Raw genomic sequence first — 55,767 nt, forward strand, 5'->3', positions numbered from 1 at the left:
TCCGGGGCGCGCAGGGTGCGTACGGCGCCGAAGAAGCCGGGGTCCCCGTCGGCGAAGACGACGGCGGTGCCGCGGTGGCCGGCGATACGGCGGGCGGCCAGGCCGAGGCTGCCCAGGCGGATGCGCTCGGCGGTGGGCGGCACCTCGGGCAGGGCGAGGTGGTGGGCGGCTCCGGCCACGAGGGTGGCGGCGGAGAGCGCGGACCGGGCGGCCGCGGTCAGGGGCGAGCCGTCCCAGCCGATCACCGTGACCCGGTCGGCCATCGTCGTCAGTCTCCTGAGGTGGGGGCGGGGGAGCTTCGTCGGCAGGGGCCGGCGGGCGGGCCACCAGGCACGGTGGGTGAGACTACCTGGTCATCGGGTCGGCCCGGTCAGCTCCAGTCGGCGCCGACGGCGTAGCCGCCGGCGCCCGCCTGGGCGCCGCGGCCGTATCCGTAGTCGTCGTGACCGTTGTAGCCGTTGTAGCCGTCCGACTCCTCCATGTCGTCGATGTCCTCGGGGAGCAGGCTCCAGACGATGAGGTCGGTGCGGGTGTCCGTCCAGGAGCCGTCTGTTCCGTTTTCGGGCCGGGTGCGCACGATCCACGCGTTGCGCAGGACGCCTTCGCTGATGCAGCCGATCTTCTGGGCCACCTGCTGGGAGGCGGTGTTGTCGGCGGCGGTGCGCAGTTCGAGGCGTTCGAAGCGCTGGTCGTGGAAGAGCCATTGGGCGACGGCGAGTACGGACTCGCTGGCGTAGCCCTCGCCGCGGGCCCAGGGGGCGGTGACGTAGCCGACCTCGGTGCTGCGCGTGCGCCAGTTGGTGTTCTTGAGGTGCACGATCCCGACGAGGCGCTGGGTGAGGAATTCGGTGACCGCAAAAACGATGCCTCTGCCCTGCGTGCGCTCCGCGTGGGAGTCACGGGTGGCCCAGGCGTGGGCGTCCGCGTGGGTGTAGGGATGCGCCGCGGTGGTCCAGGCGGTGATGTGCTCGTCGTTCATCATCTCGGCGAGCGCGGTGACGTCCTCCCCGTCGAAGGGGCGCAGCACCAGCCGGTCCGTGCTGATGGTGACGTCCGGGAAGGTGGTAGTCATGCGCAGCTCCATGCCGTTGCTGGACCTTTGTGCGGGCCGTAGGCACAGCATGCAGCATCGGCGGTGGGATGTGGCGGCCGGGTTGCCCGGAAGCGGGCAGCGCTCGGCCCCGCACGCCCGCGGGGCGTACGGGGCCGATCAGCGGTTGTGGATCAGGACTTCGGGGCGCCGAAGGCCGGGACGACCGAGCCCTGGTACTTGTCCTCGATGAACTTCTTGACCTCGTCGGAGTTGAGGAGCTTGGCGAGCTTCTCGATCCGCGGGTCCTTCTCGTTGCCGGCCTTCACCGCGAGGAAGTTGGCGTACGGGTTGCCCTCGGCCTTCTCCAGGACCAGCGCGTCCTTGGCGGGCGCGAGCTTGGCCTCCAGGGCGTAGTTGCCGTTGATGACCGCGGCGTCCACGTCGTTCAGGGCGCGCGGGACCGTGGCGGCCTCCAGCTCCTTGAACTCCAGGCCCTTCTTGTCGGTGATGTCGGACAGCTTGGCGCCGGTGCCGACACCTTCCTTGAGGGTGATCAGGTTGTTCGCGGCGAGCAGCTGGAGCGCGCGGCCCTCGTTGGTGGTGTCGTTGGGGACGGCGATGGTCTGGCCGGCCTTGATGTCGGCGAGGGCCTTGACCTTCTTGGAGTAGAGGCCGAGGGGCTCCAGGTGCACGTTCACGACGGGCACGATGTGGGTGCCGTTCTTCTTGTTGAAGTCGTCGAGGTACGGCTTGTGCTGGAAGTAGTTGCCGTCGACCTGGCCCTGCTCGGTGGCGGTGTTGGGGAGCACGTAGTCCGTGAACTCCTTCACCTCCAGCTTCAGGCCCTCCTTGGCCGCCAGCTTGTCCTTGACGAAGTTCAGGATGTCGGCGTGCGGGCTCGGGGAGGCCGCGATGACGAGCGGCTTGCTCTCGTCGGCCTTGCCGCCGTCGGCCTTGGTGGAGGACGGGTCCGAGGAGCTGCCGCAGGCGGTGAGGCCGAGGGCGAGCGCGGCGGAGGCGGCGGCGAAGGCGGTGACCTTGATGTTCTTACGCACGAAGAGTGCCTTTCTTGCTTTTTCCGGATGGAGGCCCAAGCACGACAAGTGCGGGCTTTCGGGAGGGAGGTTCAGGGGGTGCGGTGGGCCCGGTTCAGGCTGTCCGGCCGCGGCGGGCGAGGAGGCGTACCGCGCCGTCGCCGATCAGCTGGATCACCGTGACGATGGCGATCAGGACCACGACGGTGGCGAGCATGAAGCCGGTCTCGAAGCGCTGGAAGCCGTAGGTGATGGCCTTGGATCCGAGGCCTTCGCCGCCGACCGCGCCGGCCATGGCGGAGTACCCGATCAGGGTGATCAGGGTGGTGGTCACGGCCGCGACCAGCGAGGGCAGGGCCTGCGGGAGCAGCACCTTGCCCACGAGGGTGGGGACGCCGCCGCCCATGGACTCGACGGCCTCGATCAGACCGTGGTCCACCTCGCGGACGGCCGTCTCGACGAGGCGCGCGAAGAAGGGGATGGCGCCGATGGCCAGCGGGACGATCATCGCGGTGGGGCCGATGAAGGTGCCGACGACCGCGGTGGTGACCGGGATCAGGGCGATCAGCAGGATGATGAACGGCAGCGAGCGGCCTACGTTCACGATCACGCCGAGGACCTTGTTGAGCGGCCGGTTCTGCAGGAGGCCGCCCTTGTCGGTGAGGACGAGGAGGATGCCTATGGGCAGTCCGCCGAGAACGGTCACCAGGGTGGACCACAGCACCATGTAGAGGGTGTCGTACGTGCCCTGGGTGAGCAGGGGCTGCATCTCGGACCAGGTCACTTGGCACCATCCTTGACGAGCTGGGCGAGCTCGGCGTCGGCGTCTTCGGGGTCGTCGACGACATCGACCTGCAGCCCCTGCTCGCGCAGGAAGCCGACGGGCACGACGTTGTCCTCGTAGCGGCCGGGCAGCTCGATCCGCATGCGGCCGATCTGGCGGCCGGCGACGGTGTCCATCGCGGCGCCGAGGATCGAGATGTCGATGTTGTACGTCCGCGACAGCTGGGAGATGACCGGCTGGGTGGCGGCGTCACCGTGGAAGGTGACGTCGACGACCGTGCGGTCGGGGCCGGTGGCGGCGCCGCTGACGGGGAAGAGCTCGCCGGCGAGCTCGGAGCCGGGGGTGGCGAGCAGTTCGGCGACGGTGCCGGACTCGATGATCCGGCCCTGCTTCATGAGGGCGGCCGAGTCGCAGACGGTCTTGACGACGTCCATCTCGTGGGTGATGAGCAGGACGGTCAGGCCGAGCTGCTGGTTGAGGTCGCGCAGCAGTTGGAGGATCGAGCGGGTGGTCTCGGGGTCCAGGGCGCTGGTGGCCTCGTCGGACAGGAGCACCTTGGGGTCGCCGGCCAGGGCGCGGGCGATGCCGACGCGCTGCTTCTGACCGCCGGAGAGCTGGCCGGGGTAGGCCTTGGCCTTGTCGGCGAGGCCGACGAGGTCGAGCAGTTCGAGGGCCTTGCGGGAGCGCTCGCGGCCGGAGACGCCGAGGATCTCCAGCGGGAGTTCGATGTTGCCCTGGACGGTGCGCGAGGACAGCAGGTTGAAGTGCTGGAAGACCATGCCGATGCGGCTGCGGGCCTCGCGGAGCTCCTTGCCGGCGCGGCGGCCGCGGCCGGCGAGCGCGGTGAGGTCGACTCCGTCGACGGTCACGGTGCCGGTGGTGGGGCGCTCCAGCAGGTTCACGCAGCGGATCAGGGAGGACTTGCCGGCGCCGCTCTGGCCGATGACTCCGTAGACCTCGCCCTCGCGGACGTGCAGATCGACGCCGTCCAGGGCGGTGACCTCGCGGCCACGGGACTGGTAGACCTTCGTGAGGCCCGATGTGGTGATCACAGGAATTCCGTCGCTGTCGAGTGCGCGGCGCAGCGGGGTGCCGGCACGGGGCAAACATCTGGGGACGCGATACGGGTCGAACCGTCACAAAAGGTCGGCGTCGACGCATGCGCGGGGCAGGAGCGGTCCGTGGTGTGTGGACGGGCTCGGCCGGGTCTCGCTTCGGGGCGCGAAACTCAGGAGAGGGGCCCTCAGAAGGCGCACATTCGACACATACAACGAGCACCGGGCGTCATCGTCGCCTCGGTCGCAAGGGTGCGGCTGCTCGTCGTGGTCATGGGCCCAAGTAAAGCAGACGTATCCCGTCACCGATCAAAACTGTCCGAATAGCGGACGCAATCCAGCCACATACCGGACAGGATCGGTCGGTCCCGGCCACCCGTCGACACCGCGACGCCCCCGTCGCCGGCCTGCACCGACGCGGCCGTGAGGCCCCGTACGACCCCGTCCGCGCCGAGCCCGGCGGGGGTGTGCGTTGTGGTCAAGGCCACGGTCCGCATCCCGGTGCGGGGGGTCGCGCCCAGGGGTGCGCGCACCGGGTCTTTCGGCCCGTAATACCCTCGCTGCATGCTCGACGCCCTGACGGTCGCCCTCGGCGCGGCCGCACTCGCCCTCGCCGCCTGGTGCGGATTCGCCGCCCTGCGGGACCAGCCCACCAAGGACTGGCACTTCATCGGCATGGGCGTGGTGACCCTGCTGGCCCTGGCCCAGCTGGTGATCGGCGTGGTGAAGCTCGCACAGGGCGGCAAGCCCGACGAGGGCACCGTGATCTTCGTGGCCTACCTGGTGGGCGCCTTCGCGGCGGTCCCGGCCGCCGGGCTGCTCTCGCTGAGCGAGCGGACCAAATGGGGTTCGGTGACGGTGGCCGCGGGCGCGCTCGTCCTCGCCGTCCTCGAAGTACGCCTCTACGACATCTGGGGGACCCCCGGTGCCTGACACGACGAGCGCCACTCCGGGCGAACGCAAGCGGCTGGTCTCCGGACCCGGACTGCTGCTGGTCTGGCTGTACGGGGTGATGGTGGTGGGGGCGCTGTCGCGCTCGGCCTACCAGATCTCCACCGAGTTCGACCGGGCGCCGCTGGCGTACTCGCTGTCCGGCGCGGCGGCCCTGGTCTACGCGTTCATCACGTACTCGCTGGTGCGCGGCGGGGAGACGGCCCGCAGGGCGGCGCTGTTCTGCTGCGCCGCCGAGCTGGCCGGCGTACTGTCCGTGGGCACCTGGACGCTGGTGCGCCCCGAGGCCTTCCCGGACGCGACCGTCTGGTCGGACTTCGGGATGGGCTACCTGTTCATCCCGGTGATCCTGCCGATCACCGGGATGCTCTGGCTGCGCGCCAAGCGCTGAACGTCAGGCGCTGAACGTCAGGCGCTGACCGCGAAGTCGGCCGCGTCGGTGGCCTCCTTCTCCAGGATGACCAGGCGTACGCCGTCGGAAGCCGTACGGCCACCGACCTGGACGTATCCGGCGTTGCGGTAGAGGCGCAGGTTGGACTCGCTCTTGTGGCCGGTGTGCAGCCGGAAGCGGGTGGTCTCGGCGCGGCCCGCGAGGGCCTCCTCGACGGCGCGCAGCAGCCGGGCGCCGAGCCCGTGGCCCTGCAGGCGCGGGTGGACGCAGAGCTTGGCGATCTTGCCGGTGCCGTCCTCGTCGACGCTGCCGCGCACGGTGCCGACCACTTCGTCGCCGAGCCGTGCCACGAGCACCGTGTCCGACTCCAGCTCGGCCTTGAGGGAGTCCAGGGTCTGGGTGAGCGGCTGGATGCGGTAGTTGCCGTACAGCTCGGCCTCACGCTGGAACGCCAGGTACTGCAGTTTGAGGATCTGCTCAGTGTCCTCGGCAGCTGCCGCCGAAATGGTCACGCTCATGCCCATGTGCGCATGCCTCCCGCTCACCTGGTAGCCCATTGGTCTACCGCTCCCTTCCCCGAAGGCGAGGAGCCGCAACCTCTGACGCCAGCATTCTGCGCAGACATCCCAGGCAACGGGAACGGACGGGTCCCAAACTTCCTTGTGAGATACCCAACTCTCCTGCGATTTCACGGTAAGTGAGGTCTCTGGGCGAAAGAAGTGCCCCCATGAGCTCCGGACACCGTCCGGGCAATCGGGCGACGGCCGATCGGAGAACGCGGTTCTCCTCCCCGTGCAGCAGGGCGTCTTCGGGCTCGGCGCCCGCGCTGCCGGGCCGGCAGCCGTACGGGATCTCGCGGCGGGCGCGGCGCCGGGCGAGCCGGGCCTCGGCCCGCACCGCGCGGCGCAGCCAGCGGGCCGGTTCGGCGGGGGCGGGGTCGTGTTCCAGCAGCCTGACCCAGACGGCTTGTTCCAGGTCGGCCGCTTCCACTCCGGCGCCCGGGGCCTCCGCGGCCGCCTCGGCGGAGAGCAGCGGCCCCAGTTCGTTCAGGAGGTCGGAGTCCTTCAGCAGGTCCATGCCGGGCGGGACGCGCGGGCCGTGCCCGGCGGTTTCCACACCCGGCACAGCCCACCCGTACGTGATATTCCGCTTATCTGTTGACGGTGCGTGGCCTCGGCGTTGGCCGAAACCCGTCCCTGTGTCCTCAGCGGCCGCGGCCCGGGCGGAAGGCCTCGGCCGCGAGCAGTCCGGTGTCCGCGTTGTCGGTGAAGATGCCGTCGATGCCCTGCTCGAAGTACGTCTTGAAGGCGCCGAAGGCGTCCCCGTACGCGTTCGGGTCGGTGCCCTTGCGGTACTCGGCCGGCAGGAAGGTGTTCTCGTTGCGCGCGGTGTAGGGGTGCAGCACCAGCCCCTGGGCGTGGGCGTCCTTGACCAGCGTGGTCGGGGCGCCGAGCTTGCCCGCCGCGTCGCGCGGGAGGATCAGGTCCATCGTGGGGCCGATGCCCTGGGCGAATCCGGCGATCCACTTCAAGCCCTCGGGCTTGACCAGGTCCGACACCGTCCGCGGGTCCTTGGCCTGTTCGAAGTCCCACGGCCGGGTGCCGGCGGCGGACAGCAGGACCACGCGCGGCGCGGAGACCAGCCGGGAGAGCCGCTGGATGCTGGAGGGCTCGAAGGACTGCAGGAAGAGGGGGGCGCCCCGTCCGTCACGGCCGTAGCGGCGCAGCAGCTTGGCGAGGGGCTCTTCGAGGCCGAGGCCCAGGGACCGGAAGTACGTGGGGTGCTTGGTCTCGACGTGCAGCCAGACGCGCTTGCCGCGCCGCTTGCCCTCGCGGTCGGCCCAGCGCAGCACCTCTTCGAAGGTGGGCACGTCCCACCGGCCGTCGTAGAGCGTGTTGCGCTGGCGGACGGCGGGGATACGTTCCTTCGCCCGCAGGGTCTTCAGCTCGGCGAGGGTGAAGTCCTCGGTGAACCAGCCCGTGACCGCGACCCCGTCGATCGACTTGGTCGTACGCCGGGAGGCGAACTCGGGGTGGTCGGCGACATCGGTGGTGCCGCCGATCTCGTTCTCGTGGCGGCACACGAGGTGGCCGTCCTTGGTGGGCACCAGGTCCTGCTCGACGACGTCCGCGCCCAGGTCGAGGGCGAGCTGGTACGAGCCGAGGGTGTGCTCGGGCCGGTAGCCGCAGGCCCCGCGGTGGCCGATGACCAGCGGGACGGGGAGGTCCCGGTAGCCGCCGCCGTGGCGCACCTCGGCTTCGTACGCGGTCTCCGCCGCCGCTGCCTGTGTCCCCCCGGCCGCCGAGGCGGATCCCGCCGAGAGTCCGGCCATGCCGCCGCCCGCTGCCAGGACGGCCGCCCCGAGGACCGTGCGCCGTGCTGCCCCACCCTGCGTCATGAGTGCCACTCCAGTCGTCTGAGAGGGCCGGGCGGTACCCGGGGTCTGCCGGGCCGAGCGGCCCGATTCGGCGTGCCGATCGTAGGCAGCGGCCGGTGGCGCGGGGGTGGGCCTGCGGGGAACATGGCGGAAACGTACGTCAACACTGCGTATCCACCTCGTGAACCCGATGTGCACTCGGAGCTGACCCGCGAGTATCGTCCTCACCTGCACTACCCCCGTGTGGTGCGAAAATCGCGTTTCGATGCCGGAGGGCTCACGTTGTTCCGTACATCGCTCATCAAAGCCACCGTCGGACCGGTCATGCGCATGATGTTCCGCACCCGTGTGGAGGGCATCGAGAACATCCCGGGCACCGGACCGGTGATCCTGGCGGGCAACCACCTCACCTTCATCGACTCCATGATCCTTCCGCTGTTGTGCGACCGTACGGTCCACTTCATCGGCAAGGACGAGTACGTGACGGGCAAGGGCATCAAGGGCCGCGCCATGGCCTGGTTCTTCACCGGGTCCGGCATGATCCCGGTCGACCGTGACGGCGCCAACGGCGGCGTCGCCGCCCTGATGACCGGCCGCCGCATCCTCGAAGAGGGCAAGATCTTCGGGATCTACCCCGAGGGCACCCGCTCCCCCGACGGCCGTCTCTACCGCGGCCGCACCGGCATCGCCCGCCTGACCCTGATGACCGGCGCCCCCGTGGTCCCCTTCGCGATGATCGGCACCGACAAGCTCCAGCCGGGCGGCAAGGGCATGCCGCGCCCGGGCCGGGTCACCGTCCGCTTCGGCGAGCCGATGGAGTTCTCCCGCTACGAGGGCATGGACCGCGATCGCTACGTACTGCGCGCCGTCACCGACTCGGTGATGGCGGAGGTCATGCGCCTTTCGGGCCAGGAGTACGTCGACATGTACGCGACGAAGGCCAAGGAAGCCGCGTAGCGGTCACTGCCGCTGGAGTGACCGGCTGACGCCCGCCGCGGTCGTCGTGGCGAGGACCCAGCCGGTCACGATCAGCACGTACGAGAGCCACTGGTACCAGCCGCTCGGCGCGAAGGCGCCCTCCTGGCCGAAGCCGATGATCGGCAGCATCAGGTCGATCGTGTAGAACGCCGCGTTGAACTCCGGCGCCTCCCCCGCCTTGAGCTCCCTCGGCGGGTGCAGACCGTACGCGATCGTCCCCGTCAGCAGCAGCGCCAGCAGCCAGCCCGCCGCCCGCAGCGGCCGGAAGCCGTAGCCGACGGTGGCGTCCTGGAGCAGCCCCCAGAGCCGGGCGTGGCGGGGCAGGGTGCGCCGGTGCCGGCGCAGCTTGGCGAGCTGTACGGTCCGTGCTCCCGCCTCGTCCCCGGCCGTCCGGTAGGCCGCCGCGAGCTGCTCGTACGCGTACGGGAGGTACCCGGACTCCTCGCGATCCAGCGCGGGCAGCCGCTCCTCGGGCGGCAGGTGCGGGGCGAGGGTGCGGTAGGTGAGGCCGTCGATGCGGATCTGCTCGGGCCAGGTTCCGGGCGGCATGTGCAGCAGGTCGAACTGGGAGCGGCGCAGGTTCACCCCGCCGCGGATGGTGTCGCAGGACCGCAGCCACACCTCGCCGATCACGCAGCTGGAGGCGCGCAGCGCCACGCCGCCGGGGTTGGCGAGCCGCGCGTAGGCGAGGTTGAGCTGGCCGGGTATGCGGGAGCCGGTGAGGTTGACCCGCCCGCGGGCCTCCAGCCCCCTGGCGCGCAGATCGGTGCCGACGGACAGGGTCTCGGCGTGCAGGGCGGTGCCGCCGGGGGCGAGCAGGCGGGCGCCGTCGAGGTTGATCTGGCCGCCGACGGTGGCGCCGTTGATCCGGGTCTGGCCGTGGACGGTGAGGTCCATCGCGATGACGTCGGTCTTGATGGAGGCGTGGTTGAACTGGAGCAGGGGCTCCTCGGCCTCCTCCTGCGCGTCCGGGTCGCCGATGACGGCCCGCTGGAGGAAGAGGCCGCCGGTTATCCGGGCTCCTTGGAGCCGTACCGGCCCGGTGATGCGGCAGCAGGCCAGCCGCAGGACGAGGTCGACGCCGAGGGTGGCGGCGGTCAGGCCGGGCAGCGCCGAGTCGGAGAGTACGAGGGCGCGCAACTGGGCCCCGTAGAGCAGGGGTTTGCGCTCGAACCAGCAGGCGCGCAGCCGGATGCCGTGCTCGACGACCGCGTACTTGAGGTCCAGCTTGCCGGTGATCCGGGCGCCCCGGACGTTGAGCCCGGGGACCTTCCCCGCAGCGGTGACCCGGCTGAGCAGCAGGGCGCTGAGCACCTCGGCGCGCAGCGTCCGCTCGGGCCCCCACTGCGCGCCGTCGAAGCCGTTCTCGTCGGGGTGCTCCCGGAAGTCGACGCCCTCCCCGCGCGGGAAGGCTTCCCATACGCGGCGTTCCGCCGGGGTCAGCTCGTTGATCTCCATCGCGGGGATGGTGTCCTGCGTGTCGACGGACTGTCAACTCTGTTCAGGACACCACCCCTTGAGGGGGATCAGTGCGCGATGCCGTCCTGGAGCTTCTGCCCCCTGAGCAGGAACCAGGCCGCGACCGCCGTGGCCAGCAGCACGGCCGCGCCCACGCCGGAGGCGAGCCGCAGACCGTCCACGAAGGCGTCCTGGGCGGCGCCGACCATGGTCTGCGCGGTCGCGGGGTCCACCGCCTTGGCGGCTTCGACGGCGCCGCCCAGCGATTCGTGCGCGGCGTCGGCGACGGGTCCGGGGACCGAGGCCGGGGCGGTGAAGCCCTGGTAGACGCCGGTGACGACGGAGCCGAGCAGGGCGATGCCGAGGGCCGCGCCGAGTTCGTACGCGGTCTCGGAGACGGCCGAGGCCGAACCGGCCTGCTCCTTGGGGACGCTGGAGAGGATGACGTCGGCGGTGACGGTGAAGGAGAAGCCGGCACCGAGGCCGACGACGAGCAGGGCCGCGCCGAGCAGCGGGTAGCCGCTCTCCTTGTGGAGCAGGGTGAGCGCTCCGAGCGCGAGCCCGATGGCCGCGAGGCCGCCGGTGACGATCGACCGTACCGAGTACCGGCGGGCGTAGCGGCCGGCGATCAGGCCGGTGACCACCGCGCCGATGGCGGCGGGCAGTTCGGCCAGGCCCGCCTCCAGGGGGTCGCGGCCCTGGACGAGCTGGAGGAACTGGGAGAGGAAGAAGACGAGGCCGGAGAGGCCGAAGACGGTCAGCAGGTCGGCGAGGACCGCGCCGGAGAAGCCGCGGTGCCTGAAGAGCCGCATGTCGAGGAGGGGCGACGGCAGACCGAACTGGCGGCGGACGAAGCCGTACAAGCACGCGGCGCCGAGGGCGGCGGAGAGCGCGACGCCCCGGGTGACGCCGTGGGTGGCGACTTCCTTGACGGCGTAGACGACGCCGATGACGCCGACGAGCGAGAGGGCGACGCTGAGCAGGTCCCAGGGTCCGGAGACCGGGTTCTTGGACTCGGGCAGCAGCTTGATGCCGACGAGGACCAGGGCGATCATCACGGGCAGGTTGATGAGGAAGACCGAGCCCCACCAGAAGTGCTGGAGCAGGGCTCCGCCGACGACGGGCCCGATGGCCGCGCCGGCCGAGGCGGTGGCGCCCCAGATGCCGATGGCGAGGCTGCGCTCCTTGGGGTCGTGGAATATGTTCCGGATCAGCGCGAGGGTCGAGGGCATCAGCGTCGCGCCGGCCACGCCGAGCAGGGCCCGGGCCACGATCATCATCTCGGGGCTGGTGGCGTAGGCGTTCAGGACGGAGACGGCGCCGAAGGCGGTGGCCCCGACCAGGAGCAGCTTCTTGCGGCCGATGCGGTCGCCGAGGGAGCCCATGGAGACGAGCAGACCGGCGATGACGAACGAGTAGATGTCGCCGATCCACAGCAGCTGGGTGCCGGACGGCTTGAGGTCTTCGCTGAGTGAGGGTGTGGCGAGACCGAGTACGGTGGCGTCCACCGCGACCAGCAGAACGGCCAGGACGAGCACGGAGAGCGCCAGCCAGCGCCCCCTGCTCCCCCTCTTCCCCTCGGCTCCGCTCGCCTCCGTCCTCTGTCCCTGCGTCAGCTGCTGCGTGCGGCTCATTTCTCCACGCTCCGTCGTGCGCCACCGAGCAACAGCTCGATGATCATGTACTGGAAGTCCTTCGCGGCGACCCGGCCGTCCATGACGGCCCAGGCGCAGGTGCCGATGAGGCCGTAGAGGGCCTCGGTGAGCCAGGCGGGGCTCAGGTCGATCCGGATGTCGCCCTCCTGCTGGCCGCGCCGGAAGAGCGCGTTGACGCGCGCGTCGAGGCGGGCCCATCCCTCGTTGACCTGGTCGCCCTCGAAGAGCTGGTTCTCGGTGACGAGGAAGGCCAGCAGCTGGGCGTCGCGCTCGGCCTCGGCGACGAGCCGGCGCAGGGCCTCCACCGCCGTGCCCTCGTCGAGGCGGGCGTTGTCGAAGGCCGTCTCGAACTGGCGGATGCCGAGTTCTTCGAGGGCCCGTACGAGGGCGTCGCGCCCGGCGAAGTGCCGGTGGAGGGTCGCGCGCCCGATGCCTGCGGCGCGGGCGACCTCGTCCATCGTGGCGGTCGATTTGCGGGAGAGCAGGGCTGCGGCGTCGCGGAGCACCTGGTCACGATCCATGGCCATGAGACAAGCATACCCCGAATGAGACGTGCATGTCTCATTGAAAAATAGGGTGCCCCCGGGCGCCCGGAACGGAAGGCTGCCGAGATGACGCCCAAGCCCTTGCTGCTGATCGACGTGGACGGCCCGCTGAACCCCTACGCGGCCAAGGCCCAGCGCCGCCCGGAGGGGTACTCCACCCACCGGATGCGCCCGAGCGGTTGGACGGAGGCCGAGAGCCGGCGGCCGCTGCGGGTCTGGCTGAACCACGCCCACGGCGCGCAGCTGCTCGCGCTGGCGCGCTCGTACGAGCTGGTCTGGGCGACCACGTGGAAGGACGAGGCGAACGACTGGATAGGCCCTCACCTGGGCCTGCCGAGGCTCCCGTACATCGACTGGCCGCAGATGCACGGGCGGGCACCGCGCGGCACCTTCTGGAAGACGCAGTACATCCTGGAGTACGCGGGCGCGCGGGAGTTCGCGTGGATCGACGACGACATCACGGCGATGGACCGCGAGTACGTGGACCAGCGCCACCCGGCGCGGGCCCTGCTGATGCGCGTCGACGAGCGGATCGGTCTGACCCGGGCGGACTTCGAGGCCCTGGCGCGCTGGGCGGAGTAACGGGCGGGCCCGCTGCGGCAATTAGCATGCCCATGCCACCCCCTGGCTCCATGACCTGCAGTTCCGACGAAAGCGACCCATGCACATCCAGCGGATCCTCGCCACGACCGCCGCCCTCGCCTGCCTCGCCCCGCTCTCCGCCTGCAAGGGGGGTACAGACGCCGCCCCGCCCGCGGCGCCCGCGTCCGCCGCCCCCGAGGGCCCCCTCGCCGAGGCGCAGCGCTACGTGCGCCAGTACGGCTCGTGCGAGGACCTGAGCGCGGCGCCCGACGACCCGCGGCTGCCGGCGGACGACCTCACGAAGGCCGGACAGTGGTCCGTGACCGAGCGCGGCATCTGCAGCGACAAGCCCGAGCGCGGTGAGATCGTCCTCTCCGTCCCTTCGGACATGAAGGAGTTCCAGACGCGCTACAAGCAGTACGTCATGGACAAGATCGCCGGGGGCGACGGCGCCTACGGCCTGAACAGCCGCGTCCTCGTCGGCAAGGGCTTCGTCGCCGCTCCGACCCGTACGAAGACGGCTCTTGCGCTGGTCCGCTCCGAGCTGCGCGTCCTGACCTGCAATCCCACCGCCCCGGTACCCAAGGGGTACAAGCGGGAGAAGGCGCTGGTCGAAGGCTGCGTGCTCAGCGACTTCGTGGGCAGCACGGACGGCTCGGGCAGCCCGAACCTCGAAACCCCGCAGGACCCGGCGGCCGGCGGCGCGGGCGAGAAGCCGGGCCAGCCGGCCCACGGCAGCCTCGGGCTGCCGCGCGCCGGCAGCATCGCCGAGCTGAAGAAGCTCGTCGGTTCCAGCGTCGACTGCACTCACTTCTCCACCGACCCCGCCACGGTGGCGATCGAGTCCATCGACTACGCGCCGGTGGTGACGGGCGATCCGCTCGGCTGGGGCGTCACCGGGCGCGGCCTGTGCGGGGAGCCGGCCGGTGCGCAGCGCGCGCACGACCTCAACTGGCTCGACACCGTGGGAGACATGAAGAAGATGCAGACCAGGGCGAAGGCCACCCAGCAGGCCGACCTGAAGGACGACGGAAAGCTGCGGCGCACCGCGAGCCTGCTGCTCGTCGGCGAGAACATCGCGGTGGAGACCAACGACCCGGACGTCCGGTTCGGGCTGTACCAGCAGCAGTTCCTCTACCTGAACTGCGTGCCGGGCTTCTCCGCCCCGGCCGGGTACCGGCTGGAGAAGTCCCAGGTCGAGGGCTGTGTGCTGACCAACTACGAACCGGATCACCCGGTGCGCTAGAGCACGCACGGAACACGCCCGAGGGGCGGTGGGAGCCGGGGCTCCCACCGCCCCTCGGGCGTGGACGGGACGAGCTAGTGCTTGTGGGTGGCCCAGGCGTGCTGGATGACCAGGTCGGCCTTCAGTTCCGCGAGCTGCTTGGCGACCGCCGAGGGGGCGGTGCCGCCGCGGCCGTTGCGGGAGGCGAGGGCGCCCGGCACGTTGAGGACCGTACGGACCTGCGGGGTCAGGTGCTCCGAGATCTTCGCGAACTGCTCGTCCGTGAGCTCGTCCAGCTCGATCCCGAGCGCCTCGCACTCCTTGACGCACTCGCCGGCCACCTCGTGCGCGACGCGGAACGGAACGCCCTGCTTGACCAGCCACTCCGCGATGTCCGTGGCGAGGGAGAAGCCGGCCGGAGCCAGCTCTTCCATCCGCTCCCGGTTGACCGTGAGCGTCGCCATCATCCCGGTGAAGGCCGGAAGCAGGACCTCAAGGGTGTCGCAGGAGTCGAAGACCGGCTCCTTGTCCTCCTGGAGGTCCCGGTTGTAGGCCAGCGGCAGCGCCTTCAGCGTGGCCAGCAGGCCCGTCAGGTTGCCGATGAGCCGGCCCGACTTGCCGCGCGCCAGCTCCGCGATGTCCGGGTTCTTCTTCTGCGGCATGATCGACGACCCGGTCGAGAAGGCGTCGTGCAGGGTCACGAAGGAGAACTCCTTCGTGTTCCAGATGATGATCTCCTCCGCGATCCGGGACAGGTTGATCCCGATCATCGCGGTGATGAAGGCGAACTCGGCGACGAAGTCGCGCGAGGCCGTGCCGTCGATCGAGTTGCCGACCGAGCCCCGCTCGAAGCCCAGGTCGGCGGCGACCGCCTCCGGGTCCAGCCCCAGCGAGGAGCCGGCCAGAGCACCCGAGCCGTACGGGGAGACGGCGGTCCGGGTGTCCCACTGCCGCAGCCGCTCCGCGTCCCGCGACAGCGACTGCACGTGGGCCAGTACGTGGTGTGCGAAGAGCACCGGCTGCGCGTGCTGGAGGTGGGTCCTGCCCGGCATGGCCACGTCGTGGTGCGTCTCGGCGAGGCCGACCAGCGCGTCCTGGAGGTCCGCGATCAGGCCGCCGACGATCCGGGCGTGGTCGCGCAGGTACATCCGGAACAGGGTGGCCACCTGGTCGTTGCGGGACCGGCCGGCGCGCAGCTTGCCGCCGAGGTCGGCGCCGAGCCGCTCCAGCAGGCCCCGCTCCAGGGCGGTGTGCACGTCCTCGTCGGCGACGGTCCCGGTGAAGGAGCCGTCGGCGACATCGGTCTCCAGCCGGTCCAGGCCGGCGATCATGCGGTCGAGCTCGTCCGCCGTGAGCAGGCCCGCCTTGGCGAGCACGCGGGCGTGGGCACGGGATCCGGCGATGTCGTACGGCGCGAGGCGCCAGTCGAAGTGGACCGACGCGGACAGCTTCGCGAGGGCCTCGGCGGGGCCGTCGGCGAACCGGCCGCCCCAGAGCCGGACGTCACCACCGTTGTTGCTGCTCACAGCTGCTGCTCCTCAAGGATGCGTGCGTGGATGTGCGTCGGCCTCCCCGTCGCGGAGGTTACGGGGAGGCCGACTTCGTACTGCGTAACGAGTCGGGCTCAGGCCAGGTCGCGGCGTGCCGCGATCTTCGACGAGAGACCGAAGATCTCGATGAAGCCCTGGGCCTTGGACTGGTCGAAGGTGTCGCCCGAGTCGTAGGTCGCCAGGTTGAAGTCGTACAGCGAGGCGTCCGACCTGCGGCCGGTGACCACGGCGCGGCCGCCGTGCAGGGTCATCCGGATGTCGCCGGTGACGTGCTGGTTCGCCTCGTTGATGAACCCGTCCAGGGCCCGCTTGAGCGGGGAGAACCACTGGCCGTCGTAGACCAGTTCGCCCCAGCGCTGCTCGACCTGCCGCTTGTAGCGGGCCAGCTCGCGCTCCACGGTGACGCTCTCCAGCTCCTGGTGCGCGGTGATCAGCGCGATCGCGCCGGGGGCCTCGTACACCTCGCGGGACTTGATGCCGACGAGGCGGTCCTCGACCATGTCGATCCGGCCGATGCCCTGGGCTCCGGCCCGGGCGTTGAGCTGCTGGATCGCCTGGAGCACGGTGACGGGCCTGCCGTCGATGGCGACGGGGACGCCCTCCTTGAAGGAGATGACGACCTCGTCGGCCTCGCGCGGCTCGGCGGGGTCGGCGGTGTACTCGTAGATGTCCTCGACCGGCGCGTTCCAGATGTCCTCCAGGAAGCCCGTCTCGACGGCGCGCCCGAAGACGTTCTGGTCGATGGAGTACGGGGACTTCTTGGTGGTCGCGATCGGGAGGTTCTTGGCCTCGCAGAAGGCGATGGCCTTGTCCCGGGTCATGGCGTAGTCGCGGACCGGGGCTATGCACTTCAGGTCGGGGCCGAGGGTCTGGATGCCGGCCTCGAAGCGGACCTGGTCGTTGCCCTTGCCGGTGCAGCCGTGGGCGACGACGCCGGCGCCGTGCTTCTTCGCGGCGGCGACCAGGTGCTTGACGATGACCGGCCGGGAGAGCGCCGAGACCAGCGGGTAGCGGTCCATGTAGAGGGCGTTCGCCTTGATCGCCGGGAGGCAGTACTCGTCGGCGAACTCGTCCTTGGCGTCCGCGACCTCGGCTTCGACGGCACCGCAGGCGAGGGCGCGCTTGCGGATGACGTCCAGGTCCTCGCCGCCCTGGCCGACGTCCACGGCAACGGCGATGACCTCTGCGCCCGTCTCCTCGGCGATCCAGCCGATGGCGACGGAGGTGTCCAGTCCGCCTGAATAGGCGAGTACGACGCGCTCGGTCACGGGCTTCTCCTTACGGCATCCAACGGTGTGTCCACGGTGCATCCATCTACCGGCATAACTATGCACTGTTCCGTATGTTTCGTCAATCGACCCCTGGCTGCACCCCGCTGACCAGCACGAATATCAGGGGCACAACCGGCGGCGACGGCCTACGATCGGCGGTCTGCACCACAAGGGGAGGGCATATGGGAGTCGTGACGCAGCGGCAGACCGAGGAGGGCCGGGCCGCGGCGGAGGGCCTGCTGCGCGGCGGGCGCCCCGGCATCGGCGGCGTCCACCGCCCCGATCAGCCGGTCTCCTGGATCGCCTTCGACGCGGAGGTCCGGCGCGGCCACTTCCGCCGGGACGTGGCGGCCCGCGCCGCCGACCGGATCGAGGTGCGCCTGTGCCACCCCGACGGCAGGATCCGCGAGGCCGCGCTCCTGGCGCCGAAGCCGCCGCTCCCGCTCGTCGCGATCCGCTGCGCCGACTGGGCGCCGGCGGTGCGCGAGCGGGCCCGTCAGGTGCTCGCCGGGGCTCTTGCCACCGACCCCGCGCGCACGCTGATCCAGCTCACCCCGCTCGTCCTGTGCCTGGCCCGGCGCGAGCAGGGCCGCTGGGCGCGCGACCTGTTCGAGAAGGCCCTCGGCGCCGAGGACCCGGTACTCAGCCCCTGGTGGCGCCCCGCGCGCCCCGGGCGGTGGTGGCGCCCGGCGCGGGACGCGCGCACGATGACCGGCGAGCAGCCCGACACCGTGCTCGGCTGGCTGCGGCGCAGCGGGGACCTGCCGACCCGCCGGTTCGCCACCCGCATCACGCTCGACGCCGGGCTGTTCGGCGTACGGGAGTTGGCCCGGCGGGCGGGCGAGGAGCGGGATCCCGCGACGGCTCGGCTGTGGGCCGACGCGGCGCTGGCCGAGCTGGCCGGCGACGGGCCCGACGACGAGGCGATCGACGCCCTGCTGCGCGGGCACATCCCCATGGTGCGGGCCGACGGGGTCACCGCCCTGCGGCGGGCCGGGCGTCACGCGGAGGCGGTGGGCCACCTGGCCGACCGCTCCGGGCTGGTCCGTGCCTGCGCGCGCTGGCTGGTCAAGCAGGGCGGTGGCGACCCGTACGCCCACTGCCGCGCCCTGGTCGAGGACCCGGCCCGGGTGAGCTCGTACGCCGTCACCGGTTTCGCCGAGTGCGCCCGGCGGTCGGACGCACCGCTGCTGCGCGGGCTGCTGGACCACCCCGCGGGGGCGGTGCGGGCGGCGGCGGTCGCCGGGCTGCGCGCGCTGGAGGCCACCGACGTGGAGCTGCTGCGGCCGCTGCTCGACGACCCGTCGGCCGCGGTCGCCCGGGAGGCCTCCGTGAGCCTGGCCGGGGTCGCGGCCCGGCTGCCCGCCGAGTGGCTGCTGGAACGCATCGCACCCGACCGCCCCGCGCACACCCGCCGGGCCGCCTACCGGGTGCTGCACGCCCGCGGCGGGGTCATCGGGCTGCGCGCCTCCGTGGAGCTCCTGACGGACGCCGACCCGGCGCTGCGCCGGATCGCCGCGCAGCGCGTGCAGAGCCTGTGGTCCCCCGACCGGCCGCCCGCGCTGCCGCTGCGCGACCCGGAGGTGGCGGCCCTGCTGGACCGCTGCACCGGGCTGTTCAGCGAGTACGTCATGGGCCGGCTGCACTCACAGCTCGGAATTCCCCGCACGGCATCCGGCCCGACCGGATAATGATCCGTATGGGAAAGCTCTATGAACGCATAGACGGCCGGCTCCGCTCCTTCATCGAGGAGCAGCCGGTCTTCTTCACCGCCACCGCCCCGCTCGCCGGGGACGGCCACGTCAACCTGTCCCCCAAGGGCCGCGCGGGCACGCTCGTGGTCATCGACGAGCAGACCCTCGCCTACCTCGACTTCGGCGGCAGCGGCGCCGAGACCATCGCCCACGTCCGCGAGAACGGCCGGATCACACTGATGTGGTGCGCGTTCAGCGGCCCGCCCAACATCGTCCGCATCCACGGCGAGGGCGAGGCCGTCTTCCGCGACGACCCCCGCTGGGGTGAGCTGATCGGCCTGTTCGGGGCGGCCGACGGGCCCTCGGCGCGGGCGATCATCGTCGTGCACGCCCGCAGGATCGCCGATGTGTGCGGGTACGCCGTCCCGTTCATGGAGTACCAGGGCGAGCGCACCCTCCACGCGGAGCACTTCGGCCGCAAGACGGACGAGGAGTTCGGCGCGTACTGCGAGAAGAAGGAGTTCATCGGATCGAGTGTGGACGGCCTGCCTGCACTGCCGCTGCCGCTTCCGCCCCGTACCGTCTGACATGTGCTGCGTACCGCTCTCGCCACCTGCGTAACGATCGTCACCAGCCTGCTCGCGCAGGGCTCGTACGGATCCGCTCCGCTACCCGCCCGCCTCGCCGACACCGGCGGCGGCAGCCAGCTCATCACCGCCGTCGCGCCCGCACCCGGATCCACCACCGGGCGGCTGACCTGGTGGGACCGCCGGGCGGGGCGCTGGTACGAGGCCGGCAGCGCCGAGGCGCGCTTCGGCGCGAACGGCCTGACCGAGGGCGCGACCCGCACCCAGGGCACGAACACCACGCCGACGGGCCTGTACGAGCTCCCCTACGCCTTCGGGATCCGGCACGCACCGGCCGGGACGGAGTTCCGCTACCGCCGGGTGACCCCCGATTCCTGGTGGTGCCAGGACAACGCGTCGGCCGCGTACAACCGGTGGACCGAGCCGCTGCCCGCCGACTGCGCGCCCGGCGAGGCGGAGCACCTGGTCACGTACGAGAAGCAGTACGCGCACGCGCTGGTCATCGGCTTCAACTACGAGGAGCCGGTGCACGGACGCGGCGCGGGCATCTTCCTGCACGTCAACGGCAAGGGAGCGACAGCCGGTTGCGTGTCCGTGCCGGAGCGGGCGATGCGCGCGGTCCTGCGCTGGGCCGACCCGCGCCGCCGCCCGCACATCGCGATCGGGACGCAGGAGGGACGGCTCGCCGTCACCCGCTACTGAACACCGGCCGGGGTCCCCGCGCGGCGCCGACGGCCACGGTTGCGGCGGCGCCGGGTGCGCAGGCGGCTCACGCGCAGCCGCCGCAGGGCCTCCGGATCGCGGACGCCCAGGGCCTGGAGGGCCGGGTGGTGGGGGCCGTGGTGCAGGGCCTGCACGGCGTCGGCATCCGCCGTCCAGCCGACCCCGCGGGCCCGGTCGTAGACGCGGAACCAGCCCACCTGGGCGATCAGCCCGGCCCAGGCGACCCAGGCGGCCACCCATTCGGCGTCGCCGTCGGGCTGCAGCGACATCAGGCCCACGAGATAGACGATCAACTCGGCCAGGAGCAGGTACAGCCCGAACCGGGCCGGGCGGGCGGGTTCGCCCACCGTCAGCAGGGCCGGGCGGGCCGCCCGGAACTCCCGGTGGGCCGTGTGGAACTCCGCGTCCCGCAGCTCGATGCTGCCGAGGGTGGCGGGGGCGGTCCGGCGCAGCAGGGCGGCCAGCAGGGCTTCGGGCAGTGGGTGGCCGGGGGTGCGGGCGGGGTCCGCGGCGGCCGGGGACGGGATCAGATTGCCCCGGTGGTTGACGGTGACGAGCCCGTCGAGGAGCAGCCGCGCCGCGGCGGCCTGGGTCTCGTCCCCGGGCCACCAGCGGCCCACGGCGGCCTGGTACGGGTCGGCCAGAACGGCGGCCCACCGGTCGAGGGCGCTGCGGTGCCGCGCCGCTGTACGGCGGCGGACCACGCCGGCCAGCCCGTACAGCACGGCTGTGACGGGCACGGCGACACTGGCGAGGGCGTAGGCATGCACACGCCGAGCCTAGGCGGCCCTGCCAGGGCCGGTACACCGGATATCCGTCCCGGACGACGGGACCTGACGAGCCGTCAATCCGTCGCCCGGGGGCGGTCAGCTCTCCTTCTGGGCCAGCCTCAGCAGGTGGTCCGCGAGGGCCTGGCCGCCCGACGGGTCACGGCTGATCAGCATCAGCGTGTCGTCGCCGGCGATCGTGCCGAGGATCTCGCGGAGTTCGGCCTGGTCGATCGCGGAGGCGAGGAACTGGGCCGCGCCGGGCGGGGTGCGCAGGACGACGAGGTTCGCGGAGGCCTCCGCCGAGATCAGCAGCTCGCCGGAGAGGCGCCGCATGCGCTCCTCCTTGGCCGACTCGCCGAGCGGGGCCTGCGGGGTGCGGAAACCGCCCTCGCTGGGCACCGCGTAGATCAGCTCGCCGCCGGTATTGCGGATCTTCACCGCGCCCAGCTCGTCGAGGTCGCGGGAGAGCGTCGCCTGGGTGACGCTCAGCCCGTCGTCGGCGAGCAGCTTGGCCAGCTGGCTCTGCGAGCGGACCGGCTGCCGGTTGAGGATGTCCACGATCCGGCGGTGGCGGGCGGTGCGGGTCTGCGGAACGGACGGCCCGCCCCCGGACTCGGTCCGGGGGGAGCCCCACTCCTCGTGGTCCTGCGCGTGGCTCATCGTCGTCTCATTCCCCGGTGTGTCCGTCCCCGTTGGCTGCGTCGAGGATGCCGGGCAGGGCCCGGACGAACGCGTCCGCCTCGGCCTCGGAGAGTACGTACGGGGGCATGAGCCGTACGACGTCGGGGGCGGGCGCGTTGACCAGGAAGCCGGCATCTTGGGCCGCCTGCTGCACCTGCGGTGCGAGCGGCCCGGTCAGCACGATACCCAGGAGAAGGCCTTCACCACGGACATGGGAGACCAGCGGGTGGCCGTTCCCCTCGCGGAGGCCCTCGATTCCGGAGCGCAGCCGCTCCCCGCGCGCCTTGACCCGGTCGAGCAGTCCCTCGGCGGCGATGGTGTCGATGACGGCGAGGCCGGCGGCGCACGCGACCGGGTTCCCGCCGAAGGTGGTGCCGTGCTGGCCGGGCTGGAGCAGCTCCGCGGCCGGCCCGAAGGCGGCCACGGCGCCGATCGGCAGTCCGCCGCCGAGACCCTTCGCGAGCGTGACGAGATCGGGCTCGACGCCCTCGTGGGCCTGGTGCTCGAACCAGTGGCCGCAGCGCCCGATCCCGGTCTGCACCTCGTCCAGGACGAGCAGGGTGCCGGTGGCCCGGGTGATCTCCCGGGCGGCCGTCAGATAACCGGCCGGAGGTACGACGACACCGTTCTCGCCCTGGATCGGCTCGATGACCACGAGGGCCGTCTCCTCGGTGACGGCGGCCCGCAGGGCCTCGACATCGCCGTACGGGACGTGGGTGACCTCGCCGGGCAGCGGCAGGAACGGGACCTGCTTCTTCGGCTGGCCGGTGAGCGCGAGAGCGCCCATGGTCCGGCCGTGGAAGCCGCCGTCGGTGGCCACCATGTGGGTCCGCCCGGTCAGCCGGCCGATCTTGAAGGCGGCCTCGACGGCCTCGGCTCCGGAGTTGCAGAAGAAAATCCGGCCGGGGCGGCCGAAGAGCTGGAGCAGCCGCTCGCCGAGCGCGAGGACCGGCTCGGAGGCGTAGAGGTTGGAGACGTGGCCGAGGGTGGTGATCTGCCGGGTCACCGCCTCGACGATCGCCGGGTGGGCGTGGCCGAGGGCGTTGACCGCGATGCCGCCGACGAAGTCGGTGTACTGCTTGCCGTCCGCGTCCCAGACCTGGGCGCCCTCGCCGCGTACGAGGGCCAGCGCGGGCGTCCCGTAGTTGTTGGTCAGCGCCCCCTGCCAGCGGGCGGCGTAGTCCTGGTTGCCGGTCACGCGGGTTCCCCTCCCTGTGCGTTGGGCTGTGTGTCGGGCTGTGCGTCGGGCACGACCATCGTGCCGATTCCCTCGTCGGTGAAGATCTCCAGCAGGATCGAGTGCGGCACCCGCCCGTCGATCACGCGGGCCGTGCTCACCCCGCCGCGGACGGCGTGCAGGCAGCCCTCCATCTTGGGCACCATCCCGCTGGACAGCTCGGGCAGCAGCTTCTCCAGCTCGCTGACGGTGAGGCGGCTGATGACCTCGTCGCTGCTCGGCCAGTCCGCGTAGAGGCCCTCGACGTCCGTGAGCACCATCAGTGTCTCGGCGCCCAGCGCGGCGGCGAGCGCGGCGGCCGCCGTGTCGGCGTTCACGTTGTACACGTGGTGGTCGTCGGCGCTGCGCGCGATGGAGGAGATGACCGGGATCCGGCCGTCCGCCAGCAGCGCCTCGATCGCACCCGTGTCGATGGCGGTGATCTCGCCGACCCGGCCGATGTCGACGAACTCGCCGTCGATCTCCGGGGTGTGCCGGGTGGCGGTGATGGTGTGGGCGTCCTCGCCGGTCATGCCGACGGCGAGCGGCCCGTGCTGGTTGAGCAGCCCGACCAGCTCGCGCTGGACCTGGCCCGCCAGGACCATCCGTACGACGTCCATGGCCTCGGGGGTCGTGACGCGCAGACCCGCCTTGAACTCGCTGACCAGGCCCTGCTTGTCGAGCTGGGCGTTGATCTGGGGGCCGCCGCCGTGCACCACGACCGGCTTGAGGCCGGCCTGGCGCAGGAAGACCACGTCCTGGGCGAAGGCGGCCTTCAGGTCCTCGTCGATCATGGCGTTGCCGCCGAACTTGATGACGACGACCTTGCCGTTGTGGCGGGTGAGCCAGGGCAGGGCCTCGATGAGGATCTGCGCCTTGGGCAGGGCGGTGTGCTTGCGCGCGGTGCCGGAGCCGGGCTGCCCGGCCTTGTCGTCGCTCATGAGGAGTAGGCGCTGTTCTCGTGGACGTACTCGGCGGTCAGGTCGTTGGCCCAGATCACGGCGGACTCGGAGCCGGTGGCCAGGTCCGCGGTGATGCGGACCTCGCGGCCCTTCATGGAGACGAGGTCGCGGTCCTCGCCGACCGAGCCGTTCCTGCAGACCCAGACGCCGTTGATGGCCACGTTCAGCCGGTCCGGGTCGAAGGCGGCCCGGGTGGTGCCGATGGCGGAGAGCACCCGGCCCCAGTTGGGGTCCTCGCCGTGGATGGCGCACTTGAGCAGGTTGTTGCGGGCGATGGACCGGCCGACCTCGACCGCGTCGCCCTCGGTGAGCGCGCCGACGACCTCGATGCGGATGTCCTTGCTCGCACCCTCGGCGTCGCCGATCAGCTGGCGGGCGAGGTCGTCGCAGACGGTCCGTACGGCCTCCGCGAAGGCCTCGTACGCGGGCACCTGACCGGAGGCCCCGGAGGCGAGCAGCAGCACCGTGTCGTTGGTGGACATGCAGCCGTCGGAGTCGACCCGGTCGAAGGTGGTGCGGGTGGCGGAGCGCAGCGCCATGTCGAGGGTGGCGCTGTCCATGTCGGCGTCGGTGGTGAGGACGACGAGCATGGTGGCCAGGCCCGGGGCGAGCATGCCCGCGCCCTTGGCCATGCCGCCGACGGTCCAGCCGGCCTGGGTGACGGCGGCCGTCTTGTGCACGGTGTCGGTGGTCTTGATGGCGATGGCGGCATCCTCACCGCCGTCGGCGGAGAGGGCCGCGACGGCGGTGTCGATGCCGGGGAGCAGCTTGTCCATGGGGAGCAGGACGCCGATCAGGCCGGTGGACGCGACGGCGATCTCGCCGGCGTTGTGCCCGCCGCCCAGCGCCTCGGCGACCTTCTCGGCGGTGGCGTGGGTGTCCTGGAAGCCCTTGGGACCGGTGCAGGCGTTGGCACCGCCGGAGTTGAGGACGACCGCGCTGATGACGGAGCCGCGCAGCACCTGCTCGGACCAGAGCACGGGTGCGGCCTTGACGCGGTTGGAGGTGAAGACGCCCGCCGCGGCCTGCCGCGGGCCGCTGTTGACCACGAGGGCCAGGTCCGGGTTGCCGTTCGCCTTGATCCCGGCCGCGATGCCCGCGGCCGTGAATCCCTGTGCTGCCGTGACGCTCACTGCGCCTCCTTGTTCGCCACGCCGCGGAAGCGGCTGATGTCACTGCCGCCCGCGCAGCGCGGACCTGCGGCCATCGTCGTCTGCAGCCCGGTGGCTGCGCGTGCGACGCTCACGGCGCCACTCCGATCGAGGAAAGACCCAGCCCCTCGTGGAGGCCGAGGGCGATGTTCATGCTCTGCACCGCGCCACCGGCGGTGCCCTTGGTGAGGTTGTCGATGGCGCTGATCGCGATGATCCGCTGGGCGGACCCGTCGTACGCGACCTGGATCTGAACGGCGTTGGAACCGTGGACGGACGAGGTCGCCGGCCACTGCCCCTCGGGCAGCAGGTGCACGAAGGGCTCGTCCGCGTACGCCTTCTCGTACGCGGCGCGCACCGCGTCGGCGGTGGTGCCGGGGAGGGCCTTGGCGGAGCAGGTGGCCAGGATGCCGCGCGACATCGGCACGAGGGTCGGCGTGAAGGAGACGGAGACCTTCTGCCCGGCGATCGGGCTCAGGTTCTGCACCATCTCGGGGGTGTGCCGGTGCCCGCCGCCCACCCCGTACGGGCTGACGGATCCCATGACCTCGGAGCCGAGCAGGTGCGGCTTGAGCGCCTTGCCGGCGCCGGACGTGCCGGTGGCGGCGACGATCACGGCCTCCGGCTCGGCCAGCTGCGCGGCGTAGGCCGGGAACAGGGCGAGGGTGACGGCGGTCGGGAAGCACCCGGGAACCGCGATGCGCTTGGACCCCTCCAGCGCGGCGCGGCCACCGGGCAGCTCGGGGAGCCCGTACGGCCAGGTGCCGGCGTGCGGGGCTCCGTAGAAGGCGTCCCAGTCGGCGGAGTCCTTGAGCCGGTGGTCGGCGCCCATGTCGACGACGAGGACGTCCTCGCCGAGCTCGGCGGCGACGGCGGCGGACTGCCCGTGGGGCAGCGCCAGGAAGACCACATCGTGGCCGGCGAGGACCTCGGGCGTGGTCGCCTCCAGGGTCCGGCCGGCGAGCGGCACCAGGTGCGGCTGGAGGCTGCCGAAGAGCTGCCCGGCGTTGGAATTGCCGGTCAGCGCGCCGATCTCCACCTCGGGGTGGGAGAGGAGCAGGCGCAGGACTTCCCCGCCCGCGTACCCGCTCGCTCCGGCCACCGCTACACGTACCACCATCGGACCCTCCTCCTCGATGGCATGACTATACGTATCGCCGCAGGTTTATGCAAAGCATCGCGGTGATCGCTCTGCGGGTCGCAGCGGAGCACGGGAAGATGAAAACGGAGTTCCGCAACCCGCATCCGACCCGCACCCGACCAGCACCGAGGACCGCGCATGAAGGGCTCTTCCGGAGATGCCGAACCCCTTGTCGCGGAGGCCAACGGCGCCGCGCTGCGGGACTCCGCGTTCGACGACACCCGCGACCTGGAGAACGAGCGCCGCGGATTCCTCGGCACGGTCGGGGAGAACGGCATCCGGGACGCGGACGGCCGCGTGGTGTGGGACCTGGACGCCTACGGGTTCCTCGACGCGGACTGCCCGCCCACCGCCCATCCGAGCCTGTGGCGCCAGAGCAGGCTCGTGACCGGGCACGGACTGTTCGAGGTGGTCCCCGGGATCTACCAGGCGCGCGGCTTCGACCTCTCCAACATGACCGTGGTCGAGGGCGAGCGCGGCATCCTCGTCATCGACCCGCTGATCTCCACGGAAACCGCCGCCGCCGCACTGGCGCTGTACCGCCGCCACCGCGGCGAGCGCCCCGTCACCGGCGTCCTCTATACGCACAGCCACGCCGACCACTTCGGCGGCGTCAAGGGCGTGATCGGCGTCGAGGAGGTCGCGGCCGGGGTGCCGGTGCTCGCTCCGGAGGGGTTCCTGGAACACGCCGTCAGCGAGAACGTCTACGCCGGCACCGCCATGAGCCGCCGCGCCACGTACATGTACGGGTCCGCCCTGCCCAAGGGCCCCCGCGGGCAGATCGGCTCGGGGCTGGGCCCCACGACGTCCACGGGCACGGTCACCCTCATCCCGCCGACCCTCACCATCACCCGTACCGGGCAGAGCGAGACCGTCGACGGCATCCGCATGGTGTTCCAGATGACCCCGGGCACCGAGGCCCCGGCCGAGCTCAACATCCACTTCCCCGGCCACGCCGCCCTGTGCACCGCCGAGAACGCCACGCACACCCTGCACAACCTGCTCACGCTGCGCGGCGCCCAGGTCCGCGACCCGCACGACTGGGCCCGGTACCTGACCGAGACCCTCCAGCTCTTCGGCGCCGCCACCGACGTGGTGTTCGCCTCGCACCACTGGCCGGTCTGGGGCCGCGAGGACGCCCTCGCCTTCCTCTCCGAGCAGCGCGACCTGTACGCCTACCTGCACGACCAGACGCTACGCATGATCAACCAGGGGCTCACCGGGCTGGAGATCGCCGAGCGGATGCAGCTGCCGCCCGCGCTGGAGCGCGCCTGGCACACGCACGGCTACTACGGCTCCGTCAGCCACAACGCCAAGGCCGTCTACCAGCGGTACATGGGCTGGTTCGACGGCAACCCGGCCCATCTGTGGGCCCACCCGCCCACCGAGGCCGCCACCCGGTACGTCGACTTCATGGGCGGCGCCGGCGAGGTGCTGCGCCGCGCCCACCAGTCCTACGCGCAGGGCGATTTCCGCTGGGTCGCCGAGGTCGTCGGCCACGTCCTGTTCACCGACCCCGACGACGCCGAGGCCCGCGCCCTGCAGGCGGACGCCCTGGAGCAGCTCGGCTACGGCAGCGAGAACGGCACCTGGCGCAACTTCTACCTCACCGGCGCCCACGAATTGCGGCACGGCCCGGTCGGCACGCCCGCCACCACCGCCTCCGAGGACCTGATCAACACCCTGACGCTCGACCAGCTCTTCGACTCCCTGGCGATCCGCGTCGACGGCCCGCGCAGCTGGGACGCGGACGTCACCGTCCGCTGGCGGCTCACCGACGGCCGCGAGCCCAGCACCTTGCGCCTGAAGAACGGCGTGCTCACCCACGTCCGGGGCCTCGGCCCGGCCGCCGGCGAGCCGGACGTCGAGATCGCCCTGGACGAGCCGGCGCTGCGCGCCCTCCTGCTCGGCCGGACCTCGCTCGCCGACCTGCTCGACCGGGGCCGGGCCGAGGTCTCCGGCGATCCGGCCCGGCTCGCCGAGCTGACCGGCCACCTCTCCGAGCCCGACCCCGACTTCGCGATCGTGACCCCCTGACCTAGGGGGTGTCCAGCGCGTGCCGGACCCAGACGTTCGGCTCCACGTACGCCGCATAGCCCTGTTCGGCCTCGCAGCGGACCGGGGCCAGCGCTCCGGGCACCCGCACCGGGCCCGTCGTGTCGAACGGCAGCCCGGTCCACTCCCGCCACTGCGCGAGCGAGCCGGTGATCGTCATCGACAGCGGGGCCACCGAGTCGATCACCGCCCCCGCCCGGACGTGGACCCGCAGCCACGGGTCGTACGGGAGGCCGTCCCCGCGCGTGCGGTACGCGTACTCCTCGATCGGGGTGTCCGGCTCGGCCGGCTTCCCGCTCGGCCGGACCGGGGCCACCACCTCGGCGAAGCCGCGGGCGCGGGCGTTCTCCCGCATCGCGGACAGCATCCGCCCGGACAGGCCCTCGCCGAGCCGGTCGGTGGCGACGGTGATCTCGATGGCGCTCACCGTGTCGGGGGCGACCCCGCGCCGCAGGTCGGAGAAGGCCCACATGAGGACCTGGTCCCAGCCCCGCGCGGGCAGCACCCCGTCCCGGCCGGGCGCGTGCTGTGCGAAGGGCACGCTGAACCCGCGGGCGACCACCGCATCGCCGTCGGTGGCGACCAGGACGTAGTCGGCCAGCTCCTTGGTCATGCGCGGGTAGAGGAGCCATGCGAGCGAGTCGTGCTGGGCGAATTCCGGCCAGGTGTCCTTCATGTCCCAGAGCCGCTCGGCCAGTTCTGGGCGCTGGGCCAGGGTGGTGATCTTGATGCCGTCCATGGCCGCAGGGTAGGGCGGCGGAGGGCGCGGCTCCACCGATTTAGGGGGTGCCCGGGGCCCGGAGCGAGCGCAGCCGGCGGACGCCCTCGTTCAGCTCCGCCGCGCCCGAGACCCCGGCGAAGCTGAGCCGTACGTACGGACCCGGCGGTTCCGCGCAGAAGTACGGGCGGCCCGCGGCGACCGCGACCCCGGCGCGCAGGGCCGCCGCCGCGAAGGCGGCGTCGTCGTCACCCTCGGCCATCCGGGCCCACAACTGGTAGCCGCCCGAGGGCAGATGGGGCAGGGTCAGCCCGGGCAGCTCCCGGCGCAGCGCGCCCGCGAGCAGGTCCCGCCGGTGGCGCAGTTCGGTGGCGACGGCCCGCAGGTGGCGGGGCCAGGCGGGGGCGCCGACCAGCTCCAGCGCGGCCTCCTGGAGCGGCCGGGACACGAAGAAGGAGTCCACGATCTGGATGGCCCTCAGCCGGTCCAGCACCGGGCCCCGGGCGGCGAGCGCGCCCACCCGCAGGCTGGGCGAGGTGGCCTTGGTCAGGGACCGGACGTGGACCACCACCCCGTCGTGGTCCTCGGCGGCCAGCGTCGGGGGCAGCGGACCGGCGTCGTCGTGGCCGAGGGCCCGGGCGTAGTCGTCCTCCACCACGAAGGCCCCGGCGGCCCGCGCGATCCGCAGCACCTCGGCCCGCCGCCCGGGAGCCAGCACCGCACCGGTCGGGTTCTGGAACAGCGGCTGGCATACGAACACCCGCGCGCCGGTGGCTTCGAAGGCGGCGGCCAGCAGCTCCGGCCTGACCCCCTCGGCATCCACCGGGACGGGCACCGGCCGGCAGCCGGAGGCGCGGGCGATGGCCAGCAGCCCGGGGTAGGTCGGGGACTCCACGAGGACCGGCGCCCCGGGCGGGGCCAGCGCCCGCAGGGCGGTGGTGAGCGCGCTCTGCCCGCCCGCGGTGACCAGCACATCGGCGGCGCCGACGGCCCCGGCCGCCCCGCCGATCTCCCGGGCGAACCAGTCGCGCAGCTCGGGCAGCCCCTCCACGGGCGGCCGCTCCCAGGCCCCGGGGCGCCGACCGGCCCGGGCCAGCGCGGCGGCCATGGCCCCCTCGGGCTGGATGGAGGGGTGCAGGTAGCCGCTGTTGAGCCCGATCACCCCGGACGGCGGCGCGGCCAGACAGGCCAGCACCCCGGAGGCGTCCACCGAACGCGGGACCACGTCACCCGCGCCCTCCGCGCTCAGGGCGACCTCCTGCCAGGAGGTGTCCCCGGGCGCGGGCTCCGCCGTGCGCGGCCGGGCCCGGAACACCCCGGCGCCGGGCCGGGTGACGACGAGCCCCTCGGCGGCCAGCTGCGCGAGGGCGCGGGAGACGGTGACGGGGCTGACCCGGTAGCGCTCCACCAGGGCCCGGCTCGACGGGAGCTTTCCACCCACCGAGTAGCGGTCGAGTTCGGACCGCAGGGATTCTGCCAGCTCCGCCACGCTGCTACGCTCGTACATGACAGCAAAGAATAGCGCTACTCTCCACACCGCGATAGCGGTCGAGCACCCCGCGCGCCGGTCCGGACTCCGCGGCGGTCTCGGCGGCGGCCGGGCCACCGGGGGCACCGCCCTCGCCGGGCTCGGCGTCATCGCCTTCTCGCTGACCTTCCCCGCCACCGCCTGGGGCCTGGAGAGCTTCGGCCCCTGGTCCTTCGTCGCCGTGCGCAGCCTCCTGGCCGCCCTCATCGCGGGGGGCTTCCTGCTGGCCGGGCGGGTGCCGCCGCCCGCCCGCGCGCACTGGGCGGGCCTCGCCGTCGTCGCCGCCGGGGTCGTCGTCGGCTTCCCGCTGCTCACCACCCTGGCGCTGACCACCTCCACCACCTCGCACGCCGCCGTCGTGGTCGGCCTGCTCCCGCTCACCACGGCCGCCGTGTCCGCGCTGCGCACCGGCGCCCGCCCCTCGCGCCGGTTCTGGGGCGCGGCCGTCGCCGGAGCCGCCGTCGTGCTCGGCTTCACCCTGGCGCAGAGCGGCGGCGCCCTCTCGGCGGGCGACGGCTACCTCTTCGGGGCCCTGCTGGTGTGCGCGGCCGGGTACACGGAGGGCGGCCGCCTGGCCCGCGTCCTGCCCGGCTGGCAGGTCATCGGCTGGGCGCTGGTGCTGTGCCTGCCGCTCAGCCTGGCCGGCTCCGCGCTGGGGCTCGCGTACGAGCCGGTGCACCTGAGCGGCCACGGGCTGGCCGGCCTCGTCTGGGCGGCGGCCGGCTCCACCTTCCTCGGCCTGTACGTCTGGTACCGCGGGATGGCGGAGATCGGCGCGCCGCGGGCCAGCCAGCTCCAGCTCGCCCAGCCGCTGCTGACCCTGGTCTGGTCGGTGGCGCTGCTCGGCGAGCACCTCTCCCCCGCCGCCCCGGCCGCCGCCTGCGCGGTCCTGGTCTGCATCGCTGTGACCCAGCGGGCCTAATCAGTACAAACCGCCGTAAACTGCTGTCACCGGATTCAGACCGCCTCCGAGGAGGTCAGAAATGCGCGCGACCGAGGGCGACCAGCTGGTGCAGCACGGCAGGATCGTGGGCCAGCACGACAAGGTCGGTGAAATCACTCAGGTACTCGGCGAGAACGGCACCCCTCCCTACCGGGTCCGTTTCTCGGACGGTCACGAGGCAGTCATGTCTCCGGGCCCCGACTGCGTCGTGAAGCACCCGACGGAGCCCACGCACTGACTGCACCCACTCGACGCGGCCGGCACGGCCAATGCGTCACCTCGGCGGCACGGCCGTCGGATAATGGTCGGCAACGACCCTGGCCATCGCACCATTGGGGTCCGCGACCACCTGCTTCGCCGAGAAGTAGACGTGGCCGCGGACCTCGGCGTAATCGCGGGCGAACGTCAGATGCTTGGACAGCTCCTCCGGATCGCGCCACGCCGCGGTGGCGCTGTTGCGGTCGCAGCGGTACAGGGCCTCGCCCACGTAGAGGTCCACTCCGGTGCCGGCGACGGTCTTCGCCCACCAGGGGACGATCTTCGCGTAGTCGGCGGTCGGGTGGCCGATCTGCCAGTACACCTGCGGCACGATGTAGTCGATCCAGCCCTCCCGGACCCACTTGCGGGTGTCCGCGTACAGGTCGTCGTACGTTTCGACGCCGGCCTGCGTCGGCGAACCCAGCGGGTCCCGGTCGCTGTTGCGCCAGACCCCGAAGGGGCTGATGCCGAAGCGCGCCGCCGGGCGGATCGCCCGCACCCGCTCGGACATCTCGCGCACCAGCGCGTCGGTGTTGCCGCGCCGCCAGTCCGCGCGGGAGGCGAAGCCGCCGCCGTGGCGCGCGTACGCGTCGTCGTCGTCGAACTCCTCCCCCTCGACGGGGTACGGGTAGAAGTAGTCGTCCCAGTGCACCCCGTCCACCTCGTACCGGGAGACGGCGTCGAGCATGGCCTCCTGCACGAAGGCGCGCACCTCGGGCAGCCCCGGGTTGTAGTACAGCTTGTTGTTGTACGCGACCGTCCAGTCGGGGTTGCGCCGGGCCGGATGGTCCTCGGCCAGGCGGTCGGGGTCGGTGTGGTTGGCCACCCGGTACGGGTTGAACCAGGCGTGCAGTTCCAGCCCCCGGGCGTGGGCTTCGGCGACCGCCGTGCCGAGCGGGTCCCAGCCGGGGTCCTCGCCCTGCACCCCGGTCAGCCACTGCGACCAGGGTTCCCGGGCCCCGGGCCACATGGCGTCGGCGGCGGGCCGGACCTGGAGGACCACGGCGTTGAGGCGGCGGGCGACGGCGGTGTCGAGGAGGCTGACCAGCTCGTTCCGCTGGTCCCCGGCGTCCAGCCCGCTCTCGGAGGGCCAGTCGACGTTCTCCACAGAGGCGATCCACATCGCGCGGAACTCGGCGGCCGCCTTCCTGCGCGGACCGCGCCCCCGCGCCGCCCGCGCGGGGGCCGCCCCGCCCGTCGCGGCCAGCAGCCCGGCGGCCCCCGCCAGCAGCCCCCGACGCCCGATGTACGCCATGTGACGACTCCGTTCCGTTGCGTGACAGTGCCCTGCATCTGACAGCATGCCCGCCCCGGCCCCCCGTCAAGGTCAAGGTCGGGGGTAACGTCGTGGGGCGTGGCGGGCGCCGGAGCGCAGTGACACTGGGCAGCACGGGGGACCCGCCGACGGATGAGCAGCGAAAGGCACGAAGTGACTGACCTCCCTTCCGACATCACCCGAGTCGGCGTAGTGGGCTGTGGCCAGATGGGCGCGGGCATCGCCGAGGTGTGCGCCCGCAGCGGCCTTGAGGTGAAGGTCGCCGAGACCACCGGCGAGGCCCTGGAGATCGGGCGCACCCGGCTGCACAACTCCCTGACCAAGGCCGCCGAACGCGGCAAGATCAGCGAGGAGGAGCGGGACGCCACCCTGGCCCGCCTCACCTTCACCACCGATCTCGGCGAGTTCGCCGACCGCGACCTGGTCATCGAGGCCGTCGTCGAGAACGAGCAGGTCAAGACGGAGATCTTCCAGGTCCTCGACCAGGTGATCACCCGCCCGGACGCGATCCTCGCCTCCAACACCTCCTCGATCCCGCTGGTCAAGCTGGCCGTCACGACCTCGCGGCCCGACCAGGTCATCGGCATCCACTTCTTCAACCCGGCCCCGGTGCAGCAGCTCGTCGAGCTGATCCCGGCGCTGACCACGAGCGAAGAGACCGTCAAGCGGGCCGAGGCCCTGGTGGGCAAGGTCCTGGGCAAGCACGCGATCCGCGCCCAGGACCGGTCGGGCTTCGTCGTCAACGCGCTCCTGGTCCCCTACCTGCTGTCGGCCATCCGGATGTTCGAGTCCGGCATCGCGAGCCGCGAGGACATCGACAACGGCATGGAGCTGGGCTGCGCCCATCCGATGGGTCCGCTCAAGCTCTCCGACCTGATCGGCCTGGACACGATCGCCTCGATCGCCGACTCGATGTACGCGGAGTACAAGGAGCCGCTGTACGCCGCTCCCCCGCTGCTCCAGCGGATGGTCGACGCGGGCCGCCTCGGCCGCAAGACCGGCTCGGGCTTCTACCCGTACGGCTGATCCCGCAGGACCGGGACCCGCGGCCGGCGCGGTCAGCCGAGCCGCAGATGGTGCAGGAGCAGCAGCCCGGCCGCCATGTTGGCGGCCGGGATCTCGCCGCGCGCGATCATGTCCGGCACGAGTTTGAGCGGCACCCACTCGCGGCGCGACGACTCGAAGTCGTCCTCGGGGTGTCCGATGTACGTCGCCCCGTCCGCCCAGTAGAGGTGGTGGCGGGCGTCGGTCAGCCCGTTGGCCGGCTCGACGGTCATCAGGTGGTGGAGGGGCCCGGGCCGCCAGCCCGACTCCTCCTCCATCTCCCGGGCCGCGGCCGCCGCGATGTCCTCGCCGTCCTCGACCACCCCCGCGGGCAGTTCCCAGCCCCAGCTGTCGGTGATGAACCGGTGCCGCCACAGCAGCAGCACCTCGTTGGCCTCGTTGACGGCCGTGGCGACGGCGACCGGCCGCAGCCGGATCACGAAGTGGTCCAGGTGCCGGCCGTCGGGAAGTTCCACATCGGCGAGATTCACGTCGAACCAGCGGTTCCTGTACACGGTCTGCTCACTCAGGTTCGTCCACTGCACGGTTGTGCCACCTTCCGTTCGAGTAGGTGGCAACATGGCAGCAGTTCGCGGCCTCACAGGGGAACGCGCAGCGCCCCGTCGATCAACTGCGCGGTCTCTTCCGCACCGGAACATCCGCTGGTCAGCAGCTGTTCGCGGACCGCCCGCAGCCGGTCCCGCAGTCGCAGCGACTCCATGCCCTTGGCCCGCTCGGCCATCTCGGCGGCGGCCGCCACCGCCCGGTCCGCCTCCCCCTGGCGCAGCTGGATCTCGCACAGCATCGCCAGCCGGTGGACCCGCCCGCGGTCGTGCGCCGGCGTCCCGACCGCCGCCGTCGCCTGCTCGTGGGCGGCGTGCAGGTCACCGAGGCTGAGCAGCGCCTCGGCCACCTGTACGTTGACCAGCCCGGGCTGTACGTACCCCGTCTCGTCCGGCTCCGTGCCGGGACGGATCCGCTCGGCGGCCGCCTCGGCATTCCGGATGCAGGCCAATGCGGCGGCCGTGTCCCCGAGTTGGGCGTACGCCTTGGCCTGCATGGCGTACAGGTCGGCGGCCAGGGCCGGGGTGGTGTGCCGGCCCGCGGCGCGCAGCGCGGCCTCGGCGAAGGCGACGGCCTGGCGGTGCTCCCGCAGGTGCAGGGACTGGTTGACGATCAGCGCGATGACGTAGGCGCCGAGCCCCCGGTCCCCGCTGGCCTTGGCGAGCCGCAGCGCCTGGTGGAAGTAGCGCTGGGCGAGCCCGTGGGCGTCCGAGTCGTACGCGCAGATCCCGGCCACCGCCACGAGGGAGCCGGTGGCCCGGTGCAGCTGGCGGCCGAGCCCGTCGGGGTAGCTGCCGCGCAGCATCGGCGCGGTCTCGCTGCCGAGGAAGCGCACGATCCGGGCCCGGGTGGCCACCCCGCCGGCCCGGCGGTACATCAGCTCGTAGTGCGCGCGGGCGGCCCGCAGGATCTCGATGTGCTCCGGGCCGATCCGGTTCGGCCCGTCGCGGGAGACGTCGGCGTCCTCGGGCGGGTTCTCCCACTCCCAGACCGGGATCACCGCCGGTGTCCCGGTGACGGCCTCGGCGGTGAGCAGCTGGACGCGGCCCTGCTCGTCGGAGCGCCACAGGGCGGCGGCCCGGTCGACGAAGCCGCTGAGCGGGGAGCCGTTCGGGGAGACGGGCTGGCCCGGCACGCCGAGCCCGACGTCGTCGAGCGACACCGGGCGCCGGAGCCGGCCGCCGAGCACCTCGCAGATCAGGTCGGGCACCTGGCCGCGCGGCCGCTGACCCTTCAACCACCGGGTGACGGCGGTGTGTTCGTAGCGCAGGGCGAGTCCGCGGGACCGGCCCGCCTGGTTGACGTGCGCCGCGAGTCCGGCATGGGACATGCCCGCCTCGGCGAGGAGGGCGTCGAGAAGGGCATTGGGCTGCATGGGCCCCTCCAAGGGCTCTTCGGTCTCAGGCTAGAGGGTGCGCGGTTCACACGGGGTGTACTTGCTTTTGATTCACACGGGGTGTACTTCCTCTCGATTCACACGGGGTGTGAACCAAGAACGCGCATAAATGCGATACGCACCCTGCCGCAACGAGCCCTGGGGGCGGTTCACTTAAGAGCCTCGCCAAAGAGGCAGCTCGGGTCGTCGGCTCCCCCTCGTACAGTGCGACGACCCGCACCGCGCCGCCCGCCTTGCTGTCTGCCCGACACTCCATGGCAGGCGGGCGGCGCGCTCCGGCTCCGCCGGCGCCCGGTTGGTCGCCGGGCCCCGGCAGGGGTCGTGGAACGCGCGCCGGGCCCTCCCACCGGGCCCGGTGTGCGGTCCCCCTGTCAGCAGCCGCGGTCGTCGCGGTCGCTGCGCAGCACCAGCAGGGCGACGTCGTCGGTGAGTTGTCCGCCGGTGTGGCGCAGCAGTGCGGCGTGCACGCCCGCGACCAGCCGCGCGGGCGTGTCCTCGGACTGCTCCGCGAGCACGCTGCGCAGGGGGAAGAATCGCCCCTCGGCGTCCCGTGCGTCCTCGGCGCCGTCGGTGTGCAGGAACAACACGTCGCCGGGCCACAGTCGGCCGCAGTCCTGCGGCTGCAGGTCCGGCTGCACGGGCACGACCCCGAGCGGCGGATACGTCTCGCCCCCGTCGAGGGTCCGCACTTCCACGCCCGGCTGCGCGGAGCCTTTCCCCACCCCGCCCCTTCCCGAAACCGGAGCTCCGCCCCGGACCCCGCGCCCCGAACGCGGCCGGGGCTGAACGTGCCGGTGATCGAGGCGCGGGTCCGGGCAGAGCCCGGGATACGGTGAAAGGGCGGGGCGGGGGGAGGCCCCGCAGGGCTCCAGCGGCTGCGGCTCGCGCAGGAGGTACGGCCACGGGTGGCCGCAGTTCAGGGCCAGTACGGAGCCGTCCTCCGCGATCTGGAGCAGCAGCACCGTCACGAACTCCTCCGGCGCCCCCTCCGCGCCCCGCACGTGCCGGGCCAGGGCCCGCTCCATCCGCACCAGCACCCCGCCCAGCGCGGGTTCGTCGTACGCCGCCTCCCGGAAGGCACCGAGCACCGCCGCCGCCGCGCCCAGGGCCGGCAGCCCGTGCCCCCGTACGTCCCCGATCACCGCCCGCACCCCGTACGCCGTCGGCACGGCCTCGTACAGGTCGCCGCCCACCGCGGCACCCCTGCTCGCCGACAGCTGCGCCGCCGCCAGGGTCAGGCCCTCGATCCGCCCCGGCAGCGGCCGCAGCAGGGCCCGCTGCGCCGCGCCGGCGATCTCCTGCATGCGCCGCAGCTCCGCCATGAGCGCGCGCCGGATGTGCAGGGCACATCCGGCGGCCAGTAACAGGAACGCCGCACAGCTGGCCAGGCTGGCGCCCAGCCGCCCGGGGGTGGACAGCTCCCAGGACACCGCGGCGCCGCCCCATGCGAGGACGCACACCCGACGCACCTGGGGCATCTCCCCACACGTGATCATCGTTCCGGCCCTCCCCTCGGCCGCAACGATTCTGTCGACCCGCCGCATCGACGGACACGGGTCACCGGCGTTCTCACCCAAATGAGTGAGGGGCATATCCGCTGGTCCGGATATGCCCCTCGGTGCCTCGATCCGCCGCAGCGGCAGGGCAGTTACAGCATCACGCCCCGCGCAGCACCGCGCCCGTGCGCTCGCCGGCCAGCGCCACCGCCGCGTCGCGCGCGGCCGTGGACTCCTCCGCGGTCAGCGTGCGGTCGGCCGCGCGGAAGCGCAGCGCGTACGCCAGGGACTTCTTGCCCTCGCCGACCTGCTCACCGGTGAACACGTCGAACAGCCGCAGGGACTCCAGCAGTTCGCCGGCGCCCTTGCGCAGCGCGGCCTCGACGTGGGCCGCCGGGACCGACGCGTCGACGATCAGCGCGACGTCCTGGGTCGCCACCGGGAAGGTGGAGATCCGGGGCGCCTCCACGGCCTCGCCGCCGGCCGCCGCGAGGCGGTCCAGGTCGAGCTCCATGGCGCTGGTGCGGGCCGGCAGGCCCATCGTCTTGACGACGCGCGGGTGCAGCTCACCGGCGTGGCCGATGACCGTCTCCACCCCGTTCAGGGTGACGAGCAGCTCGGCGCACCGGCCCGGGTGCCACGGCCCGTACTGGCCCTGGCGCACGACGAGCTCCGCGCCGGCCTCGGCGGCCAGCGAGCGCGCGGCCTGCACCGCGTCCGCCCAGTCGGCCGGGCGGCCCTTGCCCCACCAGCCGGCCTGCTCGCGCGCACCGGCCAGCACGACCGCGGCGTACCGCGGCTGGGCCGGCAGGGCGGCGTCCAGCGTGGCGATCTCCTCGGCCGTGGGACGCCGGTCGACGGGCAGCCGTACGGCGACGCCCGGCTGCGGGCCGGCCCGGAAGACCGAGCCCGTCTCGAAGAGGGCGAGGTCGTGGCTGCCCCGGCTGTCGTTGCGGCGCAGCGCGCCCAGCAGCCCCGGCAGCAGCGTGGTGCGCAGCGCCGGCTCCTCGTCGGAGAGCGGGTTGACCAGCTTGACGACCTGGCGGGCCGCGTCGTGCGCCGGCAGCTGGAGCTGGTCGAAGACGCCCTCGCCGACGAACGGGTAGCTGAGCGCCTCGACGTAGCCCGCGCCGGCCAGCGCGCGGCCGACCCGGCGGTGCAGCTGCTGCCGGGCGGTCAGACCGCGGCCGGAGGGCAGCTTCGGCAGGGTCGACGGAAGGTTCCCGTAGCCCTCCAGCCGGATGACCTCTTCGGCGAGGTCGTTGGGCTCGGCGAGGTCGGGCCGCCACGACGGGACGGTGACGACGAGCTCGTCCTGGCCGTAGACGTCGCAGCCGACCTCCTGGAGGCGGCGGACGACGGTCTCGCGGCCGTAGTCCATGCCCGCGACCCGGTCCGGGTGGTCCGCGCGCATCGCGATGGTGCGCGGAGCGCCCGGGGCGGTGAGCTCGGTGACGCCGGCCTCGGCAGTGCCGCCCGCGAGCAGCACGAGCAGGTCGACGGTCCGCTGCGCGGCCGCGGAGGCCGCCTGCGGGTCGACGCCGCGCTCGAAGCGCTTGGAGGCCTCGGAGGCGAGCTTGTGGCGGCGGGCGCTGCGCGAGATCGTCAGGGCGTCGAAGTGCGCCGCCTCGATGACGACGTCCGTGGTGCCCGAGACGATGCCGGTCTCGGGGTCGGTCACGGAGTCGGCGATCTCGGTGTTGGCACCGCCCATGACGCCGGCGAGGCCGATCGGCCCGCTGTTGTCGGTGATCACCAGGTCCTCGGCGTCGAGCGTGCGCTTGACCCCGTCGAGGGTGGTGAACTTCTCGCCCTGCTCGGCGCGGCGCACGCCGATGGCGCCGTCCAGGCGGGACCGGTCGTACGCGTGCAGCGGCTGGCCGAGTTCGAGCATCACGTAGTTGGTGACGTCGACGGCGAGCGAGATCGGGCGCATGCCGGCCTTCTGCAGGCGCCGCGTGAGCCAGATCGGGGACTTCGCCTCGGGGTCGAGGCCGGTCACCGTACGGGCGGTGAAGCGGTCGCAGCCGGCCGGGTCGTCGATCTTGACCAGGTAGCCGTACGAGTTCGGCGCGGGCACGTCGAGCAGCGCCGGGTCGCGCAGCGGCAGGCCGTACGCGGTGGCGGTCTCACGGGCCACGCCGCGCATGGACAGGCAGTAGCCGCGGTCCGGGGTGACGGCGATGTCGAGGACCTCGTCGACGAGCTGGAGCAGCTCGATCGCGTCGGCGGCGACCTCGTGCTCCGGGGGGAGCACGATGATGCCGTGGGTGCCGTCGTCGCCCATGCCCAGCTCGTCGCCGGAGCAGATCATGCCGTGCGAGGTGCGGCCGTACGTCTTGCGCGAGGCGATCGCGAAGTCGCCGGGCAGCACCGCGCCGGGCAGGACCACGACGACCTTGTCGCCGACGGAGAAGTTCCGGGCGCCGCAGACGATCTCCTGCGGCTCGCCGGTGCCGTTGGCCTGGCCGACGTCGACCGTGCAGAAACGGATCGGCTTGCGGAAGCCCTCGAGCTCCTCGATGGTCAGCACCTGGCCGACGACCAGCGGGCCCTTGAGGCCGGCGCCGAGCTGTTCGACCCGCTCGACCTCAAGGCCTGCGTCTACGAGCTTGGCCTGTACGTCACGACCGGTCTCGCCCGCAGGCAGGTCGACGTATTCCCGCAGCCAAGAAAGCGGGACCCGCATCAGATCTCCATCCCGAACGGCCGGGTGAACCGGACGTCACCCTCGACCATGTCTCGCATGTCTTCGACGTTGTGGCGGAACATCAGCATCCGCTCGATGCCGAACCCGAAGGCGAACCCGCTGTACTTCTCGGGGTCCACACCGCAGGCGATGAGCACCTTGGGGTTGACCATTCCGCAGCCGCCGAGCTCGATCCAGCCCTCGCTGGAGCAGGTGCGGCACGGGCGGTCGGGGTTGCCCACCGACTCGCCGCGGCACACGTAGCACTGCATGTCCATCTCGGCGGACGGCTCGGTGAACGGGAAGAAGTTCGGGCGCAGCCGGGTGGTCATGTCCTTGCCGAAGAGTGCCTGGACCATGTGGTCCAGGGTGCCCTTGAGGTCGGCCATGGTCAGGCCCTCGTCCACGGCGAGCAGCTCGACCTGGTGGAAGACCGGGGTGTGCGTCGCGTCGAGCTCGTCGGTGCGGAACACCCGGCCCGGGCACACCACGTACACGGGCGGCTCCCGGTCGAGCAGCGAGCGCGCCTGCACCGGGGAGGTGTGGGTGCGCAGCACGACGCCGGACTCGTCGCCCTCGGTGCCCTTGGGGCCCTGGACGAAGAACGTGTCCTGCATCTGGCGCGCCGGGTGGTCGGGCGTGAAGTTCAGGGCGTCGAAGTTGAACCACTCCGCCTCGACCTCGGGGCCCTCGGCCACCTCGTAGCCCATGGCCGTGAAGATGTCCGCGATGCGGTCCATCAGCGTGGTCAGGGGGTGCCGGGCACCGGCGGGGACGCGGTCGTAGGGCAGCGTGACGTCCACCGCCTCCTCGACCAGCACCCGCTCGTCGCGCTCGGCTTCGAGCTCGACCGTGCGGGCCCCGAAGGCCTTGTTCACGGCGCCGCGGGCCTGGCCCACGAGCTTGCCCGCCGCGGCCTTGGCCTGGGGGGGCAGTGCGCCGATCTCGCGGTTGGCGAGCGCCAGGGGCGAGCGGTCGCCCATGTGCGCGGTCTTCGCCTCACGCAGCTCGTCGAGGTCGCCGGCGGTCGCGAAGGCGGCGAGCGCCTCGTCCCGCATGCGCTCGATCTCTTCCGGTTTCAGTGCCTCGACCTCGACAGGGTCGTACGACTTGTTCGGTGCCGACATCTCTTCCCGTACTTCCGATGGCTGGCTGGTGGGTCCCCCGCGCGACACGCAGGGCGCGCTCGGCACAAGGACACAAAGGTGCCAAAGGACGAGTCTAAAGGCCGCTGGGGGTGAAGGAGCCCGTGGGCCGCCTGGCGAGACGCTCCGCAGGGTTACTGCGTGAGGTAGGCCGGCGCCCCCACGGGCAGGATAAATCGGAACTCGGCGCCGCCGCCGGGGCCGCGGCCGACCGTGATGGTGCCGCCGTGGGCCTCGACGATGCCCTTGACGATGTACAGGCCGAGGCCGGTGCCGCCGCGCTTGCTGCCCCGCCAGAAGCGGGTGAAGACGCGGCCCATCGACTCCTCGGGGATCCCGGGGCCCTCATCGGTCACGGTGACGGCGGTGCCCTTCTCGGTCTTGCCCGCTGCGTTCGTCAGGCTGGTCGGCGATACGTCGATGGTGACCGTTCCCTCGCCGTGCCGCACCGCATTTTCGAGGAGGTTGCCGAGAATCTGGTCGATCTTGTCCGGGTCGGCCCACAGATCGGGGAGCGAGCAGCTGACCCGTACGAGGAACCGGTCGGGCGCCTGGCCGTTCGCGGTGAGCGCCTGGACGTGGCGGCCCACGGCGGTGGCGATGTCCACCGGCTGGCGGCGCACCTCCAGGCGGCCGGAGTCGATGCGGGAGATGTCGAGGAGCTCGGCGATGAGGCGGGTGACGCGGTTCGCGTCGGCGTCGACGGTCTCCAGCATCAGCCGCTTCTGGTCGTCGGTGAACCGCTCCCACTTGGCGAGCAGGGTCGCGGTGAACCCCTTGACGGAGGTCAGCGGCGAGCGCAGCTCGTGCGCGACGGTGGCGATCAGCTCGGCGTGGCTGCGCTCGGTGCGGCGGCGGGCCTCGGTGCCGCGCAGGGTGACGACGAGGCGGCGCAGCGGGCCGGTGGGGTGGGTGCGCACGTACCGGGCGGAGACGAGCACCTCGCGGCCGCCGGGCAGCAACAGGTTGCGCTCGGGCTGGCCGCGCCGGGTCGCGAGGCCCCCGTAGGGATCGGTCAGCGTCCACCAGCGACGGCCGTCGAGGTCCTCCAGCGGCAGCGCCCGGTCGATGCGTACGCCGAGGGCCTCGCCGGGGGCCAGCGCGGTGATCCGGGCGGCGGCGGAGTTGAAGCAGATCACCCGGCCGGTGTCGTCGGCGACGACGAGCCCGTCGGGGAGGTCGTCGGGGTCGATCCCCAGCGCCGCGAACTCCGGGATCTCGGCCGGGTCACACGTTTCGCGGGGTTCGCACGGCTCGGGTGCGGCCGGAGCGGCGCGGCCTGTGCCCTGAGCGGGCACGGCCGCCAGGGACGGCGTCCCGGACGCCGTCACGGCCCCTGGCGAGCTGTTCGTACCGACGGTCATGTCCCCGTACCCCACATCTCCGAGTAGCGCAGTGGGCCCCCCGGGCCGCCACATTACTAGCTGGGGGTCACGGAGCGGCACCCTCCGGGAGCCCGCTGTGCACGCGCGGACGCGTAGAGGCACACCGCGGCGGCCGTGGCGAGGTTCAGGCTCTCGGCCTTGCCGTGGATCGGTACGCGTACGACGGCGTCGGCGAGCGCCCGGGTCTCCTCGGGCAGACCCCACGCCTCGTTGCCGAAGACCCAGGCCGAGGGGGTGCCCATGGTGCCCGCGTCGAGCTCGGCGTCCAGGTCGTCCTCGCCGGCCCCGTCGGCGGCCAGGATCCGCACGCCGGCCGCCCGGAGCCCCTCGACGGCCTGCTCCACGGGGACGCCGACCGCCACCGGCAGGTGGAAGAGGGAACCCACGGAGGCCCGTACGGACTTCGGGTTGTACAGGTCCACGGAGGCGTCGGTCAGCACGACCGCGTCCGCGCCGGCGGCGTCGGCGCAGCGCAGCACCGTGCCGGCGTTCCCGGGGTCGCGGACGTGGGCGAGGACGGCGACCAGCTTGGGCTCGGCCTTGAGGATCTCCTCGAAGGGCGAGTCGAGGAAGTGGCAGACGCCGACGATCCCCTGCGGGGTGACGGTCTGCGAGACCTCGGCGAGCACCTCGTCGGAGGCGTAGTGGACGCGCGCGCCGGCGGCCAGCGCGGCCTCGATGATCCCGGTGTAGCGCTCGGCGGCCTCGACGGTCGCGAACAGCTCGATCAGGGTCGACGCGCCGCCCGCGCCGCGGTGCTCCACGGCCTCGCGGACGGCCTGCGGGCCCTCGGCGATGAACCGGCGCTCCTTGGTGCGGAAGTTGCGCCGCGCCAGTCGCCTGGCGGCGGCCACCCGCGGGGATCGGGGGGAGATCAGCTCGGCGGGGGTGCCCATGGCGGTCGGCTCGCTTCCGTACGTACAGCGGGTGGAACTCAGTCGAACTCGGTGATCAACGCACCGGACCCGCAGGCGCGAGGCCTGCGGGTCCGGGCAAGTTACTGCAGCCTTCGAGGGCCTGCCGCTCAGGCGGCGACCTTCGGGGCGTTCACGTCGGCCGGAAGCGCCTTCTGCGCAACCTCGACGAGCGCGGCGAAAGCGTTGGCGTCGTTGACGGCCAGCTCCGCGAGGATCTTGCGGTCCACCTCGATGTTGGCGGCCTTCAGACCCTGGATGAGGCGGTTGTACGTCATGCCGTTCTGGCGGGCAGCGGCGTTGATGCGCTGGATCCACAGCTGACGGAAGTCGCCCTTGCGCTTCTTGCGGTCGTTGAAGTTGTAGACCAGCGAGTGGGTGACCTGCTCCTTGGCCTTGCGGTACAGGCGCGAACGCTGACCGCGGTAGCCGGAGGCCGCCTCGAGGATCGCCCGGCGCTTCTTGTGGGCGTTTACTGCCCGCTTGACGCGTGCCACTTTTTAACTCCTTGTAGCGGGGCCGTGGGTGTCTTCACACGGCCCGAATTCGATGGGGTCCCGGTCTCGACGCCGTCCGCTCCCGACAGGGGAGCGGAGGGGCGTCACTTGCCGAGAAGCTTCTTGATCTTCGCGGCGTCGCCGGGGGCCATCTCCGCGGTGCCGGTGAGGCGGCGGGTCACACGGGACGACTTGTGCTCGAGCAGGTGGCGCTTACCGGCACGCTCACGGAGCACCTTGCCGGAGCCGGTGATCTTGAAGCGCTTCTTGGTACCGCTGTGCGTCTTGTTCTTCGGCATAGCGCCGTTATCTCCTCGTCGGTGGCGCCCCCGCCGGTCCGGCTGGGGACCGGCGCCAGGGAGCGTCATGTTGTGTCGGTGATCCGAGACGGGCTGCCTCGGAATCAGGCCTCGGCCGGTGCCTCGGGAGAGGCGGCCTCGGTGACGTCGGCCTCGGTCTCAGCCTCGACCTCGGTCTCGGCCTCGGCAGAGGCGACCTCGGTGCCCTCCTCGACGGGGGCTTCCTCGGAAGGAGCCTCGTCGGCGGCGACACCCTGGCGCTCGGCCTTGCGGGCGGCCTGCGCCTCGCGGGCTTCGGCCATCGCCTCGGTCTTCTTCTTGTGCGGACCGAGGACCATGATCATGTTGCGGCCGTCCTGCTTCGGGTTCGACTCGATGAACCCGAGGTCCTCGACGTCCGAAGCCAGACGCTGCAGCAGTCGGTAGCCGAGTTCCGGCCGGGACTGCTCGCGACCACGGAACATGATCGTGATCTTGACCTTGTCGCCCTGCTTGAGGAACCGAACGACGTGACCCTTCTTGGTGTCATAGTCGTGCGGGTCGATCTTCGGCCGGAGCTTCATTTCCTTGATGACCGTGTGCGCCTGGTTCTTGCGCGCCTCACGGGCCTTCATGGCCGACTCGTACTTGAACTTGCCGTAGTCCATGAGCTTGCAGACCGGCGGGCGTGCGGACGCCGCGACCTCGACCAGGTCGAGGTCGTACTCCTGCGCCAGCTCAAGGGCCTTGGCAAGCGGCACGATGCCGACCTGCTCACCGCTGGGACCGACGAGTCGTACCTCGGGAACGCGAATCCGGTCGTTGATGCGGGGCTCGGTGCTGATGGATCCTCCTCGGTAGCACCACACGGCTGCCTGGCAGACAGCCGCTGACGTCTGATGTCGTCAGACCAACCGCGGCGGAACATGAAAAATGCCCCGCCGGGCACAGGCAGGGGCTCCAATACAACCGGAGCACCGCCGCGTGCGATCGCGGGGCGCAGACTCGGGCAGCTTTCCATCGTCCGTACGGAACGATGGATGCCACCTGACCGGTGACCCGCCGCCCCGGAGGGTGGTCGGGTGGGAGAACGGAGCCTCCACTTGTGGGCCGGGGACATGCGTCTCCGGCCGGTCGTCAGCCCAATATAGCATTCCGCGCCGGGTCCGCTCACCCGGCGGCCTCCGCCCCGGGCCGGCCCGGGGCCCGGTCGGCGGCGTGCGCGGCCCGGCTTATCGTGTGAGGCATGACTGACGCGACCCCCACCCCCGCCACCGAGGCCGGCAGCACGCCGGACGCTCCCGACTACGACGCCATGACCCGCGACATCGCGGACGTGCCCGCCGTCGAGGTGATCACCACGGTGGCCGTGCACCTGCTGAGCGCCGCGGCGGTCAACCTGGGCCTGGACAAGCCGGACTCCGAGCACAAGGACCTCGACGAGGCCCGCAAGCTGATCACGGCCCTGGCCGGCCTGGTCACGGCGAGCGCCACGGAGATCAGCTCCTTCCACGCGGCCCCGCTGCGCGACGGCCTGAAGTCGCTCCAGCTCGCCTTCCGCGAGGCCTCGATCGTGCCCGACGAGCCGGGCCAGGGTCCGGGCGAGAAGTTCACGGGCCCGGTCTTCGGCTGAGCCGCCCGCACCTCACGCGGAAGGGCCGGGGCGATGCCCCGGCCCTTCTTGCGTTTCACGTCCCGTACTCCGCGTCCCGTACGCCGGGGTTCAGCGGGTGAAGAGCGGCTCCCCGGACGGGGCCGGGGCCTCCTGCGGGAGCAGGGCCAGGTCCAGTCCGTGCACGAGGCGGGCCCGCAGGGTCTCGTCGGCGGCCAGGGCCTCGGCGACGCGGCGGGCCGCGGCGTGGTCCGCCGCCCCCTGCGCCCCCGGGGCCAGCACGATCGCGAGCGTGCCGTCGGCGTCCGCCCCGCCCGGCCCGAGGTGGGCGCGGAGCACGGCCGGCTCCGCGGACACGGCGGCCCGTACGGCCTCCCGCACCGCGGGGTCGGCCAGCGGGCCGGCGTCGGTGCGGCCCTCGGCCAGCGCGAGCAGCGCGGGGCCGGTGAGCTGGTAGGTGACGGGGCCGGCCAGGTCCAGGACCAGGGTGTCGGCCTTCTCGTGCGCCGCGGCGGCCAGGGCCTGGTGCAGCGGTACGGCGACCGGGCGGGCGGCCGGGTCCCAGAGGGCCAGCGAGGCGATCGAGGTGAACGCGGGCAGTGCCCGCCGGTCCCCCGCCCGCAGGGTCGGGACGGCCATGTCGCTGGTCTTCTCGCGCTTCAGGCCGGTCTCCGGGTCGGTCTCGACCTCGCCGAGCACGGCGACGACCGGGACCAGCAGCCGGGCGCCCTTGAGGGCGGCCAGCACCTGCGGCTCCTGCGCCTGGTCCGCGGACCAGGCGGCCAGGGCCGCGCTCAGCCGGGGGTCGGCGGAGCCGTCGTCGTCGGAGAAGCCGGGGTCGGGAATGTTTTTGTTCGCCACAGTTACCCGACCCTATCCCGGTCCCCGGTCCCGGTCCCGCCGGGCGCCTCGCGGGCGCCGGGCCAGTACGACGGCCAGGACGAGCAGGACCAGCCCGGCGGCCGCGGCCGCCGGGGCCCCGAGGCGGGCGCCGCTCCCGGCGGCCGCGGCCGGCTCGGGGCCGGGGCCGAAGTACGGCTGCCCGGCCGCGACGGGTACGGGGACCGGCGGCTCGGCGCGCAGCGCGTCGGCGGCCTGGAGGGCGGCGACGGGGTCCACGAGTCCGTGGCCGCGGGAGTCGTCGCGGCCGCCGGACGGGGCGTCCGAGGCGGTGTCCTCCAGCAACCTCTTGATCTGTGCCGGGGACAGGTCCGGGTGGGCGGCCTTGACGAGGGCCACGGCGCCGGAGACGAAGGCCGAGGCGGCGCTGGTGCCCCAGCCCTCGTAGTAGGAGCGGTCGGGGTCGGCGATGACGACGTCCACGCCGGGGGCGCTGACGGTGGCGTACCAGTTGCTGGTGGAGAAGGCGGCCTTCCGGCCGCCGCGGTCGACGGCGGTGACGGCGATGACCCCGGGGTAGGCGGCCGGGTAGGACGCGTGGTCGCCCTGCCGGCCGCCGTTGCCGGCGGAGGCGACGACGACCACGCCCTTGGCGAGGGCGTACTGGACGGCCTCGTCCTCGGCGGCCTCGTGGTGGGCGGAGTCGCTGTCGTCGCCGAGGGAGAGGTTGATCACGTTCGCGCCGTGGTCGGCGGCCCAGCGGATGCCCTCGGCGAGGGCGCCGCCCTTGCTCTCGCGGGCCTTGGCCCGGCCGGGGTCGCCCTCTTCGAGGATCACGCGGACGGGGAGGATCTTGGCCTGCGGTGCGATGCCGAGCACGCCCTGGCGGCGGTGGCCGCCGTGGCCGTGCCCGGCGATGATCCCGGCCATGGCGGTGCCGTGCCGGGCCCAGGCGCGGTCTCCGCGCCCGGCGCCCATCCCGATCAGATCGGTCCCGTCGAGGACCTGCCCGGCCAGGTCGGGGTGGGTGGCGTCGACCCCGGTGTCGAGGACGGCGACGGTGACCCCGGCGCCCTGGGTGGTTCCCCAGGCCTCCTCGGCCCGCAGCGCGGTGAGCCCCCACTGCCGGTCCCGGATGCCGTCGGCCCCGGCCGGCGCCGCGCCGGCACCGACGAGCAGCGCCCCGAGCACGAGGACGGCGCCGGCCCTGCCCCGGCTCACCGGGGGGTGCCCGGGGCGGTGGGGGGCGCGGCCAGGGTGCGTACGGTGCGCTCCATCCGGTCGGCGACGGCCTCGGCCTCGTGGCCGAGGCCGGCCTGGGCGGCGGCTCCGGTGGCGTCCTTGCGCATCAAGTCCTCGGCGGGGCGGGGGGCGCCCGGCGTGCGGCCGTCGGTGAAGGCGGAGACGGTGTAGACGACGACGGGGGCCTGCGGGACCACGGCCGCGGTCCAGGCGGCGCGCTGGCTGTCGGCGAAGCCGTAGCCGGGCGGGGCCGGGAGGCGTCCGCGCAGCGTCTCCATCCCCGCCGCGTCGGCCGGGGTGAAGACCATGCCGACGGTGACGAGGGAGCTGCGGGTGGAGTCGGTGTACGTGGCGCGCAGGACCCGGGTGCAGCCGGTGGCGGCGAGGGCCGCCTGCCAGTCGGCGGCGAGCGCGGGTGCGCAGTCGGAGTCGGGCGCGAGCGCGACGCGGGTCCAGGTCCGGTCGGCCCCTCCGGGCCCGGCGTCGGCGCCGTCGAGGACGGGCGGGAACAGGGTGTCCACGGGGGCCGCGCGCCAGAGCGAACCGGCCTTGCGGTAGGCGGCGCCGGCGGCCAAGGGCCGATGGGCGTCGCGCTGTTCGACCCATCCGCTGACCCCGGCTCCGCCGAGGAGAGCGACCCCGAGCACGGCGCACACCACGACGGCGACGCCTCGCCCGGCCCCGCGCCGCCCCGGTCCGGGTTCGGCCACGGGCTCGGCCAGGACCGCGGTCTGCGGTGTAGACGCACTCATCCGGCGGCTCCGCCCCCCGTTCCGTCCGGCTGCCACCCCGTACTCTACGCGCCCGTACCGCCCCGGCCGCGGGCCCGGACCCGGCGGGGGTGGGCCCGGACGGCCCGCGCCCCGGTGCGGGGTACGGCCGCGCGCCTCGGGCCGCACACCCCTACCCACCGGTAGAACCATCTGGCAGGCTGCCGCCCATGAATCTTCCCGCCAGTGGAGACAGGGCCCGTTACGACCGGGCCACCGCGCACCTCGACGCGCCCCTGGCCATCGTCGATCTCGCCGCGTTCGACGCCAATGCCGACGACCTCGTCCGCCGCGCGGCCGGCAAGCCGATCCGCGTCGCCAGCAAGTCCGTCCGCTGCCGCACGCTCCTCGAACGGGTCCTCGCCCGGCCCGGGTTCGCCGGCATCATGTCGTACACCCTCGCCGAGTCGATCTGGCTGGCCCGCTCGGGTTTCGAGGACGTGCTCCTCGCCTATCCCTCCGCCGACCGCACCGGCTTCGCCGAGCTCGCCGGCGACCCCAAGCTGGCCGCGGCCGTCACCGTCATGGTCGACGACCCCGCCCAGCTGGAGCTGATCGACGGGGCCCGCGACGGCGGAACGCAGGAGATCCGCGTCTGCCTCGAACTCGACACCGCCCTTGAGCTCCTCGGCGGCAAGATCCGTGTCGGCGCCCTCCGTTCGCCGCTCCGCGAGCCCTCACAGCTCGCCGAACTCGCCCGTACCGTCTCCGCCCGTCCCGGCTTCCGCGTCGTCGGGCTCATGGGCTACGAGGGCCACGTCGCCGGCGTCGGAGACTCCGTCGCCGGGCGCCCCTTCCGCTCCCGCGCCATCCGGCTCATGCAGGCCGCCGCCCGCAAGGAGCTCGCGGCCCGTCGTGCCGAGGCCGTACGGGCCGTCCGCGCGGTCGTCCCTGACCTGGAGTTCGTCAACGGCGGCGGTACCGGCAGCGTCCAGCAGACCGCCGCCGAGGACGCGGTCACGGAGATCGCGGCCGGCTCGGGGCTGTACGTACCGCGGCTGTTCGACAACTACACGTCCTTCCGCGGCCGCCCGGCGGCGCTCTTCGCCCAGCCGGTGGTCCGCCGGCCCGGCGTCGGCGTGGTCACCGTCCTCGGCGGCGGGTACCCCGCCTCCGGCGCGGCCGGGGCGGACCGGCTCCCGGTCCCGTACCTCCCGCAGGGCCTGCGCTACGACGCCCAGGAGGGGGCCGGCGAGGTGCAGACACCGCTGCTCGGCAGCCCGGCCGACGATCTGCTGATCGGCGACCGGGTCTGGTTCCGCCATGCCAAGGCGGGCGAACTGTGCGAGCGCTTCGACGCGTTGCACCTCGTCGAGGGCGATCGGGTGACGGCCACCGTCCCCACCTACCGCGGTGAGGGCCGCACCTTCCTCTAGCCGGCCTGGTACACGCGGTCCGTCTGGTCGGGGATGACGCTCGTGTCGCCCCGGCGGACGGGGCCCGACGTACCGTCGTGGTCGACGTAGCCCGTGGTCGAGCACGGGTAGGGGGTGGTCTTCTGCTTCTTCGGCTCGATGAACATCGGGTTCACGATCCACTTGCCGTCGCTGTCGTCGTACGCGCGGCACATCAGCTCGTTCTTGTTCCGGTTCACCACGAGCCGCAGGGCGGTCGCGTCCCGCAGGAACGAGACGTCGGTGTCGGAGTCGCCCGCGGCGAACACCTGGCGGCGGGCGGCCGGCTGCACCTTCTCGGCGGCCGCGCCCCGCACGCCGAAGACCTCCTTGTTGATCCAGCAGCGCTTGCCGTCGATGTACGTGATCACCGTGTCGGCGCCGTCCTTCACCGAGCCGCAGCCCTGCAGGTGCGCGGTGAACTTCCCGCCGGACGTGGTCGTGTTGCGGATGCCGATGACGTGGTCCGCGGCGACGCCGACGCCCTTGGCCCAGACCTCGACGACCGGCTGCGGCGAGGCCGAGCTGATCCAGACGTCGAAGCCGGCCTTCTGCAGGCCGCCTATGAGGTCCTTCTGCTGGTCGTAGTAACGGACCCAGCCGGTGACGGCGGCGGTGCCGACCTGCTGTGTGGCGCCGACGGGCGCGGCCAGGTTCTCGGCCCGCGCGGCGGCCGCGAAGCCGCGGACCTCGCGGGCGGTCCAGCCCTGCGTCAGCTGGGGCAGCCAGGCGTACGCGGGCTCGATGGTGCGGTGGTCCCAGCCGGCGAAGGCGGCGGCGCCGGAGCGGGCCTTGGCGGTGCCGTAGACGGCGGCGAGTTCGTCGGCGCAGCCCGCGCCGCCGGGCGTGCCGGTGGGCAGCGGGGCGCCGGGGCGGGCGAGGGCGCCGCAGGCGTCGGCGAGCGCCCGGGCGGCGGCCGGGGTGAGGTAGCGGCTGGTGGTGGTCCAGTCCCCGGCGGCGGGCTGGCGGATCTTGCCGTTCCGCAGCAGCCAGTACATCTGGGCATCGCCCACGTCGTTCTTGACGACGGTGTTGTCCCAGTCGAAGACGGCGACGGGCTTGGTCCGGTTCGGCCGGTACGGGTTGCACTTCCCGTACGCGTCGATCAGCTGCTGGAGCCGGGCCTGGTTGTCCCCGTACCAGCCGGCCGCGAGCCGCGGGGCGGTGCAGTGGGCCGCCTGGGCGGCGGGCGCGGTGGCGACGAGGGTGCCGGCGGCGATCGCGACGGCGGCTCCGACGGCCTGGAGCCGTCGGACGGTGCTGCGTGGGGTCACTGAGGTGAACACTCCTCTTTCTCGCGAAGATCATCTCGGACGGTAGGACACGACAGCCGGGCGTCGTGCGACGCCCGGCTGTCGGGGGGATGGAGTACGGGTGAACGCTGGGGGCGTCCGCCCGGGGGCCGGCCTACAGGGGCGTCACGTACGCGCCGGAGATGCCGCCGTCGACCAGGAAGTCGGTGGCGTTGATGAACGAGGAGTCGTCGCTCGCGAGGAAGGCGACGGCGGCCGCGATCTCGGTGGGCTCGGCGAACCGGCCCAGCGGGATGTGCACCAGGCGGCGGGCCGCCCGCTCCGGGTCCTTGGCGAACAGCTCCTGCAGCAGCGGGGTGTTGACCGGCCCCGGGCACAGGGCGTTGACGCGGATGCCCTCGCGGGCGAACTGCACGCCGAGCTCGCGCGACATGGCGAGCACGCCGCCCTTGGAGGCGGTGTACGAGATCTGCGAGGTGGCGGCGCCCATGATGGCCACGAAGGACGCGGTGTTGATGATGGAGCCACGGCCCTGGCGCTGCATGTACGGCAGGGCGGCCTTGCAGCACAGGTAGACGGAGGTGAGGTTGACGTCCTGGACCCGCTTCCAGGCCTCCAGGCCGGTGGTGAGGATCGAGTCGTCGTCCGGGGGCGAGATGCCCGCGTTGTTGAAGGCGATGTCGACGGAGCCGTAGGTGTCGAAGGCCGTCTCGAAGAGGGCCTCGACCTCCTCCGGGCTGGTGACGTCGACCTTCACGAACAGGCCGCCGACCTCCTCGGCCGCGGCCTTGCCGGCCGTCTCGTCGATGTCGGCGCAGACCACGTTGGCGCCCTCCGAGGCCAGCCGGCGGGCGGTGGCGAGGCCGATGCCGCTGCCGGCTCCGGTGATGACGGCGGTGCGGCCGACCAGGCGGCGGCAGACGATCTCGGTGTCAGAAGTGGTCATGATGGGCTCAGGCCTCCGTGCTGATGAAGACGTTCTTGGTCTCGGTGAATGCGGTCAGGGCGTCGGGTCCGAGCTCGCGGCCTAGTCCGGACTGCTTGTAGCCGCCGAAGGGGGTCCAGTAGCGGACGCTGCTGTGGGAGTTGACGGACAGGTTGCCCGCGGCGACGGCGCGCGATACGCGCAGCGCGCGGCCGATGTCGCGGGTCCAGAGGGAGCCGGAGAGCCCGTACTCGGTCGCGTTGGCCAGGCGTACGGCGTCCTCCTCGTCCTCGAAGGGGAGGACGACGGCTACGGGGCCGAAGACTTCCGCCGCCGCCACCGGCGCGGTGGGGGCGACGTCCGTGACGAGGGTCGGCGGGTACCAGAAGCCGGGGCCCTCGGGGGCGGTGCCGCGGATCGCGGTGAGGTCGTCGGTGACGTACGACCGTACGCGCTCCAGTTGCACGCGGGAGATCAGCGGCCCCATCTGGGTCTTCTCGTCGGCGGGGTCGCCGACCACGACGCCTTCGATGCCGGGGGCGAGCAGCTCCAGGAACCGGTCGTAGGCGGAGCGCTGGACGAGGATGCGCGTACGGGCGCAGCAGTCCTGGCCGGTGTTGTCGAGGAAGGCCATGGGAGCCGCCGCCGCGGCGGCCTCCAGGTCCGCGTCGGCGAAGACGATGTTGGGGCTCTTGCCGCCGAGTTCGAGGGTGACCCGCTTCACCCGGTCGGCACACTTGGCCATGATCTGCTTGCCGACCGGGGTGGATCCGGTGAAGACGATCTTCGCGACGCCCGGGTGCTCGACGAGCGCGTCCCCGGCGACGGTCCCGCGGCCGGGGAGCACCTGGAAGAGGTGCTCGGGGATCCCTGCTTCGAGGGCGAGTTCGGCCAGGCGCAGCGCGGTGAGCGGGGTGGTCTCGGCGGGCTTGAGCAGGACGGCGTTGCCGGCGGCCAGGGCCGGGGCGAGGCCCCAGGCGGCGATCGGCATCGGGAAGTTCCACGGGGCGATCACGCCGATGACGCCGAGGGGTTCGAGGAAGGTGACGTCGATGCCGCCGGCTACGGGGATCTGCCGGCCGGAGAGCCGTTCCACTCCCCCGGCGGCGTATTCGAGCAGGTCGCGGACGTTGCCGGCTTCCCAGCGGGCGTTGCCGATGGTGTGCCCGGCCTCGCGGACCTCCAGTTGGGCCAGTTCCTCGATGTGCCCGTCGACGACGGCGGCGAAGCGGCGCAGCAGCCGGGCCCGGTCGGCGGGGGCGGCCGCCGCCCAGCCGCGCTGGGCCGCGGCGGCCCGCGCGACGGCGGCGTCGACATCGTCCCGTGTGGCGGCCGGGACGATGGCGACGATTTCCTCGGTGGCCGGATTCAACACTGTCAATTTGTCGGGGGCCAGCACATCGGACACGTGTTGCCTCACAGAGGTTCGGGGGCAGAGTTGACGGTGACTGGGCTTTCAGGTGACTACAGGCGTTCGAAGGAGCGACGCAGTTCCCAGTCGGTGACGGCGGAGTCGTACGCGTCCAGTTCCACGCGGGCCATGTTGCGGTAGTGGGCCACCACTTCGGGCCCGAACGCGGCCTTGGCGATCTCGCTGTTCTCCCAGAGCTCCGCGGCCTCGCGCAAGGTGGTGGGAACGTGCGCGAAATCGGCGGTGTACGCGTTGCCCGCGCAGGCCTCGGGCAGTTCGAGGCGGTGCTCGATGCCGTACAGCCCGGCCGCGACCAGGCCGGCGACGGCGAGGTACGGGTTCACGTCCCCGCCCGGCAGGCGGTTCTCGAAGCGCATGGAGCGGCCGTGGCCGACGACGCGGAGCGCGCAGGTCCGGTTGTCCACTCCCCACGCGACGGCGGTCGGCGCGAAGGATCCCGGCCGGAAACGCTTGTACGAATTGATGTTCGGGGCGTAGAGAAGGGAGAAGTCGCGCAGCGCGGCCAGCTGGCCGGCCAGGAAGTGTCGCATCACCGGTGACATTCCGCCCGGGCCGTCGCCGGCCATCGCGTTGTGCCCGTCGGCGTCGCCCAGCGAGAGGTGGATATGGCAGGAGTTGCCCTCGCGCTCGTCGAACTTGGCCATGAAGGTGAGCGAGACGCCTTCCTGGGAGGCGATCTCCTTGGCGCCCGTCTTGTAGACGGCGTGCTGGTCGCAGGTGGTCAGCGCCTCGTCGTAGCGGAAGGCGATCTCGTGCTGGCCGAGGTTGCACTCGCCCTTCGCGGACTCGACGATCAGGCCCGCGGCCTGCATCTCGTTGCGGATCCGGCGCAGCAGGGGCTCGATGCGGCCGGTCCCGAGGACCGAGTAGTCGATGTTGTACTGGTTGGCCGGGGTCAGCCCGCGGTAGCCCGCGTTCCAGGCCTGCTCGTACGTGTCCTGGAAGACCATGAACTCCAGCTCGGTGCCGACCATGGCCGTGTACCCGAGCCCGGCGAGGCGCTCCAGCTGGCGGCGCAGGATCTGCCGGGGCGCGGCGACCACGGGCGTGCCGTCGTTCCAGGCGAGGTCGGCGAGGAGGAAGGCGCTGCCCGGGTTCCAGGGGATCCGGCGCAGGGTCGCGAGGTCGGGGTGCATGGCGAAGTCCCCGTAGCCGCGGTCCCAGGAGGACATCTCGTATCCGTCGACGGTGTTCATGTCCGTGTCGACGGCGAGGAGGTAGTTGCAGCCCTCGGTGCCGTGGGCGAGGACCTCGTCGAGGAAGAACTGTGCGGCGAACCGCTTGCCCTGGAGTCGCCCCTGCATGTCGGGGAAGGCCAGGACCACGGTGTCGATCTCGCCGCTCGCCACGAGAGCGCGGAGCTCCTCGGGCGCGAGCGGCGGCTTGCGGTCTACCACTGGAATCTCTCCTTCGGTGAGCCGAGAACGCCTAAGGTATTGAATAGAACCATTGCTTGGGAAGGGGAGGAGCCGAGATGACCGACACGGCGAGCGAAGGCGGCGCGATCGCGCGGCTGAATCCGGTACTGCGCCAGGTGCGGGCGGGCAACGGTTTCGAGGAGGCCCTGGAGCAGATCCTCCAGGTGGTCCGGCTGGGTCTGGTGCCGGGCGGCGAACGGCTGCCGCCCGAACGGGAGCTGGCGGAGCGGATGGGGATCAGCCGGGTCACCCTGCGCGAGGTGCTGAAGGTGCTCCAGGACCAGGGCCTGGTGGAGGCCCGGCGCGGGCGGTACGGCGGAACGTTCGTGCTCCCCCGTCCCGACACCCCGGTCGGCGGTACCGAGCACGAGCTGCGCCGGCGCGTGGTGGGCGTGGACATCGAGGACGTCCTGCGGTTCCGCGAGGTCCTGGAGGTGGGCGCGGCCGGACTGTGCGCCTCCCAGGGGCTCACCGAGGAGGGCTCCGAGCGGCTGCTCGGCGCACTGGCCGCCACCCATGACGCGCCGCTGACCGACTACCGGCGCCAGGACACCCTCTTCCACCTCACCCTGTGCGAGCTCGCCGGATCGGCCACCCTCACGGCCCAGTACGCCGCCGTGCGGGCCACCGTGAACGACCTGCTGGACTGCATCCCGCTGCTGGTGCGCAACCTTGAGCACTCCCAGCAGCAGCACAGCGCGCTCGTGGAGTCGGTGCTGGAGCGCCACCCGGACGCGGCGCGCGAGGTGATGCGCGAACACTGCTGCGGAACGGCGGCGCTGCTGCGCGGATTCCTCGCCTAGAACGGACCCGGCGGGAGCGGCCCGAGAGGTTTTCGTAACCCCTGTTTAACGCAGGGGTCTTGCGCACTCCACTCCGCT

General features: G+C 72.4%; 54 protein-coding genes (1 of these 54 cut by a window edge). 15 read left to right on the plus strand and 39 right to left on the minus strand.

From position 1 onward, the window contains the following. The 5 genes from cbiE to OG509_RS08810 all read right to left on the minus strand — a co-directional run. A protein-coding gene (gene cbiE, locus OG509_RS08790; RefSeq protein WP_406181480.1) for a precorrin-6y C5,15-methyltransferase (decarboxylating) subunit CbiE crosses the window boundary here: on the minus strand, positions 1-263 show its start. It extends 949 nt beyond the left edge of the window; 263 of the gene's 1,212 nt are visible here — the first part of the coding sequence; it begins with the start codon at positions 261-263; the stop codon falls past the left edge of the window. Between the two features lie 107 nt (positions 264-370). Further along, complete coding sequence (locus tag OG509_RS08795) at positions 371-1,072, minus strand: GNAT family N-acetyltransferase (protein ID WP_406181482.1); 702 nt, start codon at positions 1,070-1,072, stop codon at positions 371-373. 152 nt (positions 1,073-1,224) lie between these two features. Further along, positions 1,225-2,088, minus strand: coding sequence for a MetQ/NlpA family ABC transporter substrate-binding protein (locus OG509_RS08800; RefSeq protein WP_406181484.1), 864 nt, complete (start codon positions 2,086-2,088; stop codon positions 1,225-1,227). Positions 2,089-2,182: 94 nt separating this feature from the next. Next, positions 2,183-2,851, minus strand: coding sequence for a methionine ABC transporter permease (locus OG509_RS08805; protein WP_385584553.1), 669 nt, complete (start codon positions 2,849-2,851; stop codon positions 2,183-2,185). Then, positions 2,848-3,903 carry a methionine ABC transporter ATP-binding protein gene (locus OG509_RS08810; RefSeq protein ID WP_385584556.1) on the minus strand — a complete coding sequence of 352 codons (1,056 nt, stop codon included), beginning with the start codon at positions 3,901-3,903 and terminating at the stop codon, positions 2,848-2,850. Before OG509_RS08810 ends, OG509_RS08805 begins: the two co-directional genes overlap by 4 nt. A gap of 567 nt (positions 3,904-4,470) precedes the next feature. Here OG509_RS08810 and OG509_RS08815 point away from each other — a divergent pair. After that, positions 4,471-4,839 carry a hypothetical protein gene (locus OG509_RS08815; protein WP_385584559.1) on the plus strand — a complete coding sequence of 123 codons (369 nt, stop codon included), beginning with the start codon at positions 4,471-4,473 and terminating at the stop codon, positions 4,837-4,839. Beyond that, the gene (locus tag OG509_RS08820; protein ID WP_406181487.1) at positions 4,832-5,248 is read left to right on the plus strand and encodes a hypothetical protein; all 417 of its coding nucleotides are present in this window, start codon (positions 4,832-4,834) and stop codon (positions 5,246-5,248) included. Before OG509_RS08815 ends, OG509_RS08820 begins: the two co-directional genes overlap by 8 nt. A gap of 17 nt (positions 5,249-5,265) precedes the next feature. Here the strand turns inward: OG509_RS08820 and OG509_RS08825 are convergent, their stop codons facing one another. From OG509_RS08825 to OG509_RS08835, 3 genes are all read right to left on the minus strand, one after another. Beyond that, positions 5,266-5,772, minus strand: a complete 507-nt coding sequence (locus tag OG509_RS08825; protein ID WP_053688798.1) for a GNAT family N-acetyltransferase — start codon at positions 5,770-5,772, stop codon at positions 5,266-5,268. 37 nt (positions 5,773-5,809) lie between these two features. After that, positions 5,810-6,325 carry a sigma-70 family RNA polymerase sigma factor gene (locus tag OG509_RS08830; protein WP_406187508.1) on the minus strand — a complete coding sequence of 172 codons (516 nt, stop codon included), beginning with the start codon at positions 6,323-6,325 and terminating at the stop codon, positions 5,810-5,812. A gap of 127 nt (positions 6,326-6,452) precedes the next feature. Further along, positions 6,453-7,646 carry a glycerophosphodiester phosphodiesterase gene (locus OG509_RS08835; RefSeq protein ID WP_406181490.1) on the minus strand — a complete coding sequence of 398 codons (1,194 nt, stop codon included), beginning with the start codon at positions 7,644-7,646 and terminating at the stop codon, positions 6,453-6,455. A gap of 303 nt (positions 7,647-7,949) precedes the next feature. On the opposite strand from OG509_RS08835, the gene OG509_RS08840 reads away from it, so the two are divergent. Further along, the gene (locus OG509_RS08840) at positions 7,950-8,582 is read left to right on the plus strand and encodes a lysophospholipid acyltransferase family protein (protein WP_406181491.1); all 633 of its coding nucleotides are present in this window, start codon (positions 7,950-7,952) and stop codon (positions 8,580-8,582) included. Positions 8,583-8,585: 3 nt separating this feature from the next. Here the strand turns inward: OG509_RS08840 and OG509_RS08845 are convergent, their stop codons facing one another. The 3 genes from OG509_RS08845 to OG509_RS08855 form a co-directional block, all read right to left on the minus strand. After that, a complete protein-coding gene (locus tag OG509_RS08845) occupies positions 8,586-10,061 on the minus strand; it encodes a membrane-associated oxidoreductase (protein WP_406181493.1) in 1,476 nt (491 codons plus the stop codon). Positions 10,062-10,129: 68 nt separating this feature from the next. Beyond that, positions 10,130-11,695: an MFS transporter gene (locus OG509_RS08850; protein WP_406181495.1), complete on the minus strand. Its 1,566-nt coding sequence runs from the start codon at positions 11,693-11,695 to the stop codon at positions 10,130-10,132. Beyond that, positions 11,692-12,243, minus strand: a complete 552-nt coding sequence (locus OG509_RS08855) for a TetR/AcrR family transcriptional regulator (protein WP_387290224.1) — start codon at positions 12,241-12,243, stop codon at positions 11,692-11,694. The genes OG509_RS08850 and OG509_RS08855 overlap by 4 nt, the downstream gene beginning before the upstream one ends. A gap of 84 nt (positions 12,244-12,327) precedes the next feature. On the opposite strand from OG509_RS08855, the gene OG509_RS08860 reads away from it, so the two are divergent. Both OG509_RS08860 and OG509_RS08865 read left to right on the plus strand, forming a co-directional pair. After that, positions 12,328-12,843 carry an HAD domain-containing protein gene (locus OG509_RS08860; protein ID WP_406181497.1) on the plus strand — a complete coding sequence of 172 codons (516 nt, stop codon included), beginning with the start codon at positions 12,328-12,330 and terminating at the stop codon, positions 12,841-12,843. 79 nt (positions 12,844-12,922) lie between these two features. After that, positions 12,923-14,089 (plus strand): hypothetical protein, encoded by a 1,167-nt coding sequence (locus OG509_RS08865; protein ID WP_406181499.1) that lies wholly within the window; start codon positions 12,923-12,925, stop codon positions 14,087-14,089. A gap of 74 nt (positions 14,090-14,163) precedes the next feature. On the opposite strand, the gene argH is transcribed toward OG509_RS08865, so the two are convergent. Both argH and OG509_RS08875 read right to left on the minus strand, forming a co-directional pair. Continuing rightward, positions 14,164-15,594, minus strand: a complete 1,431-nt coding sequence (gene argH / locus OG509_RS08870) for an argininosuccinate lyase (protein ID WP_406181501.1) — start codon at positions 15,592-15,594, stop codon at positions 14,164-14,166. 98 nt (positions 15,595-15,692) lie between these two features. Beyond that, positions 15,693-16,886, minus strand: a complete 1,194-nt coding sequence (locus OG509_RS08875) for an argininosuccinate synthase (protein ID WP_406181502.1) — start codon at positions 16,884-16,886, stop codon at positions 15,693-15,695. A 185-nt stretch (positions 16,887-17,071) separates the two neighbouring features. Here OG509_RS08875 and OG509_RS08880 point away from each other — a divergent pair, with 185 nt between their 5' ends. The 3 genes from OG509_RS08880 to OG509_RS08890 are packed head-to-tail and all read left to right on the plus strand — an operon-like array spanning position 17,072 to position 19,872. Next, on the plus strand, positions 17,072-18,580 hold the full coding sequence (locus OG509_RS08880) for a hypothetical protein (RefSeq protein ID WP_406181504.1): 1,509 nt from the start codon (positions 17,072-17,074) through the stop codon (positions 18,578-18,580). An 8-nt stretch (positions 18,581-18,588) separates the two neighbouring features. Beyond that, positions 18,589-19,170, plus strand: a complete 582-nt coding sequence (locus tag OG509_RS08885; RefSeq protein ID WP_406181506.1) for a pyridoxamine 5'-phosphate oxidase family protein — start codon at positions 18,589-18,591, stop codon at positions 19,168-19,170. A 36-nt stretch (positions 19,171-19,206) separates the two neighbouring features. Next, positions 19,207-19,872, plus strand: coding sequence for a L,D-transpeptidase (locus OG509_RS08890; RefSeq protein ID WP_406187509.1), 666 nt, complete (start codon positions 19,207-19,209; stop codon positions 19,870-19,872). On the opposite strand, the gene OG509_RS08895 is transcribed toward OG509_RS08890, so the two are convergent. The 6 genes from OG509_RS08895 to argC form a co-directional block, all read right to left on the minus strand. Further along, positions 19,866-20,663 carry a hypothetical protein gene (locus OG509_RS08895; RefSeq protein WP_406181508.1) on the minus strand — a complete coding sequence of 266 codons (798 nt, stop codon included), beginning with the start codon at positions 20,661-20,663 and terminating at the stop codon, positions 19,866-19,868. The genes OG509_RS08890 and OG509_RS08895 overlap by 7 nt on opposite strands. Positions 20,664-20,759: 96 nt before the next feature. After that, positions 20,760-21,323, minus strand: a complete 564-nt coding sequence (locus OG509_RS08900; RefSeq protein ID WP_385584593.1) for an arginine repressor — start codon at positions 21,321-21,323, stop codon at positions 20,760-20,762. Positions 21,324-21,330: 7 nt separating this feature from the next. Next, positions 21,331-22,542: an acetylornithine transaminase gene (locus OG509_RS08905; RefSeq protein WP_385584596.1), complete on the minus strand. Its 1,212-nt coding sequence runs from the start codon at positions 22,540-22,542 to the stop codon at positions 21,331-21,333. Then, on the minus strand, positions 22,539-23,501 hold the full coding sequence (gene argB / locus OG509_RS08910; protein WP_406181511.1) for an acetylglutamate kinase: 963 nt from the start codon (positions 23,499-23,501) through the stop codon (positions 22,539-22,541). The genes OG509_RS08905 and argB overlap by 4 nt, the downstream gene beginning before the upstream one ends. Next, positions 23,498-24,655 (minus strand): bifunctional glutamate N-acetyltransferase/amino-acid acetyltransferase ArgJ, encoded by a 1,158-nt coding sequence (gene argJ / locus OG509_RS08915; protein ID WP_406181512.1) that lies wholly within the window; start codon positions 24,653-24,655, stop codon positions 23,498-23,500. The genes argB and argJ overlap by 4 nt, the downstream gene beginning before the upstream one ends. Before the next feature lie 109 nt (positions 24,656-24,764). Next, complete coding sequence (gene argC / locus OG509_RS08920) at positions 24,765-25,793, minus strand: N-acetyl-gamma-glutamyl-phosphate reductase (protein ID WP_406181514.1); 1,029 nt, start codon at positions 25,791-25,793, stop codon at positions 24,765-24,767. A gap of 159 nt (positions 25,794-25,952) precedes the next feature. Here argC and OG509_RS08925 point away from each other — a divergent pair, with 159 nt between their 5' ends. After that, positions 25,953-27,851: an alkyl/aryl-sulfatase gene (locus OG509_RS08925; protein WP_406181516.1), complete on the plus strand. Its 1,899-nt coding sequence runs from the start codon at positions 25,953-25,955 to the stop codon at positions 27,849-27,851. A gap of 1 nt (position 27,852) precedes the next feature. Here the strand turns inward: OG509_RS08925 and OG509_RS08930 are convergent, their stop codons facing one another. Next, on the minus strand, positions 27,853-28,608 hold the full coding sequence (locus tag OG509_RS08930) for an N-acetyltransferase (protein WP_406181517.1): 756 nt from the start codon (positions 28,606-28,608) through the stop codon (positions 27,853-27,855). Between the two features lie 40 nt (positions 28,609-28,648). After that, positions 28,649-30,094, minus strand: coding sequence for a PLP-dependent aminotransferase family protein (locus OG509_RS08935; protein WP_406181519.1), 1,446 nt, complete (start codon positions 30,092-30,094; stop codon positions 28,649-28,651). Here OG509_RS08935 and OG509_RS08940 point away from each other — a divergent pair. Together OG509_RS08940 and OG509_RS08945 are read left to right on the plus strand one after the other, a co-directional pair. Further along, entirely contained in the window at positions 30,093-31,037 is a 945-nt protein-coding gene (locus OG509_RS08940) for a DMT family transporter (protein WP_406181521.1), read from the plus strand. The genes OG509_RS08935 and OG509_RS08940 overlap by 2 nt on opposite strands. A gap of 61 nt (positions 31,038-31,098) precedes the next feature. Continuing rightward, complete coding sequence (locus OG509_RS08945; protein WP_030294415.1) at positions 31,099-31,296, plus strand: DUF1918 domain-containing protein; 198 nt, start codon at positions 31,099-31,101, stop codon at positions 31,294-31,296. A 36-nt stretch (positions 31,297-31,332) separates the two neighbouring features. On the opposite strand, the gene OG509_RS08950 is transcribed toward OG509_RS08945, so the two are convergent. Next, complete coding sequence (locus OG509_RS08950) at positions 31,333-32,571, minus strand: glycoside hydrolase family 10 protein (protein WP_406181523.1); 1,239 nt, start codon at positions 32,569-32,571, stop codon at positions 31,333-31,335. Between the two features lie 153 nt (positions 32,572-32,724). Between OG509_RS08950 and OG509_RS08955 the strand changes: the two genes are divergently transcribed. After that, the gene (locus OG509_RS08955; RefSeq protein ID WP_385584621.1) at positions 32,725-33,618 is read left to right on the plus strand and encodes a 3-hydroxybutyryl-CoA dehydrogenase; all 894 of its coding nucleotides are present in this window, start codon (positions 32,725-32,727) and stop codon (positions 33,616-33,618) included. Between the two features lie 32 nt (positions 33,619-33,650). On the opposite strand, the gene OG509_RS08960 is transcribed toward OG509_RS08955, so the two are convergent. The 10 genes from OG509_RS08960 to infC form a co-directional block, all read right to left on the minus strand. Next, positions 33,651-34,181: an NUDIX hydrolase gene (locus OG509_RS08960; protein WP_030860165.1), complete on the minus strand. Its 531-nt coding sequence runs from the start codon at positions 34,179-34,181 to the stop codon at positions 33,651-33,653. 53 nt (positions 34,182-34,234) lie between these two features. Then, positions 34,235-35,575 carry a transcriptional regulator gene (locus tag OG509_RS08965; protein ID WP_385584624.1) on the minus strand — a complete coding sequence of 447 codons (1,341 nt, stop codon included), beginning with the start codon at positions 35,573-35,575 and terminating at the stop codon, positions 34,235-34,237. 392 nt (positions 35,576-35,967) lie between these two features. Continuing rightward, entirely contained in the window at positions 35,968-37,074 is a 1,107-nt protein-coding gene (locus OG509_RS08970; RefSeq protein ID WP_406181526.1) for a PP2C family protein-serine/threonine phosphatase, read from the minus strand. A gap of 178 nt (positions 37,075-37,252) precedes the next feature. Next, positions 37,253-39,781 (minus strand): phenylalanine--tRNA ligase subunit beta, encoded by a 2,529-nt coding sequence (gene pheT, locus OG509_RS08975; protein WP_406181528.1) that lies wholly within the window; start codon positions 39,779-39,781, stop codon positions 37,253-37,255. Next, on the minus strand, positions 39,781-40,908 hold the full coding sequence (gene pheS / locus OG509_RS08980; RefSeq protein ID WP_406181530.1) for a phenylalanine--tRNA ligase subunit alpha: 1,128 nt from the start codon (positions 40,906-40,908) through the stop codon (positions 39,781-39,783). Before pheS ends, pheT begins: the two co-directional genes overlap by 1 nt. 152 nt (positions 40,909-41,060) lie before the next feature. Continuing rightward, a complete protein-coding gene (locus OG509_RS08985) occupies positions 41,061-42,290 on the minus strand; it encodes an ATP-binding protein (protein WP_406181532.1) in 1,230 nt (409 codons plus the stop codon). A gap of 56 nt (positions 42,291-42,346) precedes the next feature. Continuing rightward, positions 42,347-43,207 (minus strand): TrmH family RNA methyltransferase, encoded by an 861-nt coding sequence (locus OG509_RS08990; RefSeq protein ID WP_385584638.1) that lies wholly within the window; start codon positions 43,205-43,207, stop codon positions 42,347-42,349. A gap of 128 nt (positions 43,208-43,335) precedes the next feature. After that, complete coding sequence (gene rplT, locus OG509_RS08995; protein ID WP_030157251.1) at positions 43,336-43,722, minus strand: 50S ribosomal protein L20; 387 nt, start codon at positions 43,720-43,722, stop codon at positions 43,336-43,338. A gap of 104 nt (positions 43,723-43,826) precedes the next feature. After that, entirely contained in the window at positions 43,827-44,021 is a 195-nt protein-coding gene (gene rpmI, locus OG509_RS09000; RefSeq protein ID WP_030157249.1) for a 50S ribosomal protein L35, read from the minus strand. Between the two features lie 104 nt (positions 44,022-44,125). After that, the gene (gene infC, locus OG509_RS09005; protein WP_406181535.1) at positions 44,126-44,869 is read right to left on the minus strand and encodes a translation initiation factor IF-3; all 744 of its coding nucleotides are present in this window, start codon (positions 44,867-44,869) and stop codon (positions 44,126-44,128) included. A 377-nt stretch (positions 44,870-45,246) separates the two neighbouring features. Between infC and OG509_RS09010 the strand changes: the two genes are divergently transcribed. Beyond that, complete coding sequence (locus OG509_RS09010; RefSeq protein ID WP_053688768.1) at positions 45,247-45,633, plus strand: DUF1844 domain-containing protein; 387 nt, start codon at positions 45,247-45,249, stop codon at positions 45,631-45,633. 90 nt (positions 45,634-45,723) lie between these two features. On the opposite strand, the gene OG509_RS09015 is transcribed toward OG509_RS09010, so the two are convergent. Genes OG509_RS09015 through OG509_RS09025 form a run of 3 tightly spaced genes read right to left on the minus strand, consistent with a single transcriptional unit; the run spans position 45,724 to position 48,446 of the window. Continuing rightward, complete coding sequence (locus OG509_RS09015; protein ID WP_406181537.1) at positions 45,724-46,473, minus strand: SseB family protein; 750 nt, start codon at positions 46,471-46,473, stop codon at positions 45,724-45,726. Between the two features lie 12 nt (positions 46,474-46,485). Then, positions 46,486-47,673 (minus strand): type VII secretion-associated serine protease mycosin, encoded by a 1,188-nt coding sequence (gene mycP / locus OG509_RS09020; RefSeq protein WP_406181539.1) that lies wholly within the window; start codon positions 47,671-47,673, stop codon positions 46,486-46,488. Then, positions 47,670-48,446 (minus strand): hypothetical protein, encoded by a 777-nt coding sequence (locus OG509_RS09025; RefSeq protein WP_406181541.1) that lies wholly within the window; start codon positions 48,444-48,446, stop codon positions 47,670-47,672. Before OG509_RS09025 ends, mycP begins: the two co-directional genes overlap by 4 nt. A 188-nt stretch (positions 48,447-48,634) precedes the next feature. Here OG509_RS09025 and OG509_RS09030 point away from each other — a divergent pair, with 188 nt between their 5' ends. Next, positions 48,635-49,840: an amino acid deaminase/aldolase gene (locus tag OG509_RS09030; protein ID WP_406181543.1), complete on the plus strand. Its 1,206-nt coding sequence runs from the start codon at positions 48,635-48,637 to the stop codon at positions 49,838-49,840. Here the strand turns inward: OG509_RS09030 and OG509_RS09035 are convergent. From OG509_RS09035 to OG509_RS09050, 4 genes are all read right to left on the minus strand, one after another. Next, positions 49,837-51,132, minus strand: coding sequence for a haloacid dehalogenase-like hydrolase (locus OG509_RS09035; RefSeq protein WP_406181545.1), 1,296 nt, complete (start codon positions 51,130-51,132; stop codon positions 49,837-49,839). The two genes, OG509_RS09030 and OG509_RS09035, sit on opposite strands and share 4 nt — an antisense overlap. Before the next feature lie 133 nt (positions 51,133-51,265). Further along, positions 51,266-52,057 (minus strand): 3-oxoacyl-ACP reductase, encoded by a 792-nt coding sequence (locus tag OG509_RS09040; RefSeq protein WP_406181547.1) that lies wholly within the window; start codon positions 52,055-52,057, stop codon positions 51,266-51,268. Between the two features lie 7 nt (positions 52,058-52,064). Beyond that, positions 52,065-53,411 (minus strand): aldehyde dehydrogenase family protein, encoded by a 1,347-nt coding sequence (locus OG509_RS09045; RefSeq protein WP_385588373.1) that lies wholly within the window; start codon positions 53,409-53,411, stop codon positions 52,065-52,067. Between the two features lie 89 nt (positions 53,412-53,500). Further along, positions 53,501-54,865, minus strand: coding sequence for a glutamine synthetase family protein (locus OG509_RS09050; RefSeq protein ID WP_406181550.1), 1,365 nt, complete (start codon positions 54,863-54,865; stop codon positions 53,501-53,503). 77 nt (positions 54,866-54,942) lie between these two features. Between OG509_RS09050 and OG509_RS09055 the strand changes: the two genes are divergently transcribed. Next, a complete protein-coding gene (locus OG509_RS09055) occupies positions 54,943-55,689 on the plus strand; it encodes a FadR/GntR family transcriptional regulator (protein WP_406181552.1) in 747 nt (248 codons plus the stop codon). Positions 55,690-55,767 lie beyond the last annotated feature (78 nt).

The organism is Streptomyces sp. NBC_01006 (assembly GCF_045162725.1).
Taxonomy (GTDB): domain Bacteria; phylum Actinomycetota; class Actinomycetes; order Streptomycetales; family Streptomycetaceae; genus Streptomyces.

What these genes read in the sequence shown, in the direction of transcription:
- OG509_RS09025 (WP_406181541.1), bottom strand. Translation starts at nt 48,446, where the DNA reads ATGAGTGCGTCTACACCGCAGACCGCGGTCCTGGCCGAGCCCGTGGCC.
- OG509_RS08925 (WP_406181516.1), top strand. Translation starts at nt 25,953, where the DNA reads ATGAAGGGCTCTTCCGGAGATGCCGAACCCCTTGTCGCGGAGGCCAAC.
- OG509_RS09030 (WP_406181543.1), top strand. Translation starts at nt 48,635, where the DNA reads ATGAATCTTCCCGCCAGTGGAGACAGGGCCCGTTACGACCGGGCCACC.
- rpmI (WP_030157249.1), bottom strand. Translation starts at nt 44,021, where the DNA reads ATGCCGAAGAACAAGACGCACAGCGGTACCAAGAAGCGCTTCAAGATC.
- OG509_RS08835 (WP_406181490.1), bottom strand. Translation starts at nt 7,646, where the DNA reads ATGACGCAGGGTGGGGCAGCACGGCGCACGGTCCTCGGGGCGGCCGTC.
- OG509_RS09010 (WP_053688768.1), top strand. Translation starts at nt 45,247, where the DNA reads ATGACTGACGCGACCCCCACCCCCGCCACCGAGGCCGGCAGCACGCCG.
- OG509_RS08930 (WP_406181517.1), bottom strand. Translation starts at nt 28,608, where the DNA reads ATGGACGGCATCAAGATCACCACCCTGGCCCAGCGCCCAGAACTGGCC.
- pheT (WP_406181528.1), bottom strand. Translation starts at nt 39,781, where the DNA reads ATGCGGGTCCCGCTTTCTTGGCTGCGGGAATACGTCGACCTGCCTGCG.
- OG509_RS08965 (WP_385584624.1), bottom strand. Translation starts at nt 35,575, where the DNA reads ATGCAGCCCAATGCCCTTCTCGACGCCCTCCTCGCCGAGGCGGGCATG.
- argC (WP_406181514.1), bottom strand. Translation starts at nt 25,793, where the DNA reads ATGGTGGTACGTGTAGCGGTGGCCGGAGCGAGCGGGTACGCGGGCGGG.
- argB (WP_406181511.1), bottom strand. Translation starts at nt 23,501, where the DNA reads ATGAGCGACGACAAGGCCGGGCAGCCCGGCTCCGGCACCGCGCGCAAG.
- OG509_RS08795 (WP_406181482.1), bottom strand. Translation starts at nt 1,072, where the DNA reads ATGACTACCACCTTCCCGGACGTCACCATCAGCACGGACCGGCTGGTG.
- OG509_RS08860 (WP_406181497.1), top strand. Translation starts at nt 12,328, where the DNA reads ATGACGCCCAAGCCCTTGCTGCTGATCGACGTGGACGGCCCGCTGAAC.
- OG509_RS09055 (WP_406181552.1), top strand. Translation starts at nt 54,943, where the DNA reads ATGACCGACACGGCGAGCGAAGGCGGCGCGATCGCGCGGCTGAATCCG.
- OG509_RS08935 (WP_406181519.1), bottom strand. Translation starts at nt 30,094, where the DNA reads ATGTACGAGCGTAGCAGCGTGGCGGAGCTGGCAGAATCCCTGCGGTCC.
- OG509_RS08830 (WP_406187508.1), bottom strand. Translation starts at nt 6,325, where the DNA reads ATGGACCTGCTGAAGGACTCCGACCTCCTGAACGAACTGGGGCCGCTG.
- OG509_RS08950 (WP_406181523.1), bottom strand. Translation starts at nt 32,571, where the DNA reads ATGGCGTACATCGGGCGTCGGGGGCTGCTGGCGGGGGCCGCCGGGCTG.
- OG509_RS08945 (WP_030294415.1), top strand. Translation starts at nt 31,099, where the DNA reads ATGCGCGCGACCGAGGGCGACCAGCTGGTGCAGCACGGCAGGATCGTG.
- OG509_RS08845 (WP_406181493.1), bottom strand. Translation starts at nt 10,061, where the DNA reads ATGGAGATCAACGAGCTGACCCCGGCGGAACGCCGCGTATGGGAAGCC.
- OG509_RS08990 (WP_385584638.1), bottom strand. Translation starts at nt 43,207, where the DNA reads ATGGGCACCCCCGCCGAGCTGATCTCCCCCCGATCCCCGCGGGTGGCC.
- OG509_RS08840 (WP_406181491.1), top strand. Translation starts at nt 7,950, where the DNA reads ATGCGCATGATGTTCCGCACCCGTGTGGAGGGCATCGAGAACATCCCG.
- OG509_RS08865 (WP_406181499.1), top strand. Translation starts at nt 12,923, where the DNA reads ATGCACATCCAGCGGATCCTCGCCACGACCGCCGCCCTCGCCTGCCTC.
- OG509_RS08970 (WP_406181526.1), bottom strand. Translation starts at nt 37,074, where the DNA reads ATGCCCCAGGTGCGTCGGGTGTGCGTCCTCGCATGGGGCGGCGCCGCG.
- OG509_RS09040 (WP_406181547.1), bottom strand. Translation starts at nt 52,057, where the DNA reads ATGACCACTTCTGACACCGAGATCGTCTGCCGCCGCCTGGTCGGCCGC.
- OG509_RS08885 (WP_406181506.1), top strand. Translation starts at nt 18,589, where the DNA reads ATGGGAAAGCTCTATGAACGCATAGACGGCCGGCTCCGCTCCTTCATC.
- OG509_RS08985 (WP_406181532.1), bottom strand. Translation starts at nt 42,290, where the DNA reads ATGACCGTCGGTACGAACAGCTCGCCAGGGGCCGTGACGGCGTCCGGG.
- OG509_RS08880 (WP_406181504.1), top strand. Translation starts at nt 17,072, where the DNA reads ATGGGAGTCGTGACGCAGCGGCAGACCGAGGAGGGCCGGGCCGCGGCG.
- OG509_RS08940 (WP_406181521.1), top strand. Translation starts at nt 30,093, where the DNA reads ATGACAGCAAAGAATAGCGCTACTCTCCACACCGCGATAGCGGTCGAG.
- OG509_RS08855 (WP_387290224.1), bottom strand. Translation starts at nt 12,243, where the DNA reads ATGGCCATGGATCGTGACCAGGTGCTCCGCGACGCCGCAGCCCTGCTC.
- OG509_RS08900 (WP_385584593.1), bottom strand. Translation starts at nt 21,323, where the DNA reads ATGAGCCACGCGCAGGACCACGAGGAGTGGGGCTCCCCCCGGACCGAG.
- OG509_RS08825 (WP_053688798.1), bottom strand. Translation starts at nt 5,772, where the DNA reads ATGGGCATGAGCGTGACCATTTCGGCGGCAGCTGCCGAGGACACTGAG.
- pheS (WP_406181530.1), bottom strand. Translation starts at nt 40,908, where the DNA reads ATGTCGGCACCGAACAAGTCGTACGACCCTGTCGAGGTCGAGGCACTG.
- OG509_RS08850 (WP_406181495.1), bottom strand. Translation starts at nt 11,695, where the DNA reads ATGAGCCGCACGCAGCAGCTGACGCAGGGACAGAGGACGGAGGCGAGC.
- OG509_RS08955 (WP_385584621.1), top strand. Translation starts at nt 32,725, where the DNA reads ATGAGCAGCGAAAGGCACGAAGTGACTGACCTCCCTTCCGACATCACC.
- OG509_RS08815 (WP_385584559.1), top strand. Translation starts at nt 4,471, where the DNA reads ATGCTCGACGCCCTGACGGTCGCCCTCGGCGCGGCCGCACTCGCCCTC.